General features: G+C 64.6%; 47 protein-coding genes and 1 pseudogene. 30 read left to right on the top strand and 18 right to left on the bottom strand.

Annotation, left to right across the window (positions count from 1 at the left end):
- Positions 1-445: NAD-glutamate dehydrogenase domain-containing protein (locus EOA24_RS01195; protein WP_133374450.1), on the top strand; the 445-nt coding region annotated here is incomplete at its 5' end.
- Positions 446-687: 242 nt separating this feature from the next.
- The gene (locus EOA24_RS01190) at positions 688-2,061 is read left to right on the top strand and encodes an MFS transporter (RefSeq protein WP_126080556.1); all 1,374 of its coding nucleotides are present in this window, start codon (positions 688-690) and stop codon (positions 2,059-2,061) included.
- Between the two features lie 201 nt (positions 2,062-2,262).
- Here EOA24_RS01190 and purH read toward each other — a convergent pair whose 3' ends face one another.
- The 4 genes from purH to htpX all read right to left on the bottom strand — a co-directional run bounded on the left by purH (position 2,263) and on the right by htpX (position 8,261).
- A complete protein-coding gene (gene purH / locus EOA24_RS01185; RefSeq protein ID WP_126080557.1) occupies positions 2,263-3,879 on the bottom strand; it encodes a bifunctional phosphoribosylaminoimidazolecarboxamide formyltransferase/IMP cyclohydrolase in 1,617 nt (538 codons plus the stop codon).
- A 109-nt stretch (positions 3,880-3,988) separates the two neighbouring features.
- Positions 3,989-5,713, bottom strand: coding sequence for a heparinase II/III family protein (locus EOA24_RS01180; protein ID WP_127409489.1), 1,725 nt, complete (start codon positions 5,711-5,713; stop codon positions 3,989-3,991).
- 149 nt (positions 5,714-5,862) lie between these two features.
- The gene (locus EOA24_RS01175) at positions 5,863-7,242 is read right to left on the bottom strand and encodes an RsmB/NOP family class I SAM-dependent RNA methyltransferase (RefSeq protein ID WP_189343316.1); all 1,380 of its coding nucleotides are present in this window, start codon (positions 7,240-7,242) and stop codon (positions 5,863-5,865) included.
- Complete coding sequence (gene htpX / locus EOA24_RS01170; RefSeq protein WP_126080560.1) at positions 7,233-8,261, bottom strand: zinc metalloprotease HtpX; 1,029 nt, start codon at positions 8,259-8,261, stop codon at positions 7,233-7,235. Before htpX ends, EOA24_RS01175 begins: the two co-directional genes overlap by 10 nt.
- Before the next feature lie 97 nt (positions 8,262-8,358).
- Between htpX and EOA24_RS01165 the strand changes: the two genes are divergently transcribed.
- Positions 8,359-8,580 carry a DUF1674 domain-containing protein gene (locus EOA24_RS01165; protein ID WP_126080561.1) on the top strand — a complete coding sequence of 74 codons (222 nt, stop codon included), beginning with the start codon at positions 8,359-8,361 and terminating at the stop codon, positions 8,578-8,580.
- Between the two features lie 371 nt (positions 8,581-8,951).
- Here EOA24_RS01165 and EOA24_RS01160 read toward each other — a convergent pair whose 3' ends face one another.
- The gene (locus EOA24_RS01160) at positions 8,952-9,617 is read right to left on the bottom strand and encodes an HAD-IA family hydrolase (RefSeq protein WP_126080562.1); all 666 of its coding nucleotides are present in this window, start codon (positions 9,615-9,617) and stop codon (positions 8,952-8,954) included.
- Between the two features lie 187 nt (positions 9,618-9,804).
- Here EOA24_RS01160 and EOA24_RS01155 point away from each other — a divergent pair, with 187 nt between their 5' ends.
- From EOA24_RS01155 to EOA24_RS44030, 3 genes are all read left to right on the top strand, one after another.
- Complete coding sequence (locus tag EOA24_RS01155) at positions 9,805-10,674, top strand: transglutaminase family protein (RefSeq protein WP_126080563.1); 870 nt, start codon at positions 9,805-9,807, stop codon at positions 10,672-10,674.
- A 296-nt stretch (positions 10,675-10,970) separates the two neighbouring features.
- A complete protein-coding gene (locus EOA24_RS01150; RefSeq protein WP_348526010.1) occupies positions 10,971-12,227 on the top strand; it encodes a pilus assembly protein in 1,257 nt (418 codons plus the stop codon).
- On the top strand, positions 12,224-12,388 hold the full coding sequence (locus EOA24_RS44030; RefSeq protein ID WP_348526011.1) for a hypothetical protein: 165 nt from the start codon (positions 12,224-12,226) through the stop codon (positions 12,386-12,388). Before EOA24_RS01150 ends, EOA24_RS44030 begins: the two co-directional genes overlap by 4 nt.
- Before the next feature lie 375 nt (positions 12,389-12,763).
- Here the strand turns inward: EOA24_RS44030 and EOA24_RS01145 are convergent, their stop codons facing one another.
- Positions 12,764-13,528 carry an MOSC domain-containing protein gene (locus EOA24_RS01145; RefSeq protein WP_126080564.1) on the bottom strand — a complete coding sequence of 255 codons (765 nt, stop codon included), beginning with the start codon at positions 13,526-13,528 and terminating at the stop codon, positions 12,764-12,766.
- A complete protein-coding gene (gene acs / locus EOA24_RS01140) occupies positions 13,528-15,483 on the bottom strand; it encodes an acetate--CoA ligase (RefSeq protein WP_126080565.1) in 1,956 nt (651 codons plus the stop codon). The genes EOA24_RS01145 and acs overlap by 1 nt, the downstream gene beginning before the upstream one ends.
- Before the next feature lie 304 nt (positions 15,484-15,787).
- Between acs and EOA24_RS01135 the strand changes: the two genes are divergently transcribed.
- Positions 15,788-16,060, top strand: coding sequence for an usg protein (locus EOA24_RS01135; protein ID WP_126063777.1), 273 nt, complete (start codon positions 15,788-15,790; stop codon positions 16,058-16,060).
- A 306-nt stretch (positions 16,061-16,366) separates the two neighbouring features.
- On the opposite strand, the gene EOA24_RS01125 is transcribed toward EOA24_RS01135, so the two are convergent.
- A complete protein-coding gene (locus EOA24_RS01125; protein WP_126080566.1) occupies positions 16,367-17,401 on the bottom strand; it encodes an aldo/keto reductase in 1,035 nt (344 codons plus the stop codon).
- A 37-nt stretch (positions 17,402-17,438) separates the two neighbouring features.
- Positions 17,439-18,626 (bottom strand): MFS transporter, encoded by a 1,188-nt coding sequence (locus EOA24_RS01120; protein ID WP_127409488.1) that lies wholly within the window; start codon positions 18,624-18,626, stop codon positions 17,439-17,441.
- 121 nt (positions 18,627-18,747) lie between these two features.
- Between EOA24_RS01120 and EOA24_RS01115 the strand changes: the two genes are divergently transcribed.
- Complete coding sequence (locus EOA24_RS01115; protein ID WP_126080568.1) at positions 18,748-19,653, top strand: LysR family transcriptional regulator; 906 nt, start codon at positions 18,748-18,750, stop codon at positions 19,651-19,653.
- 61 nt (positions 19,654-19,714) lie between these two features.
- On the opposite strand, the gene EOA24_RS01110 is transcribed toward EOA24_RS01115, so the two are convergent.
- From EOA24_RS01110 to EOA24_RS01095, 4 genes are all read right to left on the bottom strand, one after another.
- Positions 19,715-20,764: an aldo/keto reductase gene (locus EOA24_RS01110; RefSeq protein WP_126080569.1), complete on the bottom strand. Its 1,050-nt coding sequence runs from the start codon at positions 20,762-20,764 to the stop codon at positions 19,715-19,717.
- 129 nt (positions 20,765-20,893) lie between these two features.
- The gene (locus EOA24_RS01105; RefSeq protein ID WP_126080570.1) at positions 20,894-21,295 is read right to left on the bottom strand and encodes a type II toxin-antitoxin system VapC family toxin; all 402 of its coding nucleotides are present in this window, start codon (positions 21,293-21,295) and stop codon (positions 20,894-20,896) included.
- Entirely contained in the window at positions 21,295-21,549 is a 255-nt protein-coding gene (locus EOA24_RS01100) for a type II toxin-antitoxin system Phd/YefM family antitoxin (RefSeq protein WP_126080571.1), read from the bottom strand. The genes EOA24_RS01105 and EOA24_RS01100 overlap by 1 nt, the downstream gene beginning before the upstream one ends.
- Positions 21,550-21,633: 84 nt before the next feature.
- A complete protein-coding gene (locus EOA24_RS01095) occupies positions 21,634-22,296 on the bottom strand; it encodes a YggS family pyridoxal phosphate-dependent enzyme (RefSeq protein WP_126080572.1) in 663 nt (220 codons plus the stop codon).
- Between the two features lie 216 nt (positions 22,297-22,512).
- Here EOA24_RS01095 and leuS point away from each other — a divergent pair, with 216 nt between their 5' ends.
- Entirely contained in the window at positions 22,513-25,140 is a 2,628-nt protein-coding gene (leuS, locus tag EOA24_RS01090; RefSeq protein WP_126080573.1) for a leucine--tRNA ligase, read from the top strand.
- A complete protein-coding gene (gene lptE, locus EOA24_RS01085) occupies positions 25,127-25,708 on the top strand; it encodes an LPS assembly lipoprotein LptE (protein ID WP_126080574.1) in 582 nt (193 codons plus the stop codon). The genes leuS and lptE overlap by 14 nt, the downstream gene beginning before the upstream one ends.
- 334 nt (positions 25,709-26,042) lie before the next feature.
- On the opposite strand, the gene fsa is transcribed toward lptE, so the two are convergent.
- On the bottom strand, positions 26,043-26,699 hold the full coding sequence (fsa, locus tag EOA24_RS01080) for a fructose-6-phosphate aldolase (protein ID WP_126080575.1): 657 nt from the start codon (positions 26,697-26,699) through the stop codon (positions 26,043-26,045).
- A gap of 90 nt (positions 26,700-26,789) precedes the next feature.
- Here fsa and EOA24_RS01075 point away from each other — a divergent pair, with 90 nt between their 5' ends.
- The 9 genes and pseudogenes from EOA24_RS01075 (at position 26,790) to EOA24_RS01035 (ending at position 35,724) form a co-directional block, all read left to right on the top strand.
- Positions 26,790-28,973, top strand: coding sequence for a primosomal protein N' (locus EOA24_RS01075; RefSeq protein ID WP_126080576.1), 2,184 nt, complete (start codon positions 26,790-26,792; stop codon positions 28,971-28,973).
- Between the two features lie 32 nt (positions 28,974-29,005).
- Positions 29,006-29,701 carry an aspartate/glutamate racemase family protein gene (locus EOA24_RS01070; RefSeq protein ID WP_126080577.1) on the top strand — a complete coding sequence of 232 codons (696 nt, stop codon included), beginning with the start codon at positions 29,006-29,008 and terminating at the stop codon, positions 29,699-29,701.
- 113 nt (positions 29,702-29,814) lie between these two features.
- Complete coding sequence (locus EOA24_RS01065) at positions 29,815-30,210, top strand: DUF4345 family protein (protein WP_042645646.1); 396 nt, start codon at positions 29,815-29,817, stop codon at positions 30,208-30,210.
- Positions 30,211-30,444: 234 nt separating this feature from the next.
- A complete protein-coding gene (locus EOA24_RS01060; RefSeq protein ID WP_126080578.1) occupies positions 30,445-31,005 on the top strand; it encodes a F0F1 ATP synthase subunit delta in 561 nt (186 codons plus the stop codon).
- Entirely contained in the window at positions 31,005-32,534 is a 1,530-nt protein-coding gene (atpA, locus tag EOA24_RS01055) for a F0F1 ATP synthase subunit alpha (protein ID WP_126080579.1), read from the top strand. Before EOA24_RS01060 ends, atpA begins: the two co-directional genes overlap by 1 nt.
- A 33-nt stretch (positions 32,535-32,567) precedes the next feature.
- The gene (locus tag EOA24_RS01050) at positions 32,568-33,452 is read left to right on the top strand and encodes a F0F1 ATP synthase subunit gamma (protein ID WP_126080580.1); all 885 of its coding nucleotides are present in this window, start codon (positions 32,568-32,570) and stop codon (positions 33,450-33,452) included.
- Positions 33,453-33,521: 69 nt separating this feature from the next.
- Complete coding sequence (atpD, locus tag EOA24_RS01045) at positions 33,522-35,096, top strand: F0F1 ATP synthase subunit beta (protein WP_126080581.1); 1,575 nt, start codon at positions 33,522-33,524, stop codon at positions 35,094-35,096.
- 2 nt (positions 35,097-35,098) lie between these two features.
- Positions 35,099-35,324 (top strand): annotated as a pseudogene (locus EOA24_RS01040) (hypothetical protein).
- Positions 35,317-35,724: a F0F1 ATP synthase subunit epsilon gene (locus EOA24_RS01035; protein ID WP_126080583.1), complete on the top strand. Its 408-nt coding sequence runs from the start codon at positions 35,317-35,319 to the stop codon at positions 35,722-35,724. Before EOA24_RS01040 ends, EOA24_RS01035 begins: the two are co-directional and overlap by 8 nt.
- Positions 35,725-35,928: 204 nt before the next feature.
- On the opposite strand, the gene EOA24_RS01030 is transcribed toward EOA24_RS01035, so the two are convergent.
- Entirely contained in the window at positions 35,929-37,422 is a 1,494-nt protein-coding gene (locus tag EOA24_RS01030; protein ID WP_127409487.1) for a mannitol dehydrogenase family protein, read from the bottom strand.
- On the opposite strand from EOA24_RS01030, the gene EOA24_RS42350 reads away from it, so the two are divergent.
- The 3 genes from EOA24_RS42350 to EOA24_RS01020 all read left to right on the top strand — a co-directional run bounded on the left by EOA24_RS42350 (position 37,421) and on the right by EOA24_RS01020 (position 39,529).
- On the top strand, positions 37,421-37,561 hold the full coding sequence (locus EOA24_RS42350; RefSeq protein ID WP_210213570.1) for a hypothetical protein: 141 nt from the start codon (positions 37,421-37,423) through the stop codon (positions 37,559-37,561). The genes EOA24_RS01030 and EOA24_RS42350 overlap by 2 nt on opposite strands.
- 140 nt (positions 37,562-37,701) lie before the next feature.
- A complete protein-coding gene (uxaC, locus tag EOA24_RS01025; protein ID WP_126080585.1) occupies positions 37,702-39,138 on the top strand; it encodes a glucuronate isomerase in 1,437 nt (478 codons plus the stop codon).
- Positions 39,139-39,196: 58 nt separating this feature from the next.
- Entirely contained in the window at positions 39,197-39,529 is a 333-nt protein-coding gene (locus EOA24_RS01020; RefSeq protein ID WP_126080586.1) for a cupin domain-containing protein, read from the top strand.
- A gap of 167 nt (positions 39,530-39,696) precedes the next feature.
- On the opposite strand, the gene EOA24_RS01015 is transcribed toward EOA24_RS01020, so the two are convergent.
- Positions 39,697-40,323, bottom strand: coding sequence for a LysE family translocator (locus EOA24_RS01015; RefSeq protein WP_126080587.1), 627 nt, complete (start codon positions 40,321-40,323; stop codon positions 39,697-39,699).
- Between the two features lie 240 nt (positions 40,324-40,563).
- Between EOA24_RS01015 and recQ the strand changes: the two genes are divergently transcribed.
- Complete coding sequence (gene recQ, locus EOA24_RS01010; RefSeq protein ID WP_126080588.1) at positions 40,564-42,408, top strand: DNA helicase RecQ; 1,845 nt, start codon at positions 40,564-40,566, stop codon at positions 42,406-42,408.
- 53 nt (positions 42,409-42,461) lie between these two features.
- Here the strand turns inward: recQ and EOA24_RS01005 are convergent, their stop codons facing one another.
- On the bottom strand, positions 42,462-42,824 hold the full coding sequence (locus EOA24_RS01005) for a hypothetical protein (RefSeq protein WP_126080589.1): 363 nt from the start codon (positions 42,822-42,824) through the stop codon (positions 42,462-42,464).
- A gap of 253 nt (positions 42,825-43,077) precedes the next feature.
- On the opposite strand from EOA24_RS01005, the gene EOA24_RS42740 reads away from it, so the two are divergent.
- Positions 43,078-43,338, top strand: coding sequence for a hypothetical protein (locus EOA24_RS42740; RefSeq protein WP_245467322.1), 261 nt, complete (start codon positions 43,078-43,080; stop codon positions 43,336-43,338).
- A 2-nt stretch (positions 43,339-43,340) separates the two neighbouring features.
- Positions 43,341-44,477, top strand: a complete 1,137-nt coding sequence (locus EOA24_RS00995) for a hypothetical protein (RefSeq protein WP_126080590.1) — start codon at positions 43,341-43,343, stop codon at positions 44,475-44,477.
- A gap of 17 nt (positions 44,478-44,494) precedes the next feature.
- Here the strand turns inward: EOA24_RS00995 and EOA24_RS00990 are convergent, their stop codons facing one another.
- The gene (locus EOA24_RS00990) at positions 44,495-44,890 is read right to left on the bottom strand and encodes a hypothetical protein (protein ID WP_126080591.1); all 396 of its coding nucleotides are present in this window, start codon (positions 44,888-44,890) and stop codon (positions 44,495-44,497) included.
- Between the two features lie 277 nt (positions 44,891-45,167).
- Between EOA24_RS00990 and EOA24_RS00985 the strand changes: the two genes are divergently transcribed.
- The 5 genes from EOA24_RS00985 to EOA24_RS00965 form a co-directional block, all read left to right on the top strand.
- Positions 45,168-45,620 carry a hypothetical protein gene (locus EOA24_RS00985; RefSeq protein ID WP_126080592.1) on the top strand — a complete coding sequence of 151 codons (453 nt, stop codon included), beginning with the start codon at positions 45,168-45,170 and terminating at the stop codon, positions 45,618-45,620.
- A 78-nt stretch (positions 45,621-45,698) separates the two neighbouring features.
- Positions 45,699-47,177 carry a multicopper oxidase family protein gene (locus tag EOA24_RS00980; RefSeq protein WP_126080593.1) on the top strand — a complete coding sequence of 493 codons (1,479 nt, stop codon included), beginning with the start codon at positions 45,699-45,701 and terminating at the stop codon, positions 47,175-47,177.
- A 197-nt stretch (positions 47,178-47,374) separates the two neighbouring features.
- A complete protein-coding gene (locus EOA24_RS41345; RefSeq protein WP_189341864.1) occupies positions 47,375-47,818 on the top strand; it encodes a Spy/CpxP family protein refolding chaperone in 444 nt (147 codons plus the stop codon).
- Positions 47,819-47,887: 69 nt separating this feature from the next.
- Positions 47,888-49,207 carry a glucoamylase family protein gene (locus tag EOA24_RS00970; RefSeq protein WP_127255240.1) on the top strand — a complete coding sequence of 440 codons (1,320 nt, stop codon included), beginning with the start codon at positions 47,888-47,890 and terminating at the stop codon, positions 49,205-49,207.
- 650 nt (positions 49,208-49,857) lie between these two features.
- Positions 49,858-50,196 (top strand): heavy metal-associated domain-containing protein (locus EOA24_RS00965; protein WP_133374449.1); only part of this gene is annotated, 339 nt, incomplete at its 3' end.

Raw genomic sequence — 50,196 nt, 5'->3', positions numbered from 1 at the left:
GTTCAAGGGTGGCGCGCCGGAGAAGCTCGCCGGGCAGCTCGCTTTGGCCGGGGTGGCCGAGCTGATCCCCGACATCGCGCTCACCGCGCGCACCGCCAATGCCGACATCGTCAGCGCGGCCAAGGCCTTCTTCGCCGTCAGCGACGCCTTCCGCATCCCGCGCGTCGAGGAAGCGGCGCGCTCGATCATGCCGCCCGACTACTACGACCAGCTGGCGCTGTCACGCGCGACCGACACGATCGGCGTCGGCCGTCGCGGCATCGCGGTGGCGGCTCTGACGGCGCATGGCGCGGCGGCGGATCCGGTCGCGGCGTGGCTGGAAGCCGGCGGCGAGCGCATCGCCCGCATCCGCGAGCGGCTGCAGGCGCTGACCGAAGGCGGCGACATCACCGTGTCGCGGCTGTCGGTGGCGTCCGGGCTGATGACCGACCTGACGGGGATGTGAAGTTCCTCGCCTCCGCCGAAGGCGGGGGAGAGGTGGCCGCGTAGCGGCCGGAGAGGGGCTTCGCAGGGCGAAGGCCCTTCTCGACTGATCAACCTGCCACAGCCCGCCGCATTCCCCTCTCCGTCTCGGCTTCGCCGAGCCACCTCTCCCCACTTCGTGGGGCGAGGAACTGGCGCTTGTTGCGCCACCGCCGGAAAACATGCAGACATGGCGCCCGGCGCGAGCGGCCCGAGGGAATCAGCATGGCGGCAGTAGAGACAGTGCAGCGGGCATCGGGGCGCGGCATCTGGGGCTGGATGTTCTTCGACTGGGCGGCCCAGCCTTTCTTCACCGTCGTCACCACCTTCATCTTCGGCCCCTATTTCGTCTCGCGCATGGCGAGCGACCCGACCGCCGGGCAGGCTGCCTGGGGTTACGGCATCGCCGCGGCGGGCCTGGGCATCGCGGTGCTGTCGCCGGTGCTCGGCTCGATCGCCGACCAGACCGGGCCTCGCAAGCCCTGGATCGCCTTCTTCGCAACGATCAAGATCGTCAGCCTCAGCCTGCTGTGGTTCGCCGCACCCGGCTCGAACCTGTTCCTGGTCGTGCTGTTGTTTTCGCTGGCCTCGGTTGCGGCCGAATTCTCCACCGTGTTCAACGATTCCATGATGCCGCGACTGGTGCCGAAGGAGGAGATCGGCCGCATTTCCAACGTAGCCTGGGGACTCGGCTATCTCGGCGGCATGGTGGCGCTGATCTTCGTCGTGCTGTTCCTGGCCGGCAATCTCGAAACCGGCAAGACCCTCATCGGCCTCGATCCGCTGTTCGGGCTGGACCCGAAGCTCGGCGAGGATGCGCGCTTCACCGGGCCGATGTCGGCCGGCTGGTATTTCCTGTTCATCCTGCCGATGTTCTTCTTCACGCCCGACGCCACCAAGGGAATCCCGATCGGACCGGCGGTGCGCGAGGGCTTGTCCGAACTGAGGTCCACGCTCGCCGAGGTGCGCCAGCGCAGCGGCATCCTGCGCTTCCTGCTTGCGCGCATGATCTATCAGGACGGCGTCAATGCGCTGCTGGCGCTCGGCGGCACATTCGCGGCCGGCATGTTCCACTGGTCGATCACCGAGATCGGCATGTTCGGCATCATCCTCAACATCGTAGCCATCTTCGGCTGCTGGATCGCGGCGCGGCTCGATACCGCGCTCGGCTCGAAGCATGTCGTGATGATCTCGCTGGTGATGCTGTCGGTCGCCACGATCGGCGTCGTCTCGACCGGCCCGGGCTTCACGCTGCTCGGCCTGATCCCGCTGCCGACAACCGATTCCGGCGGACTGTTCGGCACCGCGGCCGAAAAGGCCTATATCCTGTACGGGCTGCTGATCGGGCTCGCCTTCGGGCCGGTGCAGGCCTCGTCACGATCCTACATGGCGCGCAGCGTCACCGCCGCCGAGTCCGGCCGCTATTTCGGCATCTACGCATTGGCGGGGCGGGCGACCAGCTTCCTGGCGCCCTTCATGATTGCAAGCATCACCACGATGAGCGATTCGCCGCGGCTCGGCATGGCGGCGATCATCCTGTTCCTAGGCATCGGCATGGCGATACTGGCGGGGACGCCCTATCCGGCGGACAAGCGGTAGCGCTGTTTCCTTCTCCCCTTGTGGGAGAAGGTGTCGCCGAAGGCGACGGATGAGGGGTGCTGGAAGGATCGCTGCGCGGAAGAAGTAAGCGCCTGGTATCTTTCAGTTTTCCGACGTCTCACTCCGCTGGAACACCCCTCATCCGTCTCGGCGCCGCGCGCCGATCCACCTTCTCCCACAAGGGGAGAAGGGGAAGATCGCTCAATGCCTAAAATGCCTTACACCGGTGAACACCATGGCGATGCCGTGCTCGTCGGCGGCGGCGATGACGTCGTCGTCGCGCATCGAGCCGCCGGGCTGGATCACCGCCGTGGCGCCGGCCTCGATCGCCGACAAGAGCCCGTCGGCGAAGGGGAAGAAGGCGTCCGAGGCGACGACCGAACCCTTGGTCAGCGGTTCGGCGAGGCCGGCGGCTGCCGCCGCGTCCAGCGCCTTGCGGGCGGCGATGCGCGAGGAATCGACGCGGCTCATCTGGCCGGCGCCGATGCCTACCGTCGCGCCATCCCTGGCATAGACGATGGCGTTGGACTTGACGTGCTTGGCGACGCGGAAGGCGAATTTGAGGTCGGCCAGTTCCGCCGGCGTCGGCGCGCGCTTCGTCACCACTTTCAATTCGAGGTCGTCGACCACGGCATTGTCGCGGCTTTGCACAAGCAATCCGCCGGCGACCGACTTCGCCGTCGTGCCGGCCGCGCGCGGGTCGGGCAGGCCGCCGGTGACCAGCAGGCGCAAATTCTTCTTAGCCGCGACGATCGCGGCGGCTTCATCGGTGGCATCCGGCGCGATGATGACCTCGGTGAAGGTTTTCACGATCTCTTCCGCGGCTTCCGCATCGAGGATGCGGTTCATGGCGACGATGCCGCCGAAGGCCGAGACCGGGTCGCAGGCCAGCGCCTTGGCGTAGGCCGCCTTCAGCGACGAGCCTTCGGCGACGCCACAGGGGTTGGCGTGCTTGATGATGGCGATCGCCGCCGAGCGGGCCGGATCGAACTCGCCGACCAGCTCGAAGGCGGCGTCGGTGTCGTTGATGTTGTTGTAGGAGAGCTGCTTGCCCTGCAACTGCCTGGCGGTGGCGACACCGGGCCGCCTGTCGCCCGAGAGATAGAAGCCCGCATTCTGATGCGGGTTCTCGCCATAGCGCATCACCTGGTCGAGACGGCCGCCGAACGCGCGCCACGTCGGGTGCTCGATCTGGAGCTCCTCTGCGAACCATCCGGAAATCGCCGCGTCATAAGTGGCGGTGCGGGCAAAGGCCTTGGCCGCCAGCTTCTTGCGGAAGTCGAGCGACAGCGAGCCGAGATTCATCTCCAATGCGTTGATCACCGATGCATAATCGGCCGGGTCGGTGACGATGGCGACATAGGCGTGGTTCTTGGCCGAGGCGCGGATCATCGCCGGCCCGCCGATGTCGATGTTCTCGACGATCGAGGCATAGCCGGCGCCGGAGCGGCGGACTTCCTCGAACGGATAGAGGTTCGAGACGACCAGGTCGATCGGCTCGATGTGGTGGTCGCGCATGGCCTTGGCATGATCGGCATCGTCGCGGATGCCGAGCAGCGCGCCGTGCACCGAAGGATGCAAGGTCTTCACCCGGCCGTCCATGATTTCGGGGAAGCCGGTGAGCTCGGAAACGTCGCGCACCGCGAGGCCAGCCTGGGCGATGGTCTTGGCCGTGCCGCCCGTCGAAACCAGTTCGACGCCGGCGGCGGCGAGCGCTTTGGCGAATTCGACCAGGCCGGTCTTGTCGAAGACGGAAAGCAGCGCGCGGCGCACCGGAACGAGATCCGGCGCCGGAATGTTTTTTGTGGGCACGGCCATGGCGGGCGGCCTTTCAGAACTGTTGGAAGGGACGTTGGCCGGCCCTAGCATATGAGCCCCGGAAATCAAGTGAATCCGGGATCAGGCACGCAGCGTTTGCCGAGCAGGCTCAGTTGTTTTCGGGATAGCCGGCGATAGCGGTGCGGGTCAGCTGCCAACGGACCTCGGCAATCTCCGAGGCCTTGAAGGCGAGCACGATCTGCCGGCTGCGGCGCGGGCCGCTCAGGCCGGCGAAATAGATCGATTCCTCGACCTCCGGCACCACTTCGGCGCAGGTGAAGACCCAGCTGTCGCCCTGCGCGGCGGCAAGGGTCAGCCGGCCGTGGTCGTCCTGCAGCAGGCTGATGTCGGGGTGGACATGGAAGCGCACCGTGACGAAGTCGCGGCCGTTGTTGCGGATCGCGGCATTGCCCGGGCGCAGGAACCGGTCGCGCCCGGCAAGCACGTTGCCGTTCGTGCCGAGCTTCAGCTCGCGCTCATGCAGGAAGCCGAATTGCTGGACATAGCCGTCATGGCGGGCGACGAAGCCTTGCATGCCCTTCTGGTCGAGGCGCTTGCAGGGCACATGCTGCGGGCCGCCGATCAGCGGCGAGCCCAAAAGGTCGCTGACCCGCAGCGAATGGCTGAAGCGCGCCGACGAGGTGTCGTTGATCGTGGCGGTCGAATGCGCGGCGGTGGCGCGCGCCAGCGGCCGGAATTCCGGGGCGCCGTACGTATCGATGCCGGCATTGACGATGAAATGCTGGCGCCCGGAGGAGAGCTCGAAGGCGAGACAGCCGGCATGCGCGGCGTTGGAGACGTCGATCGGCGGCGGCAGGCCGGTGTCGGCGATCACCGTCACGCCGCCCATCGAAAGGCGCTCATAGCCGGAATGCGGCGCGTGCAGCAGCGGCGCGCCTACCGTGTCGTCATGGCGCAGGATGGTGGCGATGCGGTCATGGATGGTGGCGCCCATGCCGTTGAAGCGGGCAAGGCTGCCGTCCTGATGGCGGAAGAAGCGCAGCGCCGGCAACATGCGGTCGATGGCGCCGATCAGGGCCGCCGGCGGCGCCTCGGCCTGGTTGGCATAGGTCTGGCGCAGCGGCAGGAGATCGGCGAGCAGCTCCAGCACCGCCATCGGTTTGCGCGAGATGTGGCCGCCATCGGGCAGGATCTGATGCTCCAGCTCCTCGGCCAGGTTGCGCGTCGCCGAACGCAGCGCCGAAGCCGGCGCCGGCAGCGACAGCGCGGCGAAGGCGAGCGCGATGCGGGCGCGCAGCCTGGCCTCGCCGTCCGGCATCTCGCGCGCCACCGAGCGCAGGTAGCGAATCTGCACGGCAAGCGATTTGAGGAAGGCGCGATAGAACGGGAATTCGGCGCCTTGCAGCATCACCGAGGAATGCTGCAGCCAGGCGATCACGCGCTTGGCCGTCGTTCCCGGCTCCCAGGCGATGCCCGAAATCTGGTTGCCGTGCATGGCAATCCAGTCGGTCACCAGGGCTCTCGCATTGGCGGCGGCGAGCTCGGTGCCGGCGGCGCGCATGTGGCGCAGCCAGCGGAAGCCATGCAGCGATTTCTGCCAGCCGCGATTGGGCACGTCGAGCTGAAAGGGCGAGGTGCCGCCGGTCTCGACCAGATGGCCGGACAGCGGGTAGCGGCCGTAATAAATCTCCAGGGCGATTTGCGGATCGGCGAGCCGCAAATCCGGCGGGGCGATCAGGACGCGTTCGGGCGTGCGCCCGGAATAGCGCCAGCGATAGACCGGACCGGCGCGCAAACGCCGGCGCGTCTTGCGCCAGAACTCCTTCGCGACGAGCGTCCATAGACGCGTCGTGTTGCCGGCAACAAGTGCCAATAGCCCTCCAGATGTCCCCATTACCCAAGCGCAAGCTTATGCGATTCAAGAACTTATGCGAAGGCGGATTTCGCCGAAGTGAACCGCTTCACGCCGCTTTGCCGGTACCGATCCCTAAAAAAGTCAGCAAGTTTTTGCGAGATAACGACTCAACCGTCCCGTCTCATCCGGGCCGCGAAGAAGCCGTCCAGACCGGAAATCCCCGGCGATTCAAGCATTAGGTCGGCGGGCGTCGTGCGCAGCGTGCCCGCAGATGTAAGGAACGGATCGACCTCGGCGAACTCGCTTGGGCGGATCGGGTCGTCGATCACCCCGGGGGTTTCGGCAAGGAAGGCGCGGTAAAGCTCCTCGCCTTCGATTGGGTCGAGCGAGCAGTTGGAAAAGACGATGCGGCCGCCGGGCCTGACGAGACCGTCGGCATGGGCAAGGAGGCGGCGCTGAAGAGCGGCGAGCTTCTCGACATCCGCCATGGTCTTGGTCCAGGGCACATCGGGATGGCGACGCACGGTTCCGGTCGAGGAGCAAGGCGCGTCGAGCAGCACGGCGTCGAACAGATCCGCCGGCCGGTAATCCAGGAGGTCGGTCTGGACCAGGTCGGCCGTCAGGCCGAGGCGGTCGAGATTCTGCTTCAGCCGCGCCAGCCGGTTCTTCGAGGTGTCGACAGCGGTAACGCTGGCGCCGGCCAGGATAAGCTGCGCCGTCTTGCCGCCGGGCGCGGCGCAGAGGTCGGCGACGCGTTTGCCGCTTATTTCGCCGAACAGGCGCGCCGGCAGGCTTGCGGCCGTGTCCTGCACCCACCAGGCGCCGTCGGCGAAGCCGGGCAGGTCGATGACATTGGCCGACAGCTTTTCGACACGCACGGTGCCGGTCGGCAGAACGATGCCGCCCAGGCGCTCGGCCCAAAGCGCTGGATCGGCCTTGACGGTGAAATCGACCGGCGCCTCGTGGCGATGCGCGGCAAGGATGGCGTGCGCCTTGTCGGCTCCGTAGGCGGCGGTCAGCCGCTCGGCAAACCATTGCGGCGCCTCGCTGGTGGCGGCAAGCGCCGGGGCAAGCTCGGCGTCCTTGGCGCGGGCCAGCGAACGCAGCACGCCATTGACGAGGCCGGAGAAGCGGGTGGTGCGCGGATCGGATTTGGCGTGGGTGACGGCAAGGTCGACGGCGGCGCTGTCCGGAACGTCGAGGAACAGGATCTGCGCGGCGGCGACATTGAGGATATGCGAGAGTGCCGTGGCATTGGCCGGCAAGGGCTTTTCCAACCGCCTGGACAGCAGCCCGGCAATGGTCATGCGATGGCGCAGCGCGGTCACCAGGATGGCGCGCACCAGCGCGCGGTCGCGGCCGTCCAGCGCCTTGTATTGCGGGTGGCCGTGCTCGTTGTCGGTCAATCCATCGAGCGGCGTGCGGGCATCGATGACGGCGGCCAGCAGTCGCGCCGCCGCCTTGCGCGCGGCAAGGCCGGCTATCTCCTCACCGGCCTTGTGTTGCGCATTGCCTGGCTGTCCGCGCCTCGGCGGCGTCACGACCACGGACCTTTCGACCGGCGCGGTCCGGTCGGGTTGCGGCCCCACGGATTGGGTTTCGGCGGCGGCGGGCCGGCAGGCGGCGCGGGTTCCGTCCGCTTACCCCATGGACCGGCCGACGCCTCCTCGGGCTGGATGGGCCGCGCGGAAGCCTCGCGCCGATTGGCAGGCGACGCACGACCCATCTCGCTTGCCATCTCCTGTAGCGCCGCGATGCGGTTCTCGGTGCTCGGATGGGTCGAGAACAGATTGTCCATGCGCTCGCCATGCAGGGGGTTGATGATGAAAAGATGCGCCATCGCCGGGTTGCGCTCGGCATCCTCATTGGGGATTTGTTCGGCGCCGTGCGCGATCTTGGCGAGCGCCGAGGCCAGCCACAGCGGATTGCCGCAGATCTCGGCGCCGCGCCGGTCGGCCTCGTATTCGCGAGTGCGGCTCACCGCCATCTGCACGATCATGGCGGCGAAGGGCGCCACCAGCATTGCCACCAGCACGCCGACAAAGCCGAACGGGTTGTTGTTGTCGCGGCTGCCGCCGAGGAAGAAGGCGAAGTTGCCTAGCATCGAGATCGCGCCGGCAAGTGTCGCCACGATCGTCATGGTCAGCGTGTCGCGATGCTGCACATGGGCAAGCTCATGCGCCATCACCGCCGCGACCTCCTCGTGCGAGAGGCGCTGGAGCAGGCCGGTGGACGCGGCCACCGCGGCATTCTCGGGATTTCGGCCGGTGGCGAAGGCGTTGGGCTGCGGGTTGTCGATCAGATAGGTCTTCGGCATTGGCAGGCCGGCCTGCTTGGCCAGCGCCTGGACGATCGCGTAATATTCGGGCGCATTCTTCTCGTCGACCTCGATGGCGTGGTTCATCGACAGCACCATCTTGTCGGCGTTCCAGTAGCTGAACAGGTTGGTGCCGGCGGCGATCAAAAGCGCGATGACCATGCCGCCCGAGCCGCCGATCAGATAGCCGACGCCCATGAACAGCGCCGTCATCGCGGCAAGCAGCATGGCGGTGCGAAGCGTGTTCATCGTTTCATCCGTTCGGGGAGATGGGGTCGATCCTTTTGGGGTCATGGCTATATGATGGGAAAGGCCGGGCTCCGTTTCAATCGGCAGGGAATATCGCATGACCGAACTGACCAACAAGACCGAAACCGCGGGCGATGGCGACGGGCCGCGAAAGATGCTGACGCCGGCCGCGAGCCGCGCGCTGGCGGAGGCCGAGGCCAGGCGCAGGGAATATCGCGAGGCCGAGGCAAAATTGCCGAAGGAAATCGGCGGCCGCGGCGGCAAGGAACCCGGCCGCTATGGCGATTGGGAGGTGAAGGGCCTCACCAGCGACTTCTGACAGGAACCGGTTTCCGAGCGGAATCTGCCGAATAGTGGTCACGCAGATTGCATGCGTTGAGGATTGGTGAAAGGTCATCACTTCGTCATCCTATGGCGAAGCAAGGAGCGAAGCGACGCGCGCAGACCATAGGATCCATTCCGTGACGTCGAGGCGTTTCGGCGGTCCAGAATTCTGCTCCGCTGCATTCCTCGGCCAAGGTCACGGAATGGATCCTCGGGTCTGCGCTCCGCTGCGCGTCGCTCCGCCCGTGGATGACGAAGTTCGTAAGCTTCGGCCGATCTCGAAGGTCTGGTTGATTTGGCGAAACGAACGGTGAAAATTTCACCTGCCGACAAGCCTGCAATCCGTCAAAGTCCCTGTACGAGGGACTAGGCCGCAGCCCGTGTCGGCGACAAAACGATGAAACCACTTTCGTCGACCGCAATGCCGATCTCGTCATAGGAACGGATCGTCGGGTGCGGTGTGACGAGCGGGTGGACGTGCGTGGCGCTGATCACCATCACCGAGGCGCCGGAAGCCTCGCCCGCCGCGATGCCTGCCGGCGCATCCTCGAAGACCAGGCAGTCGCGCGCCTCGACTCCAAGATGCTTTGCCGCCAGGAGAAAACAATCCGGCGCCGGCTTGCCATGGGTCACGTCTTCCGCCGTTACCATCATGGCGGGAACTGGGATGCCGGCCGCCTGCATGCGCAGCAGCGCCAGCTCGCGCGGCGCCGAGGTGGCGATGGCCCAGCGCTCCGGCGGCAGCGATTCCAGGAACGAGACGGCGCCGGGGATAGGGACGATGCCTTCGAGGTCGTCCGCCTCGGCCTTGAGCAGCGCATCGGCTTCCGCAACCACATCGACGCCCGGAAGCATCAATCCGCCGATCGTCTCGATCGCCCGCTTGCCATGGATGGTCGGCAGGAAGGTGGCGATGTCCAGCCCGTGACGCTCCGCCCACTTCGTCCACACCCGTTCCGCCGCGGCGATCGAATTGAGCACCGTGCCGTCCATGTCGAACAGGAAGGCGGCGAACTTTGAGCCTGCGAACATCGGATTTCCTGGAGAATCGTTTTCGGGGAGGGCGAAACGTGGTACCCAGTTTAGACCGGCCAGCACTGGCTGAGAAGGCGAGATACCCACCATTTCAATTTCGCACGGGAACAACCTCCGGTTCGTTGCGTTGAAGAGGCTGTCTTCCAAAATCGCCACGGAGCCAAAACCACCAAGGGGGCATGCGATGCTGATCCGGCTCGGCTATGAAATCGCCATCGAATGCGCGGCGGCGACGCCGATCATCTCGCTTCTCGACATCCATCCCGACCGGCATGCCGACATCAAGCGGCAAACGCGGGTCCTGACCTCGCCCTCGGTGCCGACCCGGACTTATCACGACCGCCACGGCAATATCTGCCGTCGCTTCACGGCGCCCGCCGGAAGCTTCCGCATCCTCTATGACGCGGTGATCGAGGACAGCGGCGAGACGGACGAGGTCAACACGCTGGCGCGAGAAACGCCGGTCGCGGAACTGCCCGACGACGTGCTGACCTATCTGCTCGGCAGCCGCTATTGCGAGACCGACCACCTCGGCAGCATCGCCTGGCAGCTTTTCGGCCAGCTCCCGCCCGGCTGGGCGCGCGTTCAGGCGATCGTCGACTATGTCAACAGCCGGCTCTCCTTCGGCTACGGCTACGCTCGCGCCACCCGCACGGCGGCCCAGGCGCATGAGGAGCGTGTCGGGGTCTGCCGCGATTTCGCGCATCTGGCGATCACGCTTTGCCGATGCATGAACATTCCGGCGCGCTACGTGAACGGCTATCTCGGCGATATCGGCGTGCCGGCCGATCCGGCCCCGATGGATTTTTCTGCCTGGATGGAAGTCTTCCTCGACGGCAAATGGTACACGTTCGACCCGCGCCACAACCGGCCGCGCATCGGCCGGGTCGTCATCGCGCGCGGCCGCGACGCCACCGACGTGCCGCTGCTGCACAGTTTCGGTCCGCACCGGCTCTCTCTTTTCAAGGTGTGGACCTACGAGCAGGAAGGCAATCGCTTCAATCCTCCGCATCACGGCGTCGATCGGACGGTGAGCGCGCAGATGTTAGCCTAGGCTCGACAGACCCTGCGCCGTGCCATGTTTCATCGGGGCCGCCGACCCGCTTCGGCACAGCCCGATCGTGCCAAACAGGGATCGGACGCGACAGTCCTCAAGATCATGGTAAGCGCTTCATGAAGCTGGCTTCGCCAGCGCATTCTCGTTAACTTCCTGTTCACCCTCAACTTTGCCGAAAGCAAGCAGAAACAATGCACTAACCGCCTGTTAAGCGTCTTTCGGCGGCTTCTGGCCGAAATCCTGCAACGCCTTTGCCGAGCGGCGCAGCGCCGCAGACAGTGGAGGCGGAAGGCATGCGGCAGTTCAGAGGTGTCGTTCGTGGGGTGGACGGCTTTAGCCGGAATCGCGAAGGCAATTTCGCGGTTCTGTTCGGAGCTGCCGTGTCTGTCCTCGCGCTGGGGGTGGGATTCGCGGTCAACATCTCGCAACTCAACAATGCGAGCTCGAGCTTGCAGGGTGTCGTCGACGCGGCCGTGACCTCGACGGCCCGCGATCTCACCCTCGGCGTCATCACGGAAGCCGACGCCAGCAAAACGGTGCAGGCATTCCTCGACGCCAACGGCACCGCCGGCATCCTGATGCAGGCCGACCAGGTGGTGCTGGACAAGCTTACGGTCGACAGGACAGCCAACACCGTGCAGGCCGATGCGCATGCCGATGTCGGCCTCTTCTTTCCGCTGTTCAGCACCGACAGCATGCGCCGCGTGACCGCTTCGACCACCGCGCTCTACTCGGACAAGACGGTGGAGGTGGCGATGATGCTCGATGTTACCGGTTCGATGGCTCCCGACTGGCGCGCCAAGACCAACAAGATCGGCGACCTGAGGACCGCCGCGTCACAGACGGTCAAGGGTCTCCTGGATCAGAATCGGGACCCCAATGATCCCCGGATTCGGGTGTCGATCATCCCCTATGCCGAAGCCGTCAACACCGGCCGCCTGGCCGACACGGTCTTCGTGGAGACCGAGATGGGGCCGAAAGTGCCGCCGCCGATCGATACCGCGGTGCCGGTTTCTGCCACGGTGTCCGACAATTGCGCAACCGAGCGCAAGGACAAGGACGGCTACGTCGATTACTCGTCGGACGGGCCCTACACGCAACGGCGCGACAATCAGGGCAGGATCTATCTGGCCAAGGTCAACCGCGACTACCGTGTGAAGGTATGCCCCACGGCCACTCTGGTTCCGCTTACTGCCGATGAGGACAAGCTGGTGACGGCGATCGAACATTTTCAGGCCGGGGGCGTGACCGCAGGCGGCATTGCCGCGCAGTGGGGCTATTACATGCTCTCGCCATCCTGGCGTACGGCTATATCGAGCGCTCGCCTAGGCGCCGGCCCCGCCAACTTCGATCGCAACAGGGTGGCCAAGATCGCCATTCTGATGACGGACGGCCAGTTCAACACCGCCTTTGCCGGCGGACGCGGCGCGTCCAGGTCGCAGGATCAAGGTCAGAAGTCGCGCGCCAATGCCGAAAACATCTGCGATAACATGAAGCGCGACGGCATCGAGATATTCACCATCGCTTCGATCTCAACGATCTGGCGATGACCGCAACCGAACGCGATCAGGCCAAGTCCGTGTTGAAGGACTGCGCGACCGACGACACCTCGTCGCTCAAGCATTATTACGAGGCCGCCAACGGCGCCGAATTGTCCCATGCCTTCGGCGAAATCAGCCGCAATATCGAGAAGCTCACAATCAGCCGCTGACCTGCAGCGCCGACCCCAAAGCGCGTCGCGATCTTTCAGATTCGCTCCATGCGCTTTTACGTTTTTGACTTTACGCATTTCTCCCAAAACCGGTTCCCACCTTCGGGAGACACGCCTCATACGGAAAAGGCCGCCGCTTCTTGACGAAGCAGGCGGCCTTCCGTGTTTCCGTCCATGACGCGGCTCCTGGCGGCAACCCCTTCGGGTTACCTGCCGCGCGTCTCGCGCCTTAACGGGAAGACTGCTTCCCGGAAGTGCAATCCGCAGAGCTCACGTTATGGAAAACGAAATCACTCGACATCGGATCACCTCCTTTCGGTTTGTTGAACACACCCCAATGATGGGGTGCGTTGCAGCAAAAGACAAGAGGGCAGGTCAGAGGAAGCGCATCGGCGCGCCGATCCCGATCCGCGCCGGCCGGTCGACGGTGCAGTAGACGCCGAGATTGTGGGCGTTGTGGCGAACCAGGTTGCGCAGGATGCCGGGGTCGGTGTCGAAGCCGTCCTGGGCGATGATGGTGAAGCCGCAGCGGCGGCAGGGTTCGGAGACGGTGAGTTCAAGATCGCCGACCGCGAGCTTTCTTCCGATCCATTCCGTCTCCGGGAAGGCGCCTTCGACAGGCGCCATGTCGACGACGATGTTGGGCCGGAAGCGGCGCGGATCGGGCGTGCCCTCCGGATGCAGGGCCTTCAGGCGGGCCAGCGAGGCAGTGGTGAGCAGATGGATCGGCGTTTTGGCATAGCGGGCTGCGGTCAGCGGCCCGGTATGGAAGGGCGCCGCGTTCTCAGCGCCGAACGGACGGATGGAGGCCGCGAAGCCGAGGAAGGCCGAAATCGCGCGGTCGCTTTCCGGGTCGGGCGCCGGCAGCCAGCCGCCGCCGGGCACGGCGACTTCCAGGCGCCATTCCTTGCTCATCGGGGCCCCGCTCAGCCGGGTGCGAATAAGCGGCACTTTGTGCCACTTTGTTTCGCGGTCTGGCCTTGCGATCTCGCCGTCGGAAGCATCGACCAGTCCAAACAGCCGGTCACCATCGACAGTCGTCGTGCCGACCGAAATGGCGTCGAGCCGCTCGCCGGCGAGCGAGCTCGCCGGATAGCGCCAGAGCTGGCTGACGGAGCCGAGGATCGTCTCGCCGGCCATCAGCCTCTCTTGTTCTGGCGGTTGACGACGAGGTCGTCGACCACGGCCGGGTCGGCGAGGGTCGAGGTGTCGCCCAGCGAACCGAAATCGTCCTCGGCGATCTTGCGCAGGATGCGGCGCATGATCTTGCCGGAACGGGTCTTGGGCAGGCCGGGCGCGAACTGGATCTTGTCCGGCGTGGCGATGGCGCCGATCTCCTTGCGGACATGGGCGACGAGTTCCTTGCGCAGATCCTCGCTGCCCGTCTCTCCGGCCATCAGGGTGACATAGCAGTAGATTCCCTGCCCCTTGATGTCGTGCGGATAGCCGACGACCGCGGCCTCGGAAACCTTGTCGTGGCTGACCAGCGCCGATTCGACCTCGGCCGTGCCCATGCGGTGCCCGGAGACGTTGATGACGTCGTCGACGCGGCCGGTGATCCAGTAATAGCCGTCGGCGTCGCGGCGGCAGCCGTCGCCGGTGAAGTACTTGCCCTTGTAGGTCGAGAAATAGGTCTGCACGAACCGCTCGTGGTCGCCATAGACGGTGCGCATCTGGCCCGGCCAGGAATCGGTTATGCAGAGATTGCCGTCGGTGGCGCCTTCCAGCACCTTGCCTTCACCGTCGACCAGCTGCGGCTGAACGCCGAAGAAGGGCCGGGTGGCGGAACCGGCTTTCAGGTCCGTGGCGCCGGGCAGCGGCGTGATCAGGATGCCGCCGGTCTCGGTCTGCCACCATGTGTCGACGATCGGCACCTTGCCGTTGCCGACGACGTTGAAATACCACTCCCAGGCTTCCGGGTTGATCGGCTCGCCGACCGACCCCAGAACGCGCAGCGACTTGCGTGAGGTCTTCTTCACATGGCCGTCGCCGGCGCCCATCAGCGCGCGCAGCGCCGTCGGCGCGGTGTAGAAGATGTTGACCTTGTGCTTGTCGATGACCTCCCAGAAGCGCGCCTGGGAGGGATAGTTCGGCACGCCCTCGAACATCAGCGTGGTGGCGCCGTTGGCCAGAGGTCCGTAGACGATATAGCTGTGGCCGGTCACCCAGCCGACATCGGCGGTGCACCAATAGACGTCGCCGTCATGGTAGTCGAAGACATATTGGTGCGTCATCGAGGCATAGACGAGATAGCCGGCGGTGGTGTGCAGGACGCCCTTCGGCTTGCCGGTCGAGCCGGAGGTGTAGAGGATGAACAGCGGATCCTCTGCCTTCATCTTCTCCGGCTTGCATTCAGCCTTCACCGAAGCGACTTCGTCGTGATACCAGACGTCGCGACCGGGAGCCCAGCCGACCTTGCCGCCGGTGCGGCGCACGACCACGACCTTGTTGACCATCACGAAGTTCCTGGCGGCGATGTCGATCGCCTTGTCAGCATTGTCCTTCAGCGGAATGGTCTTGCCGCCGCGCAGACCTTCATCGGCGGTGATGACGAAGGTCGATTCGCAGTCGACGATGCGGCCGGCGAGCGCGTCCGGCGAGAAGCCGCCGAAGACGATCGAATGGATGGCGCCGATGCGGGTGCAGGCGAGCATCGCATAGGCCGCTTCCGGGATCATCGGCATGTAGATGGTGACGCGGTCGCCCTTCTTGACGCCGTGCTTCTTCATCACATTGGCGAGCCGGCATACATGTTCGTAAAGCTCGTTGTAGGTGATCTTCCTGTCGTCGTAGGGATTGTCGCCTTCCCAGATGATGGCGGTCTGGTTGCCGCGCTTCTTCAGGTGCCGGTCGATGCAATTGTAGGAGACGTTGGTCTGGCCGTCCTCGAACCACTTGATCGAGACCTTGCCGTCGAACGAGGTGTTCTTGACCTTCGTGAAAGGCTTGAACCAGTCGATGCGCTTGCCGTGCTTGCCCCAGAACTTGTCCGGGTTCTTCACGCTGTCGGCATACCATTTGAGGTAGGTATCGTTGTCGATCAACGCGTTCTTCTTCCACGCCGGCTGGACGCGGTGGACATGCACATCGGACATTTTCTGCTTTCCTCCCAAACCACTCTCGCCGGCTTGAGCCGCCAGCGGCATCGCGGCAAAACGGCCGCGAATTCGCGGGCATTATTAACAGTTCCGTCGTGGCGGCAATATTAGACGTTGGATTCGCGCGGCGGGATGACGCAGGGGCAAGCGCCCAAGGCTACTAGCACTCCCGCTGGGCGGCTGCTAACCGCCTGTTTTAATGAGAAAAATTTTTAGGGACCTCGCAAAAAACCATAGACAGTTAAGCAACCGTGCGCACAATTCGGCGTTGGGAGGAAGGAGAATCAACCAAGGAAACGCAATGCGCGACAATTCCGAAATGGACCTGATGCTCAGGGGATATGGGCTGACCACGGCCAAGATCCTTTACCACTATCCGGACCACCCGCACCTGCTGCAAAGCTTTGTCTGGCAGGATTACGACATAGCGCCGCAATTCCCGGTGCTGATCCGCTTCATCGAATTCTGGAAGACCAAGCTCGACGGACCGCTGCATTCGGTGACGTATACCCACCAGAGGCTCGTCGCGCCGAATGAGTGGCGGAAGGTCGATGGGGAGTTTCTGGTGCACTGAGGCGTTGCCCAGAAGTTCTCTGGACGTCGAATGTTTGGCGGAAACGCCTGTGACTTCGTCATCCACGGGCGGAGCAAGGAGCGAAGCGACGCGGCGCAGACCCGAGGATCCATTCCGTGACTTCGAAGCGTTGCGGCGATCCAGAATTCTGCTCGCCGCGCCTACGATCGAGGTAACGGAATGGATCCTCGGGTCTTCGCGACGCCGCTTCGCGGCTGCTTCGCCCGTGGATGACGAAGTTCAGAGGGCTGCGGCTAATCTCGCGCGTTCACGCTCGCGCTGAGGGGGCAGCTTCAGCGCCGGCGATCACACCGCCGGCGGGTTCAGCCGGGCGAAGCCTTCTTGGCGCCGATAGGGGAAGTAGGGATAGGGCGCCGTCACCGCGCTCGCTTCGTCGAGCGCCTTGATCTGTTGGGGCGTCAGCGTCCAGCCGACGGCGCCGAGGTTCTGGCGGAGCTGTTCCTCGTTGCGCGCGCCGATGATCACCGACGACACGGTCGGCCGCTGCAGGAGCCAGTTGATGGCGACCTGCGGCACGGTCTTGCCGGTCTCGGCGGCGACCGCTTCCAGCGCATCGACCACCTTGAAAAGATGCTCGTCCTCGACCGGCGGGCCGAAATCGGCTGTGCCGTGCAGCCGGCTCTTTTCCGGCAAGGGCTGGCCGCGGCGGATCTTGCCGGTCAGCCGGCCCCAGCCGAGCGGACTCCACACCAGGGCGCCGACGCCCTGGTCGAGGCCGAGCGGCATCAGTTCCCACTCATAGTCGCGGCCCACCAGCGAATAATAGACCTGATGCGCGACGTAGCGCGGGTAGCCGTGTTTGTCGGCCAGGCCGAGCGATTTCATCACCTGCCAACTGGAGAAGTTGGAGACGCCGACATAGCGCAGCCTGCCGGAGCGCACGAGGTCGTCCAGCGCCGACAGCACTTCCTCGATCGGTGTCGAGGCGTCGAAGGCATGGAGCTGCAAAAGGTCGATATAGTCGGTGCCGAGACGCTTCAGCGCCGCGTCGACGGAGCGGATCAGGCGGGAGCGCGACGAGCCCCAGTCGGCCGGACCGTCGCCCATCGGCAACGACGTCTTGGTCGAGATCAGCACCGCGTCGCGACGGCCCCTGATCGCCTCGCCAAGCACCTCTTCCGAGACGCCGTTGGAATAGACATCGGCCGTGTCGAAAAGATTGACGCCCGCCTCCAGGCAGATGTCGACCAGCCGGCGCGCCTCTTTCGCGTCGCTGTTGCCCCAATGGCCGAAGAGGGGACCGGAGCCGCCAAAGGTTCCGGCGCCGAAGGAAAGCGCCGGCACTTTCAGGCCGGAGGCGCCGAGAGGTCGATAATCCATCTTTTTTCTCCTGATTGGATGTCGAAGGGATCGGCGTTCAGCACTGCGCCGTGACCGGCTTGCCGATCGCGCTGCCGCGTTCGAGACGCAGCGCCATGAGCACCACGCCGAGCGCGGCGATCGGCACCAGGCCGGCGACGAGGGGGACGGCGCCGAGGCCGGGGCCGTGATCGATGACGAAGCCGCCGAGCCAAGCGCCGATGGCGTTGCCGAGATTGAAGGCGGCGATGTTGAAGGAGGAGGCCAGGCCCTGGCCGGCGCCCTTGGCCTTCTCCAGCACCCACATCTGCAGCGGCGCGACGGTGGCGAAGGCGGCGGCACCCAGCAGGCCCACGGCAATGATCGCCGTGATCGGCTGATGGATCGCCGCGGTCATGAGGAACAGCACCGCCGACAGCGCAACCAGCGTGCCGACGACCGTCGGCACAAGGTGCCGGTCGGCGAGGCGTCCGCCAAGCAGGTTGCCGGCGACCAGCCCGCCGCCGAAGACGAGCAGGATCGGCGAGACGGCTCCCTCGGAAAAGCCGGTGACGCGGGTCAGGATCGGCGCCAGATAGGTGAAGGCAGCAAAGACGCCGACCCAGCTCAGCACCGTGGTCAGGAGGCCGAGCAGCACCGCCCGGCGGCCGAGCACGGCGAGCGTGCCTTCGGAGCTTTCCTCTTCGTCTGCTGCTACCGGTTCGTCGCGCGGCACGAGCAGCGCGATCACGGCAAAGGCGATGACGCCGACCAGCGTGACGGCGAGGAAGGTGGAGCGCCAGCCATAGGCCTGGCCGAGCCAGGTGCCGAAGGGCACGCCGAGGATGTTGGCGACGGTGAGGCCGGTGAACATCAGCGCGATGGCCGAGGCCTTCCTGTTGGGCGCGACCAAGCTGGTGGCGACGACGGAGCCGACGCCGAAGAAGGAGGCGTGGGCGAAGGCGGTGAGCACACGCGCCGCCATCAGCGTCCAGTAGTCGGGCGCCAGTGCGCAGGCCAAGTTGCCGACGGTGAAGACCACCATCAGCGCAAGCAGCAAGGTCTTGCGCGGCAGCCGGCCGGTCAAGGCGCCAAGCAGCGGCGCGCCGATGACGACACCCAGCGCGTAGCCGGAAATGAGCAGGCCCGCGGCCGAGATCGAGACGCCGAGATCGGCGCTGACATCGAGCAGCAGACCCATGATGACGAATTCAGTGACACCGATGCCGAAGGCGCTGGCGGTGAGGGCATAAAGAGCAAGGGGCATGGCAGGATCCGTTTGGTGCTGAAGGACGCCCAAGTCCCGCGCCCCGATGCCGAAGATCGTGATCCGTCGAGCTGTGAACCAGTCTTGCAATGGGCATATTTTCTGTGAAATAAATTCACAAATGGCGCGACCCGAAATCAACCGCTCCGGCGAGATCGAAGTGTTCGTCCGCGTCGCCGAGACGGGCAGTTTTTCCGCCGCGGCGCGGGCCTTGCGCATGACGCCCTCGGCGGTGAGCAAGCTGATCGCGCGGCTGGAGGCGCGGCTCGGCGCGCGGCTGGTCAGCCGCTCGACACGCAAGCTGCAACTGACACCGGAGGGAACCAGCTTTTACGACAGCGGCCTGCGTATCCTTGCCGATCTTGATGCGGCGGAACGCGAGGCGGCCGCAGGCGCCGCGCCGCGCGGAAAGCTCAGGGTCAACTCCTATGTGCCGTTCGGCCAGCACCGGCTGATGGAATTGCTGCCGCGTTTCCTGGAGCGCTATCCCGAGATTTCCGTCGAAGCGGTGCTGACCGACAATGTCATCAACCTGTTGGAGGAGCGGGCCGATGTCGCCATACGCGCCGGACCGCTTAGCGAGTCGCGCCTGGTGGCGCGCAAGCTCGGCCAGAGCCGGATGGTGCTGGTTGCGTCCCGCGCCTATCTCGCAGCACGCGGCACGCCGCGCGCATTGTCCGACCTTGCCCGCCACAACATGCTCGCCTTCGGCTTCGCCAGGCATATCGACGGCTGGCCTTTCATTGATGCCGCGGGCAAATCGATCATCCTGCCGATCGTCGGGAACATGTCGCTGACCGATGGCGAAGCGATGCGGCTGACGACATTGGCCGGAGCGGGCATCGCAAGATTGGCGCGCTGGCATGTCGAGCCCGACATCGCCGCAGGGCGGCTCGTGCCGCTGCTGGAGACGTTCAATCCCGGCGACGAGGAGCCGACGCACGCCGTCTATGTCGGCCACGGCAAGCATCTGCCGGCGCGGGTGCGGGCCTTTCTCGACTTTCTCGCGGAAACTGTCCGGCTCTGAAATGGAAGAGCCGCGCTTAGACAGCGCGGCTCCCGAAAAAAACCAGCCTATTGGAGATAGATCACGCCTTCGGCACGAACGGCGCCGGACGCCGGCCGGCACTCTGCCGCTCAAGCATCCAGCCGGGATATTCGGCGGGCAGCGCGCTCACCTCGTCGAGCCTGGCAAGATCGTCGGCATCGAGCTGCAAGCCGGTAGCGGCGAGGTTCTGCTCGAGCTGGTCCATGCGGCTGGCGCCGATGAGGACGCTCATCACAAAAGGTTTTGCCAGCACGTAGCCAAGCGCCACGGTGGCAACGCTGACGTCATGCTTCTTCGCCACCTCGCGCATGACGGCGACCGCCGCCCAGGCGCGGTCTTCGTTGACCGGCGGGAAGTTGAAGGAGGCGCGGCGGCCCTCGCCATTGCCGGGAGCGCCAGGGCCGTATTTGCCGGAGAGCAGTCCGCCGGCCATCGGCGACCAGACCATCAGGCCGAGCTTCTCTTCGTTGATCAGCGGCACGATCTCGCGCTCGAGATCGCGGCCGGCGATCGAGTAATAGGACTGAATGGTCTCGAAACGGGCGAAGCCCTTGCGCTCGGCAATGCCCAGCGCCTTGGCGATGCGCCAGGCCTGCCAGTTGGAGACGCCGACATAGCGCACCTTGCCGCTGGCGACGAGATCGTCGAGCGCGCGCAGCGTCTCGTCGATCGGCGTCACCGTGTCGGTGCCATGCAACTGGTAGAGATCGATATGGTCGAGCTGCAGCCGCTTCAGGCTGCCGTCGACGGAATCCATGATGTGGCCGCGCGACGAGCCGCGCTCGTTCGGGCCGTTGCCCATCGCGCCATGCACCTTGGTGGCGATGATGACGTCCGAGCGCTTGATGCCGAGATCCTTGAGCGATTGTCCGAGCAATTGCTCGGACTGGCCGAAGGAATAGACATCCGCCGTGTCGAAGAAATTGACGCCGGCGGCGATCGAGCGGGCGACGATCTCGTTGACGCCCTTCTGGTCGAGACTGGCGATCAGCCCCCATTGGGCATTCTCGCCGGCGGCGCCGAACGTCATGGTGCCGAGGCAGAGTTCGGAAACGAAAAGGCCGGTATTGCCAAGCTGGTTGTAGCGCATGGTGGGATTCCCCGAGAGAAGGAGTGAGTGACCACAAGCAAATAGGAACGGGCCGTTTCGTTTCAAGCGCTGGCACAACCACGGTAGTCAACTTGGCGTGAAGTTGCCCGCCGGCGGATCCCAGAACGGTCAGACTTCCCAGGGATTGAGGACTGTAACGCCGACGCCCTCGAAGTCGGCGACGTTTCGCGTGACCAGGATCAGGTCGTGCACGAGGGCGGTCGCCGCGATAAGCGAGTCGGCGCTCCCCCGTGTGCGTCCCGCCGTTATGCGACCCCAGGCAAGAGCGACCTCCTCCGTGATCGCGAGAATGCGGTCCGTATTGTCTCTTCGAAGTTCTCGCAGCCAGATATCGAGCCGAGCCGCCCTTTCAGGGTCGATCTTACGCTGTTTGACGATTCCTCGCTCGATCTCACCCAGCGTAATGACACTAAGGTTGATCGACGCCGGATCAATCGAAGCTATCCAGGCAGTCGGCTTAGGCAACCGTCTTTGCACGTCCGACACGACGTTCGTGTCCAGCAGATACATCAGAGATCAATGTCCCGGATAATCGTGTCCGAGCGACGGGTGATTTCCTTGTCAAACTCCTCGTCCCAACCTGGACCGCTCAATAGGTACTCGACGAGCGATTTCTTCTTCCCGGCCAAGCGATCGTAGTCGTCTGCGGAGAGGACGACCGCGGCACGTTCGCCGCGAAGTGTCACGGTCTGCGGTCCCTCGGTTCGCGCCCGCTGGACCACTTTCGAGAAATTGTTCTTCGCGTCCTGAAGATGCCAGTTCATCTTGCTGCTCCTAGCTAGCTTGGCTAGATATAACGCGGTAGCCGCAGATATCAATCGATACCGGCGCAAGATACGGGGCGCAGGCTACCGGCTGCCGAAGATCGCCGATCCCACCCGGACGCTGGTCGCGCCGAAGGCGATCGCAGTCTCATAGTCGCCGGACATGCCCATCGACAGTTTTTCAACGCCGGCCTCGCGAGCGAGCTTTTCCAGCAGCGCGAAATGCGGGCCGGGGTTCTCATCGGCCGGGGGGATGCACATCAGGCCTTCGATGGCCAAGCCATGAACGTCGCGGCAGCGCTTGACGAAGGCGACCGCCTCGCGCGGCTCGATGCCTGCCTTTTGCGGCTCGGAGCCGGTGTTGACCTGGACATAGAGTCTTGGCGTCCGGCCTTGCCTGGTCATTTCCCTTGAAAGCTCCGCGGCGATCTTCTCGCGGTCGACGGTCTCGACGACGTCGAACAGCGCGACGGCTTCCTTGGCCTTGTTGGATTGGAGCGGGCCGATCAGATGCAGCTCCAGATCGGCAAATGCCTCCCTCAGCGCCGGCCATTTGCCCTGCGCTTCCTGCACGCGGTTCTCGCCGAAGACACGCTGGCCGGCCTCGATCACAGGGCGGATGTCCTCGGCCGCGAAGGTCTTCGACACCGCCACCAGGGTGACCGCGCCGGGCTCGCGCCTTGCCTCGCGCTCGGCGCTTGCTATCTTCGCCTTGACCGCGTGAAGCTGCTCTACGGCGTTCGTCATGCCACTATCCTGCCTATAGTTTTCATGGCCGGGCCGGCTCGCCGCAGTTGACGGGTCCGGCAATCCATGGTGAACACCGCGACGACATTGTCTCGGCTGCCGGCCTGGGCGTGTCGATATTCGGGCGATGCCGGCCTGCGAATGCCGGCCTGACCTGAATATCAACACACGCCTTAATCCAGCACCGCGCACCTGCTTTTAAGTGAAAAACATCCGATGGCAACCGAACGTTACAATCCGCGCACGTCAGAGCCCAAATGGCAGAAGGCCTGGGCCGAAAAGAAGCTGTTCGAGGCTCGCAACGACGATCCGAAGCCGAAATACTACGTGCTCGAGATGTTCCCCTATCCGTCGGGCAAGATCCATATCGGCCACACCCGCAACTACACGATGGGCGATGTGGTGGCGCGCTACAAGCGGGCCAAGGGCTTCAACGTGCTGCATCCGATGGGCTGGGACGCCTTCGGCATGCCTGCTGAAAACGCGGCCATGCAGAACAAGGTCCACCCCAAGGACTGGACCTACGAAAATATCGCCGTCATGCGCGAGCAGCTCAAGATGATGGGCCTGTCGCTCGACTGGGCGCGCGAGTTCGCGACCTGCGACGTCGACTACTATCACCGCCAGCAGATGCTGTTCCTTGACTTCGTCGAGAAGGGGCTGGTGACGCGCAAATCCTCCAAGGTCAACTGGGATCCGGAGGACATGACGGTGCTCGCCAACGAGCAGGTCATCGACGGCCGTGGCTGGCGCTCGGGGGCGTTGGTCGAGCAGCGCGAGCTGACGCAGTGGTTCTTCAAGATCACCGACTTCGCGCAGGATCTGCTGGATTCGCTCAACCTGCTCGAGGAGTGGCCGGAGAAGGTCAAGCTGATGCAGCACAACTGGATCGGCCGCTCCGAAGGCCTGCTGATCCGCTGGCCGTTGGCAAAACCGGTTGGCGACGCGCATGAGCTCGAAGTCTACACGACGAGGCCCGACACCATCTTCGGCGCTTCCTTCATGGCCGTCGCCGCCGACCATCCGCTGGCGAGGAAGGCCGCAGAGGAGAATGTCGAGCTGGCGAAGTTCATCGAGGAAGTCCGCCATATGGGCACCTCGGTGGCGGCGCTGGAGACGGCCGAAAAGAAGGGCTTCGACACCGGCATCCGCGTCGTCCACCCGTTCGACGAGAATTGGACGCTGCCGGTCTATGTCGCCAATTTCGTGCTGATGGAATATGGCACGGGCGCCATTTTCGGCTGCCCGTCGGGCGACCAGCGCGACCTCGATTTCGCCAACAAATACGGCCTGCCGGTGATCCCGGTGGTGATGCCCGAAGACGGCGACGCCAAGACCTTCCAGGTCATCGAGGAGGCCTATGTCGACGACGGCGTGATGATCAATTCGCGCTTCCTCGACGGCATGAAGCCCGAAAAGGCCTTCAATGAAGTGGCGAAGCTGCTGGAGGCAAAGACGATCGGCGGCCGGCCGATGGCGGAGCGCAAGGTGAATTTCCGCCTGCGCGACTGGGGCATCTCGCGCCAGCGCTACTGGGGCTGCCCGATCCCGATGATCCATTGCGAAGCCTGCGGCGTCGTGCCGGTGCCGAAGGCCGACCTGCCGGTGAAGCTGCCCGACGACATCGAGTTCGACCGTCCGGGCAATCCGCTCGACCGGCATCCGACCTGGCGGCATGTGAAGTGCCCGCAATGCGGCCGCGACGCGCGACGCGAGACCGACACGATGGACACGTTCGTCGATTCGTCCTGGTATTTCGCCCGCTTCACCGCGCCCTGGGCCAATGAGCCGACCGAGCCGAAAGCGGCCGATGAATGGCTGGCGGTCGACCAGTATATCGGCGGCATCGAGCACGCGATCCTGCACCTGCTCTATTCGCGCTTCTTCACCCGCGCCATGCGCGAGACCGGTCACCTCAATCTCGCCGAGCCGTTCAAGGGCCTGTTCACGCAAGGCATGGTGGTGCACGAGACCTACCGTGTCGGCGGCCCGTCCAACAACGGGCGCTGGCTGTCGCCGAGCGAGGTCAGGCTCGAGGATGTCGGCGGCAAGCGCCTCGCCTTTGAGATCGCCACCGGCGAGGAGGCGACGATCGGCGCGCTGGAGAAGATGTCGAAATCGAAGAAGAATACGGTGAGCCCGGAAGAGATCACCGACGGCTACGGCGCCGACACGGCGCGCTGGTTCATGCTGTCGGACTCGCCGCCGGAGCGCGACGTCGAGTGGACAGACGATGGCGCGGCCGGCGCGCACCGTTTCGTGCAGCGCATCTGGCGACTGGTGCAGATCGCCGCCGAATCTCTGCCCGGCGTAAAGCCGGCAGCGGCGAAGGATGGCGATGCGGGCGCCGTGTCCAAGGCCGCGCACAAGATCCTGAGGGCGGTCGGCGAGGACATCGAGAAGCTCGGCTTCAACCGCGCGATCGCCCGCATCTATGAGCTTGCCAATGCGCTGGCGACGCCGCTCAACGACGTCGCCGAAGGCAAGGCCAATGCTGCGCTGAAGGGCGCCTGCCGCGAGGCGGTGGAGATCCTGGTGCACATCATCGCGCCGGTCATGCCGCATCTGGCGGAGGAATGCTGGGAGGCGCTGGGCGGGACCGAGATGGTCGCCGAGCGGCCGTGGCCGGTCTACGATCCGGCGCTGGTCGTCGACAACGAGATCGTGCTGCCGGTGCAGGTCAACGGCAAGAAGCGCGGGGATTTGACAATTGCCCGCGACGCGGATCAAGGTGCCGTCGAAAAAGCGGTGCTGGCTCTCGACTTCGTGCAAAAAGCACTGGAGGGTAAGGCTCCGCGCAAGGTGATCATCGTCCCGCAGAGGATCGTCAATGTCGTTGCCTGATCCGGTGAAGCCACAAGCGATCCGCCTGCGCGGCCGCCTGGCGGTCTGCGGCATGGTCGCCGCGCTTGCGCTGGTCTCGGCCTGCACCGTGCGGCCGCTCTATTCCAACCAGCCGCTGTCGCCCGGATCGCAGCTCAGCGCGTCCGCCGAGCTCGCCTCGATCTCGATCAAGCCGGTCAACACCCGCTATGCGCAGCAGGTGCGCAACAATCTGATCTTCGCTTTCGGGCAGGGCTCGGGCGAGCCGGCCTCGCCGGCCTACACGCTCGATCTCGGCGTCACCGAACTGGTCGAATCGGCGGCCATCGTGCAGGTGCAGACCCAGGAAGACGAGCCGACGGCGGGCACGGTCACGCTGACCGCCACCTATGTGCTCAGGGACACCGCGACCAACACGGTGATTGCCGTCGGCAAGCGCTCGATCCCGTCGTCCTTCGACCGGCCGCGCCAGGAATTCGCGGCCTATCGCGCCCAGATCGATGCCGAGAACCGCGCGGCGCGCGAGTTGGCCGATCTGCTGCGGCTGTCGATCGCGCAGGATCTGGCCAAGCACGGCAAGAAAGCCTAATTCCTCGCCGGGGATTGGCCGAAGCTTCCCCGACTTCGTCATCCCTGGGCGGAGCAGCCAAGAAGCGGCGTCGCGGAGACCCTGGGATCCATTCCGTTACCTCAACGCGAAGGTGCAGCGGAGCAGAATTCTGCGCCGTTGCGACGCTCGTATGTCACGGCATGGATCCTCGGGTCTGCGCCGCGTCGCTTCGCTCCTTGCTTCGCCCGTGGATGACGATCGCGATGGGCGCTCCGGCCAATCGCCAAGGCATGCGACCCACCAAGGTATAGACACTTTGCCAAGAAAAAAGGCCGGTCACCCGGCCTTTTTCTGGTCTGGCGAGATGTCGGTCTCAGCCGATCTTCTGGCCGGTCTTGGCCCAGTCGGCGAGGAAGGCGGCGAGGCCCCTGTCGGTCAGCGGATGATTGACAAGCGCCTTCAGCGTCGCCGGCGGCGCGGTGACGACATCGGCGCCGATCAGCGCCGCCTGCTTGACGTGATTCACCGTGCGCACCGAGGCGGTCAGGATCTCGGTCTTGAAATCGTAATTGTCGTAGATGGTGCGGATCTCGGAAATCAGCTCCATGCCGTCCGAGCCGGTGTCGTCAATGCGGCCGACGAAGGGCGAGATGAACGAAGCGCCGGCCTTGGCGGCGAGCAGCGCCTGGTTGGCCGAGAAGCACAGCGTCACGTTCACCATGCGCTTCATCTCGGTGCGGATGGTCTTGCAGGCCTTCAGCCCGTCCAGCGTCAGCGGCACCTTGATGCAGACATTCGGCGCGATCTTGGCCAGCACCTCGGCCTCGGCCATCATCTGATTGAATTCGGTCGCCACGACCTCGGCCGAGACCGGGCCTTCGACGATGTCGCAGATCTGCTTGGTGACTTCGGCGATCTTGCCGCCCGATTTCAGGATCAGCGACGGGTTGGTGGTGACGCCGTCGAGAAGCCCCAGATCGTGCAGCTCTTTAATTTCCTTGATGTCAGCGGTGTCGACGAAAAACTTCATGGCTGTCTCCTTGGGGATTGCCCGGCGGGCGCCAGGCAGATGAGAGGGTCCCCTTTGATCTAGACCAAAGTCAGGGCAAGGTCACGCCTGATGATCGAAGATTCGCCCTTTGTCGCGGCCGCGCCGGTGCTGGTGCCGATGCCTGCCGAACGGCCCTACACCTATGCCGTGCCGCCCGGCATGCGCGTGGTGCCGGGCTCGATCGTGCGCGTGCCGCTCGGGCCGCGCCAGGTCGCGGGCATTGTCTGGGACGGCGCGGTCGAGACGGTCAACGCGAAGAAGTTGCGGCCGATCGAGGAGGTCTTCGACTGCCCGCCGATCGACCGGGCCATGCGCCGCTTCGTCGACTGGATCGCGCATTACACGCTGTCGGCGCCAGGCATGGTCGCGCGGATGCTACTCCGCGCTCCCGAAGCGTTCGACCCGGAGCCCTGGATCGAGGGATTGCAGCGCACGCTGGCCGAGCCGGACCGGTTGACGGACGCGCGGCGACGCGTGCTGGAGACGGCCGAAGGCGGGCTGGCCTGGACGCGCTCGGGCCTGGCGCATGCGGCGGGCGTGTCCTCGACCGTGATCGACGGATTGCGGGCGCAGGGCGTGTTCGAGACGGTGATGATCCCGCCGCGGCCGGTCGTGGCCGCGCCCGACCCTTCTCACGCAATGCCGAAATTGATGCCGGACCAGGAAGCTGCGGCGGACAGGCTGCGCTCGGCAATCGCTGCCGATGCCTTCAACGTCACTCTGCTCGATGGCGTCACCGGCTCGGGCAAGACGGAAGTCTATTTCGAAGCGGTGGCGGCGGCCCTCGACAAGGTCAGGCAGGTGCTGATCCTGCTACCGGAAATCGCGTTGACCCATGCCTTCCTCGAACGTTTCCAGGACCGGTTCGGCGCCAAGCCGGCGGAGTGGCATTCGGACCTGCCGCCGCGGATGCGCGAACGCGTCTGGCGGCAAGTGGCCGAGGGCGGCGTGCGCGTCGTCGCCGGGGCGCGCTCGGCGCTGTTCCTGCCGTTCAAGGAACTCGGCCTGATCGTCGTCGACGAGGAGCACGATCCCGCCTACAAGCAGGAAGACCGCGTCTTCTACAATGCGCGCGACATGGCGGTGGTGCGCGGCCATATCGGCGGCTTTCCCGTCGTGCTCGCCTCGGCGACGCCGTCGGTGGAAAGCCGGGTCAATGCCAGCCAGGGCCGCTACGACCGGGCCGTGCTGTCGTCGCGTTTCGCGGAAGCCGCGCTCCCCGATCTGAAGTCGATCGACATGCGGCGCTCGCCGCCGGCGCGCGGCGGCTTCCTGTCGCCGGTCCTGCTGGAACAGATGCAGCGCACGCTGGAGAGGAAGGAGCAGTCGCTGCTCTTCCTCAACCGGCGCGGCTATGCGCCGCTGACGCTCTGCCGCGTCTGCGGCCATCGCTTCGGCTGCCCGGTCTGTTCGGCCTGGCTGGTCGAGCATCGCTTTCGCGGCCAGCTCGTCTGCCATCATTGCGGCCATAATGAGCGGCGGCCGGAGGCTTGTCCGGAATGCGGCACGCTCGACCATCTGGTGGCCTGCGGCCCCGGCGTCGAGCGAATCGCCGAGGAAGTGGTCGCCCATTTCCCGGACGCGCGCACCATCGTGCTGTCGTCTGACCTTCTGGGCGGCGTGCGCCGGTTGCGGCTCGAGCTCGAAGCCGTCGCCAATGGCGAAGCCGACATCGTCATCGGCACGCAACTCGTCGCCAAGGGTCACAATTTTCCCGGCATGACGCTTGTCGGCGTGGTCGACGCCGATCTCGGGCTTGCCAATGGCGATCCGCGCGCCGCCGAGCGCACCTTCCAGCTGCTCAGCCAGGTGACGGGACGCGCCGGCCGCACCGGCAAGAAGAGCCTTGGCCTGCTGCAGACCTACCAGCCGGATCACCCGGTGATGCGGGCGATCGTTTCGGGCGATTCGGAAGCTTTTTACGAGCGCGAGATCGCCGAGCGCGAGCGTGCAGGGCTGCCGCCGTTCGGCCGGCTCGCCGGCATCATTGTGAGCGCGGCGACGCGGGGCGAGGCCGAGGGCCATGCGCGAGGCTTGCGGCGCGCGGCGCCCCAGGCTTCGGACTTGTTCGTGCTCGGCCCAGCCGAGGCGCCATTGTCGCTGATCGGCGGCCGTCACCGCTTCCGCTTGCTTGTCCAGGGTGAACGGCGCGCCGATATGCAGGGTTTCATCCGCGCCATGCTGGCGGAGGGGCCGAAGCTGCGCGGCTCGGTGCGCGTGCAGGTCGACATCGACCCGCAGAGCTTCCTATAAACGAGAAAGACAGCTCAGCGGAGTGCTCGCCTATGAAAACCCTCGGCCTGATCGGCGGCATGAGCTGGGAATCGACGGCGATCTATTACCGCCTGCTCAACGAGATCGTGCGCGAGCGGCTGGGCGGGCTGCATTCGGCAAAGCTGTTGTTGTGGTCGTTCGATTTCGCCGAGATCGCCGAACGGCAGCATGCGGGCGACTGGGAAGGCGCCGCCGCGCTTTTGGTGGAGGCGGCCCGAAGGTTGGAGGCGGGCGGCGCGGAAGGCCTGGTGATCTGCACCAACACCATGCACAAGCTGGCCGACGCGGTGCAGGCGGCCATCTCGAACCCTCTCATCCATATCGCCGACGCCACCGGACGCGCTGTCGTTGAAGCTGGGGTTAGGCGTCCGGCGCTGCTCGCGACGCGCCTCACCATGGAGCAGGATTTCTACAAAAGCCGTCTCGTAGACAAATACGGCCTCGAGCCCGTGGTGCCGGACCAGGCCGGCCGCGAGATGGTGCACAAGGTGATCTATGACGAGCTCTGCCAGGGCATCGTCAGGCGAGAATCAAAATCCGCCTATCTCGACGAGGTCGGCCGGATGCGCCGCACCGATCAGGTCGACAGCGTCATCATGGGCTGCACCGAGATCACCATGCTGATCGGCCAGGGCGATTTCGACGTTCCGGTGTTCGACACCACACGCATCCATGCCGAGGCCGCGGTCGACTTCGCGCTGTCGTGACCAGCCGCTCGTCTGGTGCGTCTTTTCTAATGTGCCGGCCGCCATCTGGCGTGCCGGTTTTCCTCCGCTAGAATGCCGGCAATTTCAGAACAAGACTTTACGAGGGGGATAAGATGGATTTCGCGTTTCCGTGGCCCGCGAGCCAGGGCGAATGGCTGGCCTGGTCGAGCGCTGTCGTGACCCTGGCGCTCGGCCTATTCCTGTTCCTGGCGCCGGGACTCGCCTTTCGCGTGCTGCGGCTGCAGCCCAGGCCGGAGAAGGCGGCGGCGATCGCCGAGGGGCGCGGCCGCATGTCGGGCTTCTATCTCGGCGTCAGCCTGTGCTGCATCCTTTTGGCGCAGCCGCTGCTCTACATGGCGCTGGGCTTCTCGTGGCTCTTCACCGCTTTCGGCCGCCTGCTGTCGATGATGTCGGACGGCGCCAACACGCCGTTCAACTGGGTTTCGATCGTTGTCGAGCTGGCGCTTGCGGCCCTGCCACTCGCCTTCGCCTTCGGCTTTGTGCCATGAATCCAGCACTTCCGCTGGACTCTGCCGCCTGATGCGACAAAAGTGCCTGAAAACCATGCCGGACGATGCATTGCGGTCTTAAAAAGCCTGTGCTAGACGGCAATCGACTTTCGACCGGGGATAGCGGAAGCCGCACCTCCGTGCTTGGAAAAATGCAGTAAGGTCAAAGATTTAGCCAGAGTTCCCGCTCGCGCCAACAATCTGCGGCCTGTCAGACAAGAGAAAAGACGGTCCGTGGCCCAATCGTCATCGCCAATCTCAGCTGTCGCAGAACGCTACGCAGGCTCGCTGTTCGAGCTTGCTCTGCAGGACAATTCAGTCGCCAAGGTCGAGGCCGACCTCACGAGCTTCGAGGTGATGCTCAACGGCAGCGACGATCTCAAGCGGCTGATCGACAGCCCGGTGTTCTCCAGCGAGGACCAGGCCAAGGCCATCGCGGCCATTGCCGACAAGGCAGGCATAACCGGTCTCGTTGGCAATTTCCTGCGCGTCGTCGCCAGGAACCGTCGCCTGTTCGCGGTGCCCGGCATGATCAAGGCGTTCCGCCAGATCGCCGCCGACCATCGCGGCGAGGCGTCCGCCGAGGTCACCTCGGCGCATGCGCTGACGGCCGCGCAGCAGACTGAACTGAAGGCGACGCTGAAGAGCATCGCCGGCAAGGATGTGGCCATCGCCATGACCGTCGATCCGTCGCTGCTCGGCGGACTGATCGTCAAGATGGGCTCGCGCCAGATCGATACGTCGCTCAAAACCAAACTCAATTCGCTCAAGCTTGCACTGAAAGAGGTCGGCTGATGGACATCCGCGCCGCGGAAATTTCCGCAATTCTGAAAGACCAGATCAAGAATTTCGGCAAGGAGGCCGAGGTCTCCGAAGTCGGTCAGGTTCTGTCCGTCGGTGACGGCATCGCCCGCGTCTACGGCCTCGACAATGTCCAGGCCGGCGAGATGGTCGAGTTCCCGGGCGGCATCCGCGGCATGGCGCTGAACCTCGAAGCCGACAATGTCGGCGTCGTCATCTTCGGCAACGACCGCGACATCAAGGAAGGCGACACCGTCAAGCGCACCGGCGCCATCGTCGACGTTCCGGTCGGTCCGGGCCTGCTTGGCCGCGTCGTCGACGCGCTCGGCAACCCGATCGACGGCAAGGGTCCGATCCAGGCCACCGAGCGCAAGCGCGTCGACGTCAAGGCGCCCGGCATCATCCCGCGCAAGTCGGTGCATGAGCCGATGTCGACCGGCCTCAAGGCCATCGACGCGCTGATCCCGGTCGGCCGCGGCCAGCGTGAGCTGGTCATCGGCGACCGCCAGACCGGCAAGACCGCCATCATCCTCGACACGATGCTGAACCAGAAGTCGGTGCACGACAACGGCCCGGAGAAGGAAAAGCTCTACTGCGTCTACGTCGCCGTCGGCCAGAAGCGCTCGACCGTTGCGCAGTTCGTCAAGGTGCTGGAGGAGCGCGGCGCGCTCGACTACTCCATCATCATCGCCGCCACCGCGTCCGACCCGGCGCCGATGCAGTTCCTGGCGCCGTTCGCCGGCTGCACCATGGGCGAATATTTCCGCGACAACGGCATGCATGCACTCATCAGCTATGACGATCTGTCGAAGCAGGCCGTCGCCTATCGCCAGATGTCGCTCTTGCTGCGCCGTCCGCCGGGCCGCGAAGCCTATCCGGGCGACGTCTTCTACCTGCATTCGCGCCTGCTCGAACGCGCCGCCAAGCTCAACGACGACAACGGCGCCGGCTCGCTGACCGCGCTGCCGGTCATCGAGACGCAGGCCAACGACGTGTCGGCCTACATCCCGACCAACGTGATCTCGATCACCGACGGCCAGATCTTCCTCGAGACCAACCTGTTCTTCCAGGGCATCCGTCCGGCGGTGAATGTCGGCCTGTCGGTGTCGCGCGTCGGCTCCTCGGCGCAGATCAAGGCGATGAAGCAGGTTGCAGGCTCGATCAAGGGCGAACTCGCGCAGTACCGCGAAATGGCGGCCTTCGCGCAGTTCGGCTCGGACCTCGACGCCGCCACGCAGCGCCTCTTGAACCGCGGTTCGCGCCTGACGGAACTCTTGAAGCAGCCGCAGTTCTCGCCGCTGAAGACGGAAGAGCAGGTCGCGGTGATCTTCGCCGGCGTCAACGGCTATCTCGACAAGCTGCCGCTCAACCAGGTCGGCAAGTTCGAGCATGGACTGCTCAGCCACATGCGCTCGGCCGGCAAGGATGTCCTCGACGGCATCCGCAAGGAGAAGGCGCTGTCGGACGATCTGCGCGCCAAGCTGAAGGCGGAAATCGACGCCTTCGCCAAGACCTTCGCTTGAACGAAGCCGGACGCACGGGATCAGGTTTGAAGCATGGCTTCGTTAAAAGACCTTCGTAATCGCATCGCCTCGGTCAAGGCGACGCAGAAGATCACCAAGGCGATGCAGATGGTCGCCGCGGCGAAGCTGCGTCGCGCGCAGGAGGCGGCGGAAGCAGCCAGACCCTATTCCGAGCGCATGGGCGCGGTTCTGGCCAACATCACCCAGGCGATCGGCGGCGGCGGCGATGCCCCGGCGCTGATGACCGGAACCGGCCGGGATGATGTGCATCTGCTCATCGTCTGCACCGCCGAGCGCGGCCTGTGCGGCGGCTTCAACTCGCAGATCGCACGGCTTGCTCGCGATCATATCCGCAGGCTTCTGGCCGACGGCAAGCAGGTCAAGATCATCTGCGTCGGCAAGAAGGGTTACGACATCCTGCGCCGCGACTATGCCTCGCTGATACTCGAGCGCGTTGACCTGCGCGAGGTCAAGGCGCTCGGCTTCGTCAATGCCGACGCTATCGCGCGCAAGGTCATCCACCTCTTCAACGAGGGCGGCTTCGACATCTGCACGCTGTTCTATTCGCAGTTCAAGTCGGTGATCAGCCAGATCCCGACGGCGCAGCAGATCATCCCGGCGGCACAGGCCTCGGCCGCCGCCGCGACAGGCAACGGCGCCACCGCGGTCTATGAATACGAGCCGGAGCCGGGCGAGATCCTCTCCGACCTGATCCCCCGCAACATCGCGGTGCAGATCTTCCGGGCGCTGCTGGAGAACGCGGCCGGCGAGATGGGCGCCAAGATGAGCGCGATGGACAATGCGACGCGCAATGCCGGCGACATGATCAACAGGCTGTCGATCACCTACAACCGCCAGCGGCAGGCGCAGATCACCAAGGAACTGATCGAAATCATTTCGGGCGCCGAGGCGCTCTAGGCGCGCGCGGGCGGGGTCCCAAGACCTCGCAGCGGCGTGAACAACGGATAGACGAAAAGGGCAAAGACGATGGCGAAAGCAGCTACCCCGAAGACCGCAGCCAAGGAGGCATCGGCCCCGAAGGCGGCAAAGGCCCCGGCAGCCGCGAAGGCCGCCGCTCCGGCGAAGAAGGCGGCCGCTCCGGCCAAGGCCGCGGCTTCCGCGGCGAGCGTCGCGGCCAAGCGCGTCGGCGCCGCTGGCAAGGTCCGCCAAGTCATCGGCGCCGTGGTCGACGTCCAGTTCGAAGATCACCTGCCGGCCATTCTGAACGCGCTGGAAACCGACAATGTCGGCAACCGCCTGGTGCTCGAGGTTGCCCAGCATCTCGGCGAGAACACCGTGCGCTGCATTGCCATGGACTCGACCGAAGGTCTGGTCCGCGGGCAGGACGTCTTTGACACCGGCGCGCCGATATCGGTTCCGGTCGGTCCGGGCATGCTCGGCCGCATCATCAACGTCATCGGCGAGCCGGTCGACGAGGAAGGCCCGGTCGACGGCATCGAAATGCGCGCCATCCACCAGCCGGCTCCGGCCTATGTCGACCAGTCGACGGAAGCGCAGATCCTGGTCACCGGCATCAAGGTTCTCGACCTGCTCGCGCCTTACGCCCGCGGCGGCAAGATCGGCCTGTTCGGCGGCGCCGGCGTCGGCAAGACCGTGCTGATCCAGGAACTGATCAACAACGTCGCCAAGGCCCACGGCGGCTTCTCGGTGTTCGCCGGCGTCGGCGAGCGTACCCGCGAAGGCAATGACCTCTATCACGAGTTCATCGAATCGGGCGTCAACAAGAAGGGCGGCGGCCAGGGCTCCAAGGCCGCCCTCGTCTACGGCCAGATGAACGAACCGCCGGGCGCGCGTGCCCGCGTCGGTCTTACCGGTCTGACGGTCGCCGAATATTTCCGCGACCAGGGCCAGGATGTGCTGTTCTTCGTCGACAACATCTTCCGCTTCACCCAGGCGGGCTCGGAAGTGTCGGCGCTGCTCGGCCGCATTCCTTCCGCCGTGGGCTACCAGCCGACGCTGGCCACCGACATGGGCGCGCTGCAAGAGCGCATCACGACGACGACCAAGGGCTCGATCACCTCGGTGCAGGCGATCTACGTGCCGGCCGACGACCTGACCGACCCTGCGCCGGCGACCTCCTTCGCCCACCTCGACGCCACGACCGTGCTCAACCGCGCGATCTCGGAAAAGGGCATCTACCCGGCCGTCGATCCGCTGGATTCCACCTCGCGCATGCTCGACCCGATGGTCGTCGGCGAGGAGCACTACCAGGTCGCCCGCCAGGTGCAGTCGATCCTTCAGCGCTACAAGTCGCTGCAGGACATCATCGCCATCCTGGGCATGGACGAGTTGTCCGAAGAGGACAAGCAGACCGTCGCCCGCGCCCGCAAGATCGAGCGCTTCCTGTCGCAGCCGTTCTTCGTCGCCGAAGTGTTCACCGGTTCGCCGGGCAAGCTGGTCGACCTCGCCGACACCATCAAGGGCTTCAAGGGCCTTTGCGCCGGCGACTACGACCACCTGCCGGAAGCCGCGTTCTATATGGTCGGCGGCATCGACGAAGCGGTCGAGAAGGCGCAGCGCCTGGCGGCTGAAGCGGCATAACTATGGACAGGAAGTTCTGTTGCTCCACCCTGCAAGAGGTGAATGACAGAGCTTCCCTCGCCGTCGTTCTTCGAGACCGACGATGGGATATTGATGATGACCGTCGGGACTGTCGAAACGGAAGACGGTCTTGGGTATTTCGATCAAGCGGTCATGTTCTGTCCCTTCTGTGGGACAGGATTGCAGACTGACAAAAGTATCGCCGGCAAGGTGAAGCAAAATGGCTGAAGCTTTCAAGTTCGAACTGGTCTCGCCGGAGCGGCTGCTCGTTTCCGAGCAGGTCGAGTCCGTCGTCATCCCGGGCGCCGAAGGCGAGATGACGGTGATGGCGCAGCACGCGCCGGTCATGACCACCATCAAGCCCGGCGTCGTCACGGTGAAAGCCGCGGGCGGCAAGGAAGACCGCTATGTCGTGTTCGGCGGTTTCGCCGACATCCTGCCGTCCGGCTGCACGCTGCTGGCCGAATCGGCCGTGCATGTGAACGACATCGACCGCGCGGACCTGGCGCGTCGCATCCAGGACGCCAGGGAAGACGCCGCCGACGCCAAGGACGACGTGGCGCGCAGCCGCGCCGAGCAGTTCCTCGCCCAGCTCACCACGCTGGAAGGCGCGCTGATCCCGGCCTAATTTCGGCTGCAGAGAAGCGATTTAAAGAGCGGGCTTGCCCCGCTTTTTGTTTGCCCCGTTTTTCCCGCCTCCGGCGTAAACGCCGGCGATGAGCTGAAGGCTCCTGAACCTCGACCGCGATAGGCGTCTCGGCCAATCGCCAAGGCATGGGATCTGCCAACGCACACTAACCAACCGGTCAAAACTTCTGTGTTAAGAAACTGGCTAATCGGCCAGCCTGGGCGGCTCGTTGCCAATGCCGAGCGCGGCAAAGGCCAGCTTCGGGCCGCCTTGCTTGAAATGGACGAGGTGGGTGGCAACAAACTCGATCAGCCTCTGTCGTTCCGCGTGACCATTGGCAAAGCCGGCGAGGTCGAACACGGCCTCGGCCATTGTTGCCGTCGGCAGATTCCGGCCGAACAGCTCGCCGAGAGCGGCATCGAGTGGATCGGTGAAATGGGCCTCAGGCAAAGCACCGCCGCGCGCGGCGCATGCCGCGATCCAGGCGGCGACAACCAGCGACAGATGTTCCGGCAGCAGGCCCGCCTCCATCCGGGCAAGCGCGGAAGCGACGATGCGCTGCGGCAATTTCTGGCTGCCGTCATTGGCGATCTGCGCGGTGCGGTGGGCGAGCGCGGTGTTGGAAAAGCGTTGGGCGAGCTCGGCCGTGTAGGGGATCGGGTCGAGCCCGGCATCCTGCGGCAGCGTCGGGATGGCCTCGGCCCAGAGCCGGTCGACGAATTGCCGGATCGACGGGTCGGCAAAGGCGCAGTCGACGGTGGCATGGCCGCTGAGCAGGCCGAGATAGGCGATGCCTGAATGCGCGCCGTTGAGCAGCCTCAGCTTCATATCCTCGAACGGGCCGACATCCTCGACCATGGTGACGCCGAATTTCTCCCACGCCGGCCGTCCGGCCGGGAAACGGTCCTCGACCACCCATTTGCGGAAGGGCTCGGTCATCACCGGCCAGGCATCCTCGACACCGAGCTGTTGGCCGATGCGCGTCCGGTCGGCATCCGTCGTCGCCGGCACGATGCGGTCGACCATGGAAGACGGAAAGGCGACTTCGTCGGCGACATGGCGGCCGAGATCGGCATCGCGCAGTTTCGCGAATTCGATCAGCAGTCGGTGCAGCGTCGCGCCGTTGGCCGGAAGGTTGTCGCAGCAGAGCACCGTGAAAGGCGGCGTGCCGGCAATGCTGCGGCGCGCCAGTGATTCGGTGAGAAAGCCATGCGCCGTCTTCGGCGATCCGGGGTTGGCGAGATCGTGGACGATGTCGGGGTGCGCGCTGTCGAGCGTGCCGTCGGCCGCCCTGAGATAAGCCTTCTCGGTGATGGTCAGCGTCACGATGCGGATGCGCGGGTCGGTCAGTGCGGCGAGCACCGCGCCGGGATACTCCGGAGCGACGAGCAAGGACTGGATCGAACCGATCACCTGCAGCTGTTCGCCGGCGCTGTCCCTGATCGCCAGCGTGTAGAGCCCATCCTGCGGCTGAAGCGCGTCGCGCGTGTCGGGGCTGCGCAGCGAGACGCCGACGATGCCCCAATCGCTCTCGCCGTCCGCCAGGCAGGCGTCGACATAGGCCGCCTGGTGGGCGCGGTGGAAGGCGCCGACGCCAAGATGGACGATGCCGGGCGTGACAGAATTGCAGGCGTAGCGAGGAATAAGGACTTCGGCGGGCAGCTCAGCGATTGTGGCGTTGGACAGGCGACCGTTCATGGGAAGCGAAGTCTCCGATCGGGTTGCCCGCCTGACGCCGGGCGAAAAAGATGGCAGCGACGTAACATCCACTGTCGGCGCGCACAATGGCTGCGTTGCTTTCGAGGGCCGCCATGCAATCGATCGTTTTGCATGTTGACATTGCCTCCGACGGATTCACCGTTAGATCAGGATGGCGTTTAGTTTAATCGCCATTGCGATCTAACTCTTTGTCGGATCATGATCTTTTGCAAAAGCGGGTTCCCGCTTTTTGCGTTCACCGACCCTCGGTTCGAGATCATGCTCCAATGCAATCCGGAGGAGCCAAGTGGCCACATCGACCGATCCCGACTGCTGTTTGCGCCCGAGGCGAATTCGCGCGCACTGGCCCGCGCCCTTTACGCCGGCGTGAAGGACCTGCCCATCGTCAGTCCGCACGGTCATACCGACCCGCGCTGGTATGCGCTCAACGAGCCGTTCCCCGATCCGGCGCAATTGCTGATCGTGCCCGATCATTACATCCTTCGCATGCTGTTCAGCCAGGGCTTGCGGCTGGAAGAGCTCGGCGTGCCGACGCTCGATGGCGCGCCGGGCGAGACCGATGGCCGGATGATCTGGCGGCGCTTCGCCGAGCATTATTATCTCTTCCGCGGCACGCCGACCCGGCTCTGGCTCGACCATGTGTTCGCGCATCTGTTCGGCATCGAGGAGCCGCTCACAGCCGCTTCCGCCGATCGCACCTACGATACGATCGCCACGCTGCTGCAGCGCGACGACTATCGTCCGCGTGCGCTGTTCGAGCGCTTTAACATCGAGGTGATCGCCACGACCGAGGGCGCGCTCGACGATCTCAAATGGCACCGGACGATCCGCGACAGCGGCTGGAACGGCCGCGTCGTCACGGCCTACCGGCCGGACGCGGTAGTCGATCCCGATTTCGAAGGATTCTTGGGCAATCTCGACCGCCTCGGCGACATCACGGGATGCGATACTGGTACATGGACAGGCTATCTCGATGCGCATCGGCAGCGTCGCGCCTATTTCAAGGCGTTCGGAGCAACCTCGTCCGATCATGGCCATCCGACCGCCGAGACCGCCAATCTCTCCGATGCGGCGGCTGAGGAGCTGTTCAACCGTATCCGCCGCGGCTCCGACGACCAGCGCGAGCGGCGGCTGTTCAGGGCGCAGATGTTGACCGAAATGGCCAAGATGAGCCGCGACGACGGCCTTGTGATGCAGATCCATCCCGGATCATGGCGCAATCATTCGCCTGCCGTTTTCCAGAAATTCGGCCGCGACAAGGGTTTCGATATCCCGACGCGGGCCGACTATGTGACGGCGCTGAAGCCGCTGCTCGACTGCGTCGGGCTGGAACGCGACATCACGATCATCCTGTTCACGCTCGACGAGTCGAGCTACGCACGCGAGCTGGCGCCGCTCGCCGGCGTCTATCCGGCGCTGAAGCTGGGGCCGGCCTGGTGGTTTCACGACAGTCCGGAAGGGATGCGCCGCTTTCGCGAGATGACTACCGAGACGGCAGGCTTCTACAACACGGTCGGCTTCAACGACGACACGCGCGCCTTTCCGTCGATCCCGGCGCGCCACGACGTCGCGCGCCGCGTCGACTGCGCCTTCCTGGCGCGGCTGGTCGCCGAGCATCGGCTGCGCGAGGACGAGGCGCATGAGCTGGCGCGCGACCTTGCCTATACGCTTGCCAAGAAGGCGTACCGGCTCTGAGCCTGGCGCCCATGGGTTTGGCATGGAGGAACGTCATGCTTCGAATGGAAATTGGACGATGAGCGATATTTTCTCACACGCAGGCGCAAAAGCCTGGGAACCGACGCCGGACGGCAATCGCCGGCGCGTGCTGGTGCACACAGACGAACTGATGATGGTCGAATTTGCTTTTGAAAAGGGCGGGGTCGGCGCTCTGCATTCGCATCCGCATGTCCAGGCAAGCTATGTCGCCGAGGGCCGCTTCGAGGTCACCATCGACGGCCGATCGGAAATCCTCGAGACCGGAAGCAGCTTCATCGTGCCTTCCAATCTCGTGCATGGCGTCAAGGCGCTGGAGGCCGGGCGCCTGGTCGACAGCTTCGCGCCTTACCGCGCCGATTTCCTCGGCTGAGTATCCGCTTCTCAAAGGAAAAGCCCGCGCCGTATAAAGCGCGGGCTTGTTGCCTGGGCGCTGGTTGCGCCGCCGCGGTACTCAAACATTGCCGCAGAAGTGCAAAGGTGCCGCAGCATGGTGAAGATAAGCTTAACGGCGACCGACTGCCGGCAGGTTGGGAAAACTCAGCGCTGCTGCAGCGCGAGCCGTATGCCGAGGGCGCAATAGATGCCGCCGACCACCTTGCCTTGCCATTTCAGCACTGCCGGATTGCGGCGCAGGAAGGAACCCAGTCCGCCCGCGCTGACCGCGAAGACGACAGTGCTGAAGAGACCGAGCAGGATGAAGATGATGCCCAGCACCATCAGTTGCAGCACCACGAAACCGCCTTGCGGGTGGACGAATTGCGGCAGGAAGGCGAGGAAGAACAGAGCCGTCTTCGGGTTGAGCACTTCGGTCAGGATCGCCTGCCGGAAGGCTTTTCGCGCCGAGATCGGTAGCGTCCTGCCCGCCAGATTGGCCGGCGCCTTTTCGAGAATGGCGCGGATGCCGAGATAAACGAGATAGGCAGCGCCGATATATTTGACGATGCTGAACAGCATCGCCGAGGCGGCGATGATGGCCGAGATGCCGACAATGGCCATGATGGTGTGGATGACATCACCCGCCGCGACACCGGCGCCGGTAGCGATGCCGACCTTCGTGCCCGAGCTCGTCGCGCGCGCCACGGTGAGCAGCGTCGCCGGTCCCGGAATGAAGACGAAGCCGAACACGACCGCGATGTAGGTGATGAGCGTGGCGGGGTCGATCATGCGAAGGTTCCTTTTGCGGTTGCTGCCGGCATGGATGCATCGAACCATAGCAGCCGGGGCTCTCCAGCCAGTGTGCCAGCCATGGCTTTTCGATGCGACATTGGCGCGAGGCGACAGGGCTACCCGCAAAGCGCGGTTGTGGCCGGGTCGCGGCTGCGCTACTCCAAGGCATCACGCGGTGAATCACTTGTCTGCTCTTCGCATCTTCCCGAAAACGACTTCCTGTCCGGTGTCTGCCTGATGCCGGCACAGGCAGCGAGCATCCGGGCCGAGGATCCCAAGCGTCGCGTGCTGAAGGATGTGTTCGGCTACGACGATTTCCGTCCCGGGCAGGCGACCGTGATCGAGGCGCTGTTCTCCGGACGCCATGTGCTGGCGGTCATGCCGACGGGCGCCGGCAAGTCGCTCTGCTATCAGGTTCCGGCGCTGGTCAAGGGCGGGCTCACCATCGTGGTGTCGCCGCTGGTGGCGCTGATGCAGGATCAGGTCGCCGCCTTGCGCCTTGCCGGCGTGGCTGCCGACACGATCAACTCCTCGCTCGATCGCGAGGCCAATGTCGCGGCCTGGCGCCGCGTGGCATCCGGGCAGACGCGGCTGCTCTATCTGGCGCCGGAGCGGCTGATGACGGAGCGTATGCTGGATGCGCTGTCGCGGCTCGATGTCAGCCTGATCGCCATCGACGAGGCGCATTGCATCTCGCAATGGGGCCCGGCCTTCCGCCGCGAATATGAGGACCTGTCGCAGCTGCGCGGCGTGTTTCCGCACGTGCCGATCATTGCGCTGACGGCGACGGCGGACGAGGCGACGCGCGGCGACATCGAGGCACGGCTGTTTGCCGGACGCGCCGAAACGCTGGTGCTGGGTTTCGACCGGCCCAACATCAAGCTGGCGATCGAGACCAAGCAGGACAGCAAGCGCCAGCTGCTGCGCTTCGTCGAGCGGCACCCCGGCAAAAGCGGCATCATCTACTGCCTGTCGCGGCGCAAGACCGAGGAAATGGCGGCCTTCCTGGAGAAGAACGGCGTGCGCGCGCTCGCCTATCATGCCGGCATGAGCAAGGAGGCGCGGGAAGCGAACCAGAATGCCTTCATGAGCCTGTCGGGCGTCGTCATGGTGGCGACCATCGCCTTCGGCATGGGCATCGACAAGCCCGACCTCGCCTATGTCTTCCACACCGACCTGCCGGGCAGCCTGGAGGCCTATTACCAGGAGATCGGCCGCGCCGGGCGCGACGGACGGCCGGCCGAAGCGCATATGCTCTACGGCGCCGGCGACATCCGCACGCGCCGGATGTTCATCGACGAGGAGGATACCTCGCCCGAGCACAAGAGACGGGCGCATCGCCGGCTCGACACGCTGATCGGCTATTGCGAGACGGCGCAGTGCCGACGCCAGGTGCTGCTCGGCTATTTCGGCGAGGAGGCGAAGGCCTGCGGCAATTGCGACAACTGTCTTAACCAGGCGCCGCGCGCCGACGGCAGCGCCGAGGCGCGCATCATCCTTGCGGCCGTGGCGCAGAGTGGCGAGCGCTTCGGAGCCGCCCACGTCATCGACATCCTGCTCGGCCACGAGACCGAGAAGGTGCTGGCGAGAGGCCATCAGAAGATCGCCAGCTTCAGGACCGGCATCATGCACAGGAAGCCGGTCTGGCTGTCGCTGGTCCGGCAGCTGGTCGCCGGCGGCTTCCTGGTGCCGGATCCGGACGGCCATGGCGGCCTCGCCATCTCGGAAAGCGGCCGCGCGCTCGGGCGTGGCGAGGTTGCCTTCGAGTATCGCGTCGAGGGCCGGGACCGTCTTGCGCGCGGCCGGAAGCGTGCCGCGCAAGGCTTGGCCGTGGATGGCGAGGGCGTCGATGCATCGCTTCTGGCGACGCTCAAGACGCTGCGGCTGCGGCTCGCCAAGGAACGCCAGGTGCCGGCCTATGTGGTGTTCTCCGACCGCACGCTGATCGACATGGCCGAGCGCCGCCCGCAAGACCTCGACGAGTTCGCCGAGGTGAACGGCGTGGGCGCCGCCAAGCTGAAGGAGTTCGGGGAAGTGTTTTTGACTGCGATCGCGGCGCATCAGGCCGATGGATCGGACTGAAGCTTCATCGCGGGATCGTGCGGCGCTCCGCCTCCGATCAATCTCGACCGGGCTCAGTAGGCTTTGAGCTTACCCGCCCAGCGATCCCTCCCTGCCCAATAGGGGCATTTCGGACAGACGCCGCCTTCAGGATAGTCGGTTCCTTCCTCATGCGGACAACCTAGAATTCCGTCGACCATCACCACGGAATGGACGTCTTGCTCCCACAAGAACGCCGCGATTTCGGCGAAGATCATGTCATCCTTGCGCAGATCGCCCGTTTCGCCGAACCAGCGACGCAGCTCGGTCACCTCAGAGTCCTGGTACGGAAGTATCGCGACCGCCACCTTGGTGGCGCGGCTGTCATCGGGACCATAGAAGGCAACGGTGCCAACAGGGTAGCTTCGCACACTTTCTTGGCTTTCTTCTCGATCCACTTTCTTGCCCGTTGCTCCGGTTTCATGTTTGCTCGCTCAGTTGTGAATCGACAGGATGTCGGCGGTCGTAAGAGACAGGGTCAGCAAACAAAGGATGGATCAACACCATGGTCCAAGGCAAGCGGTGGGTCCACAGGGCCCCAAGGCCCGCGGCAGTCAGCCAGCGAGAGAAACAGGTGATTGTCACGGCATGCGAGAAGTTCATTCAGGACGTCCTCAAACCCAGGTACCTGTCCGAGATACGACCGACGAAATGGAATTACACAGTCGACATCCGGGGCGCATGGGCGGGCGGGCGGTAACGCTTCATCCAGCGGTTTCGGTCGGGCTGGAGCAAAATCGCGGCGAGGAGGAGTTCGACGCGCCTTTCGCCAGGCTGGACTGCATCGGACCAGACAGATTCGACATCTATTGGATGCGGCATACGGGCAAATGGTGGCTGTTGCATGCGAATGTGACGCTCGCCGAGGCGCTCCATATCCTCGAAGCCGATGAACTCCTGCACCCGGTTTAGCAATGAGCGAATACCAATATTACGAATTCCAGGCGGTCGATCGTCCTCTTGGCAACGCGGATCGACAGGTGCTTCGCGGCCTGTCTTCGCGGGCGCGGATCACCGCCACCAGCTTCACCAATTCCTACGAGTGGGGAGACTTCAGGGGCGATCCGGACGAGCTTATGGCGCGCTGGTTCGATCTTCATCTCTATTTCGCCAACTGGGGTTCCCGCCGCCTGATGATCAAGCTGCCGGCTCGGTTGGTCGATCGGGACCGCATAGGCAGCTTCCTCGCGGCGACCGACGACGTCATGCTCAAAGACGCCGGCGAGAACGTCATCATAAGCATCTCACGCGACGAGGAGGAGCACGAATATCTGGACGATGAGGACTCGAGTTGGCTCGCCGCCTTGGCGCCATTGCGAGCCGACTTGCTCGCAGGCGATCTTCGGCTTTTCTATCTCACCTGGTTGATGGCTGTCGAAGCGGACGCCGTTGAACCCGATGCGCCGGAGCCGATGCCGGGAATCGGGCCGCTGTCCGAGGCGCTCGAAGCCTTTGCCGAATTCTTCGGCATCGATCATGGTCTGGTCCAGGCGGCGGCCGAGCGAAGCGCGGAAACGGCGCCCGCCGGCCCGGAGCCGGAAATGGCCCGACGGGTGGTCGCGGCGATGAACGACGCTGAGAAGACCAGTCTGCTCATGCGGGTTTTCAACGGCGAGCCCAATCTATCCGCCGAGTTGCGGGCCACGATACGGGCGCGTTTGGAACCCGAAACGACAATCTCGCCTGGCGCTTTGCGCACATCAGCGGATCTGCGGGCACGGGCCGAAGAAATTCGCCTTGCCCGCAAGCGCGCCGAGGCGGAGGCGGCGGAAGCGCAGCGGCGATTGCTGGCGGAAGCGGCCGAGAAGGCCCGCGATGTCCGGATCGATGCGCTTCGTCAGCGGGGCGAGAACGTCTGGGCAGAGGTCGAGACCGAGATCATGCGACGCAATCCAGCCGGTTACGACAAGGCGGCGGCGCTTCTTTCCGATCTGTCGGTGCTTGCCGAAAGAGGGGGCAGTACCGAGGAATTTCGCCACCGGCTTCAAGCGATCCGGGAACGTCACGCCGGCAAGGGGCGCTTCATCGAACGTGTGACGTTGCTGGGATAGGCGTGCCCGGGGGCCGGTCAACGCCAAAGGCAGACCTTGACGTCCCTCCCGATATAGCAGGCGCCTTCGCAGCGAAGCTCTCCCCAATCGCCCACCTCGCCGTGCGTCTCGCGAATATCCCCGTTGGCATAGCCTGCCCAAGAATCTCCGTCCTTGTAGACAACGGCCCAGTAATCCTTGGACATCTCGCCAGCCCCGCTATGCGTGTCGGGATAGTCGATGCCGGCGAAAACCTGCTTGGGGCCCTGGATGTTGAAATCGCCGCCCTGCTCGATCTGATAGGAGCATTTTCCGGATATGCGGGTCTCGCCGTGAACGACGAGCAGGCAGCGGCCCCATTTGTAACCGCTCGGCAGACGATGCTGTGCTGCATACGAAGGCGAGAGGGAAAACGCAATTGCCAGGGCGGCCACGATGGTTCGCACAGTCATCCTATCACCCATCGTGAAACAGCCGACTGGATTCGGCCCAGGGCGTGTGTCGAAAATGGTCCTCCGCGGGATGGTTCCACTAGAGACCCTCTTATTTGTCCTGGAATTGTCCCCCAGAGCCGGTTCGATCGGATTGACGCATGTCAAAGCGCATTTTGATTGAAGAGGTAATCTTAATGTGAAGAACATGGAAGCCGCATTGTGCTTGAACGAGTTTGGCAAATTCCGGCCCACGTTTGCGGGATAGATTAGTTCCAAGATGGCGTTCGCCGAGGCTCGGAAAGGGTTGATTGTGGATCGGAAAGGCATCCGACCAAGGCTTGGCCGTTCCATGAAGCGCCCGTCAGGATTTGGCGGTTCGCGTTGGCTGGCCGTCTGCCTCGCGTTGCTGATGGCGTTCTCCACGGTCCTTTCCAGCCATGCCAATTCGGCCGCGGCTTCGTTTGGCGCCCAATGGGCAGCAGAGCATAATCATGGCTCCGCGGCGATCCGACATGATGGTTCCGCCCCGTGCAAGGATTTCGGCCATGCGCGCCATCAAGGCACATGCGGCATCTCGGCTTCAGGCTGCTCATTCTGCGTCCCGGTTGACGTCCATCTCTTCGTCGCGATTTCGGGAAGCCACCCCGTCGCGACGGCGCCGCCTTTCGTATCCTCTCCAAGTGACGTGCCTGTCGGGCTGCGCCCTCCAAAGCTCGTCGTGACCGCCTGAGCGCACGCGCGCCCTGGCGTTCGTGCGCTTCGCCGCCGGTCAATCCGGCCCTCGAGTCACGAACATGAGAGCTTTGCAATGCAATCCATATCCCGTCGCCAGTTCCTGGCATCCACGGTGGCTGCCGGCGCCGCGGGCGTCGTCCTGCCGCTGATCAATCCCCGCGCTGTACAGGCGGCCTCCCCGAGCATCATCCGGGCAGATACCCGCATCATCGAGGTGGCCGGCCGTGCCGCCAAAGTCTTCGGTCTCGTCCAGCCCGACGGCACCCCTGGGCTTGTCACCTCGGCCGCCAATGACTTCCAGGTCCGGCTCGAAAATAGGCTGCACGCGCCGACCTTGATCCATTGGCACGGCCTGACGCCGCCGTTCGGACAGGACGGCGTGCCCGACCTGCCGCAACCGTTGCTGCAGCCGGGCCAGTCCTATGATTACAGCTTCCCCGTCACGACGCCGGGCACGCATTGGATGCATGCCCACACGCTGCAGGAACAGCAGCTGCTTGCCGCGCCCCTGATCGTCACAGACCCTGCGGAGGCAGGCGCGGACGAGCAGCCCTTGGTGGTGCTGTTTCACGACTTCAGCTTCAAAACGCCTGAGGAATTGCTGGCCGGGCTGACCGGATCAGCGCCTGCATCGGGAAACGGCGGCATGGCCGGGCACTCGATGTCGGGCATGTCAGGCATGGACATGCAGGGCATGTCGGACGGGCAAGGCATGTCGGACGGGCAAGGCATGGCCATGCCGATGGACGTCAACGACATCCAATACGACGCCTACCTGGCGAACGACCGGACGCTGGACGATCCACAGCTGTTTGCTGTCGAACGCAACGGCACGGTCCGGCTGCGGCTCATCAACGGCGCGACCGCAACGGCATTCTGGGTCGACACCGGGTCGATCGAGGGCGAGGCAATCGCTGTCGACGGGAATGCCGTCACGCCAGTGCGCGGTCGCCGCTTTCCGCTCGCCATGGGCCAGCGCCTCGACATCCGGCTGCGTATTCCGGACGAGGCGGGAGCCTGGCCGATCCTGGCGCTGCGTGAGGGCAGTGTCGAGCGCACTGGTTTCGTGCTGGCGACCAGGGGCGGCGCGGTAAAGCGCATCGCGCCGGTTGGCGACCAGGCGACAGCCGCGTTCGACCTCGCATTCGAGTCCAGCCTCGTCGCCGCCAAGCCTCTGGCCTTGAGATCGGCGAACCGGAACCAGGCCGTCGAGATTGGCGGCACCATGCAGGGCTACTCCTGGACGCTCAACGGCAGGACATGGGGCAACCATCAGCCGATCGCCGTGCGAAAGGGTGAGCGCATCGAACTCGTCCTGCGCAACGCAAGTATAATGGGCCATCCCATGCACCTCCACGGCCATCATTTCCAGGTTGTCGCCATCGACGGCCGCCGCTTCGCGGGGGCTGTCCGCGACACCGTCTGGCTGCCGCCGATGCGCGAGGTGACGGTGGCGTTCGATGCTGCCAACCCAGGGACATGGGCGTTCCACTGCCATCACCTCTACCACATGGCGACCGGCATGATGACCGTCGTCGACTACGCCGCCTAACCGATTTCAAGGATAGGACCATGAGACGGAACGATATGAATACCCTCTTCAGGACCCTGGCGATCGGAGCAGTCCTCGCATTCTCGGCGCCCGTTCTCGCGAACGATGCGCATCATCCGGCTGGCAGCCGAGACTCCTCGCCGCCCCCTGCCGCGACGGAGAATGCGGAGGACGGAGGCACTGGCTCGGGGATGCCCATGATGATGGGCAACTTGTCCAACACCATGATGCCGAACGGCATGATGAAGATGATGATGGCGATGATGGCGGGCGGCGACACTCCTATGGGTCAGATGATGTCGCCCGACCATGTCGAGGGGCGGATCGCCTTCCTCTCGACCGAACTGAAACTCACCAAGGCCCAGCGGCCCCTGTGGGACGCCGTCGCCGAGGCGCTGCGGGCAAACGCTCACTCGGCCAAGGACATGATGGCGAAAATGCCGGCCGGTATGATGGGCGGGGATACCGGCCCCGAAACGCCAGTGGAGCGGATCGAGGTTCAGGAGCGAATGCTGTCGACGCGGCTCGAGGGACTGAGGCGGCTCAAGGTCGCTTTGGAGCCCTTCTACGCGTCGCTGGACGATGCCCAGAAGGCGGTGGCCGACAAGCTGCTCGCGCCGGCCCCGATGGGCATGATGTGAGACATGAAGGGGCCGTTGCACCAGACCGCGAGGGCCCCCGCGATCGACGCGAGATCTCCAGGTGAGACCATGAAGACGAAGCGGAGCGTCCGCGCGGAAGAGCTGCTGCTTTTGCAGCGCGAAACCTTCGACTACTTCCTGGGCGAGGTGAATCCCGCCAACGGCCTCATCCGCGACAAGACCGCCGCCGATTGGCCGGCCAGCATAGCGGCGACGGGTCTCGCTCTCACCTGCTATCCGGTCGCCGTCGAGCGCGGATACATGACCCGGCAAGAAGCCGTCGCGCGGACCCTGGCTACGCTCCGCTTCTTCCACACGAGTCCCCAGGGGCCGGAGCCCGACGCGACCGGCTATCGTGGGCTCTACTATCATTTCCTCGACATGCAGACAGGACGGCGCGCCTCGCAGTGCGAGCTGTCCACGATCGACAGCGCCCTCCTGTTGGCAGGCGCCCTGTCGGCGGCCGCGTATTTCGGTGAAGAGACCGCCGACGAGCAGGAAATCCGCACGCTTGCCGATGCGCTATATCGCCGTGCCGACTGGCAGTGGGCACAGAACCAGGGCGCAACGGTGACGCATGGCTGGACCCCGGAAAACGGGTTCATCAAATACCGCTGGGAGGGCTATGACGAGGCCCTCCTGCTTTACATTCTGGCGCTCGGCTCACCGACCTTTCCGCTTCCCGAGAGCAGCTACGCCGCCTGGACGTCGACCTATCGCTGGGAAAGCTGCTACGGCTACGAATATCTCTATGCGGGGCCGTTGTTCACGCATCAGCTGTCGCATGTCTGGATCGACTTTCGCGGGATACAGGACGCGTTCATGCGCGGGAAGGGCATCGACTATTTCGAGAACAGCCGGCGGGCGACCTATCTCCAGCAATGCTATGCCATCATGAATCCGCGTAAGTTCGAAGGTTACCGCGAATGCTGCTGGGGGATCACCGCAAGCGAGGGACCTGGTCCGGCCACTCTCAAACTCAATGGTGTCCAGCGGGAGTTCTACGATTATGTCGGCCGCGGCGTTCCCTATGGACCGGATGACGGCACGCTCGCTCCATGGGCGGTCGCCGCCTCATTGCCGTTCGCTCCGGAGATCGTGTTGGAGGCGCTCGACTTCTGCATCCATCAGGCGAAGCTGAAGGAGTTCAACAGATACGGCTTCAAGGCGGCCTTCAATCCCACCCACCCGGGCGAGCCTGGCAATCCGTACGGGTGGTGGGTGTCGCCCTGGCACTTCGGCATCAACCAGGGCCCCATCGTGCTGATGATCGAGAACCACCTGAGCGACACGGTTTGGCGCTTGATGCGCGGTTGCCCTTACATCCTCACCGGATTGCGCCGCGCCGGGTTCAACGGCGGCTGGCTGAACGATGCGAATCCTGGCTGAACTGATTGCTTTGGTCCCCGCGAGTGGGTCGATCGATTTGACGCACATCAAAGCGCATCTGAATCGAAGGGGCGATCATGCCCATGGTGAATAGCTCGGAAGCCTTGCTGTGCTTGAACAATCTTGTCACATCTGGCAGCGACGCCATCGGACTGCAAGCGGCCCCTTCGGTGCGATCATGCTTGCGTTCGGGCTTGCCCTTTTCCTGTTGCTGACGCCTTCGGGCTCGGCGCAAGCGCACGAGTTCGGCGCATCACCAGACTTCTCGTCAGCCAAGGTCGTCCAGTCGGTTGCCGATGGCAAGGCCGATCGGCAGGCCTCGGCGGCCTCTCTGTCGGCATCAACCCTGGACGAGTCGGGTTGCCATGACGGCCATTGCGGCCTGTGCATGGGTGGACATTGTTTCGGTTGTTCGGCAGTTGCTCTGGCAGCTGGTCCTGATCTCGCCTCCGCAGCTGAGCCTGGCGCCCCAGCTTTCCCCGACCAATCGGGTTTCGCGCTGACCAGGCCTGACGAAGCCTTTCGGCCCCCTCGTTCCGTTCTCTGACGCCCTGCTCGGCGGGCAAATTCCACGCCTGCCGAACAGGATCGCTCTTTTGTGCCGGGCCTACGCTGGCTTCGGTCGCGAATGTATTTCGAGGAGAAAACTCATGAACATGCGGACAGAAGCCGCGATCCCTGACCACCCGTCTGGTGGCCTGGCCGAGGCGCGCGAGTCACTCACCCTCCGCATTGGAGGAATGAACTGCGCCCACTGCCCGCCAACGATCGAAACAGCCATTCGGGCCGTCAAAGGGGTGCAGACCGCCTCAGTCAATCTCGCCACCCAGACGGCGATGGTCAGCTACGATCCTGCCCAGGCAAAGGTCGCCGAAATCCTGCGCGCCATCCGCTCCGTCGGCTACGCCGCCGGTACGGCGACGATGCGCATTCCGATCAAGAACATGCATTGCACCTCATGCGCCACACGTGTCGAGCTGGCGCTGAAG

Source organism: Mesorhizobium sp. M2A.F.Ca.ET.039.01.1.1 (assembly GCF_003998035.1).
Taxonomy (GTDB): Bacteria; Pseudomonadota; Alphaproteobacteria; order Rhizobiales; family Rhizobiaceae; genus Mesorhizobium.
This window is presented reverse-complemented; position numbering and strand designations above follow the sequence as displayed.

What these genes read in the sequence shown, in the direction of transcription:
- EOA24_RS01190 (WP_126080556.1), top strand. Translation starts at nt 688, where the DNA reads ATGGCGGCAGTAGAGACAGTGCAGCGGGCATCGGGGCGCGGCATCTGG.
- purH (WP_126080557.1), bottom strand. Translation starts at nt 3,879, where the DNA reads ATGGCCGTGCCCACAAAAAACATTCCGGCGCCGGATCTCGTTCCGGTG.
- htpX (WP_126080560.1), bottom strand. Translation starts at nt 8,261, where the DNA reads ATGAACACGCTTCGCACCGCCATGCTGCTTGCCGCGATGACGGCGCTG.
- EOA24_RS01165 (WP_126080561.1), top strand. Translation starts at nt 8,359, where the DNA reads ATGACCGAACTGACCAACAAGACCGAAACCGCGGGCGATGGCGACGGG.
- EOA24_RS01160 (WP_126080562.1), bottom strand. Translation starts at nt 9,617, where the DNA reads ATGTTCGCAGGCTCAAAGTTCGCCGCCTTCCTGTTCGACATGGACGGC.
- EOA24_RS01155 (WP_126080563.1), top strand. Translation starts at nt 9,805, where the DNA reads ATGCTGATCCGGCTCGGCTATGAAATCGCCATCGAATGCGCGGCGGCG.
- EOA24_RS01150 (WP_348526010.1), top strand. Translation starts at nt 10,971, where the DNA reads ATGCGGCAGTTCAGAGGTGTCGTTCGTGGGGTGGACGGCTTTAGCCGG.
- EOA24_RS44030 (WP_348526011.1), top strand. Translation starts at nt 12,224, where the DNA reads ATGACCGCAACCGAACGCGATCAGGCCAAGTCCGTGTTGAAGGACTGC.
- EOA24_RS01145 (WP_126080564.1), bottom strand. Translation starts at nt 13,528, where the DNA reads ATGGCCGGCGAGACGATCCTCGGCTCCGTCAGCCAGCTCTGGCGCTAT.
- acs (WP_126080565.1), bottom strand. Translation starts at nt 15,483, where the DNA reads ATGTCCGATGTGCATGTCCACCGCGTCCAGCCGGCGTGGAAGAAGAAC.
- EOA24_RS01135 (WP_126063777.1), top strand. Translation starts at nt 15,788, where the DNA reads ATGCGCGACAATTCCGAAATGGACCTGATGCTCAGGGGATATGGGCTG.
- EOA24_RS01125 (WP_126080566.1), bottom strand. Translation starts at nt 17,401, where the DNA reads ATGGATTATCGACCTCTCGGCGCCTCCGGCCTGAAAGTGCCGGCGCTT.
- EOA24_RS01120 (WP_127409488.1), bottom strand. Translation starts at nt 18,626, where the DNA reads ATGCCCCTTGCTCTTTATGCCCTCACCGCCAGCGCCTTCGGCATCGGT.
- EOA24_RS01115 (WP_126080568.1), top strand. Translation starts at nt 18,748, where the DNA reads ATGGCGCGACCCGAAATCAACCGCTCCGGCGAGATCGAAGTGTTCGTC.
- EOA24_RS01110 (WP_126080569.1), bottom strand. Translation starts at nt 20,764, where the DNA reads ATGCGCTACAACCAGCTTGGCAATACCGGCCTTTTCGTTTCCGAACTC.
- EOA24_RS01105 (WP_126080570.1), bottom strand. Translation starts at nt 21,295, where the DNA reads ATGTATCTGCTGGACACGAACGTCGTGTCGGACGTGCAAAGACGGTTG.
- EOA24_RS01100 (WP_126080571.1), bottom strand. Translation starts at nt 21,549, where the DNA reads ATGAACTGGCATCTTCAGGACGCGAAGAACAATTTCTCGAAAGTGGTC.
- EOA24_RS01095 (WP_126080572.1), bottom strand. Translation starts at nt 22,296, where the DNA reads ATGACGAACGCCGTAGAGCAGCTTCACGCGGTCAAGGCGAAGATAGCA.
- leuS (WP_126080573.1), top strand. Translation starts at nt 22,513, where the DNA reads ATGGCAACCGAACGTTACAATCCGCGCACGTCAGAGCCCAAATGGCAG.
- lptE (WP_126080574.1), top strand. Translation starts at nt 25,127, where the DNA reads ATGTCGTTGCCTGATCCGGTGAAGCCACAAGCGATCCGCCTGCGCGGC.
- fsa (WP_126080575.1), bottom strand. Translation starts at nt 26,699, where the DNA reads ATGAAGTTTTTCGTCGACACCGCTGACATCAAGGAAATTAAAGAGCTG.
- EOA24_RS01075 (WP_126080576.1), top strand. Translation starts at nt 26,790, where the DNA reads ATGATCGAAGATTCGCCCTTTGTCGCGGCCGCGCCGGTGCTGGTGCCG.
- EOA24_RS01070 (WP_126080577.1), top strand. Translation starts at nt 29,006, where the DNA reads ATGAAAACCCTCGGCCTGATCGGCGGCATGAGCTGGGAATCGACGGCG.
- EOA24_RS01065 (WP_042645646.1), top strand. Translation starts at nt 29,815, where the DNA reads ATGGATTTCGCGTTTCCGTGGCCCGCGAGCCAGGGCGAATGGCTGGCC.
- atpA (WP_126080579.1), top strand. Translation starts at nt 31,005, where the DNA reads ATGGACATCCGCGCCGCGGAAATTTCCGCAATTCTGAAAGACCAGATC.
- EOA24_RS01050 (WP_126080580.1), top strand. Translation starts at nt 32,568, where the DNA reads ATGGCTTCGTTAAAAGACCTTCGTAATCGCATCGCCTCGGTCAAGGCG.
- atpD (WP_126080581.1), top strand. Translation starts at nt 33,522, where the DNA reads ATGGCGAAAGCAGCTACCCCGAAGACCGCAGCCAAGGAGGCATCGGCC.
- EOA24_RS01035 (WP_126080583.1), top strand. Translation starts at nt 35,317, where the DNA reads ATGGCTGAAGCTTTCAAGTTCGAACTGGTCTCGCCGGAGCGGCTGCTC.
- EOA24_RS42350 (WP_210213570.1), top strand. Translation starts at nt 37,421, where the DNA reads ATGGGAAGCGAAGTCTCCGATCGGGTTGCCCGCCTGACGCCGGGCGAA.
- EOA24_RS01030 (WP_127409487.1), bottom strand. Translation starts at nt 37,422, where the DNA reads ATGAACGGTCGCCTGTCCAACGCCACAATCGCTGAGCTGCCCGCCGAA.
- uxaC (WP_126080585.1), top strand. Translation starts at nt 37,702, where the DNA reads ATGCTCCAATGCAATCCGGAGGAGCCAAGTGGCCACATCGACCGATCC.
- EOA24_RS01020 (WP_126080586.1), top strand. Translation starts at nt 39,197, where the DNA reads ATGAGCGATATTTTCTCACACGCAGGCGCAAAAGCCTGGGAACCGACG.
- EOA24_RS01015 (WP_126080587.1), bottom strand. Translation starts at nt 40,323, where the DNA reads ATGATCGACCCCGCCACGCTCATCACCTACATCGCGGTCGTGTTCGGC.
- recQ (WP_126080588.1), top strand. Translation starts at nt 40,564, where the DNA reads ATGCCGGCACAGGCAGCGAGCATCCGGGCCGAGGATCCCAAGCGTCGC.
- EOA24_RS42740 (WP_245467322.1), top strand. Translation starts at nt 43,078, where the DNA reads ATGGAATTACACAGTCGACATCCGGGGCGCATGGGCGGGCGGGCGGTA.
- EOA24_RS00995 (WP_126080590.1), top strand. Translation starts at nt 43,341, where the DNA reads ATGAGCGAATACCAATATTACGAATTCCAGGCGGTCGATCGTCCTCTT.
- EOA24_RS00985 (WP_126080592.1), top strand. Translation starts at nt 45,168, where the DNA reads ATGGCGTTCGCCGAGGCTCGGAAAGGGTTGATTGTGGATCGGAAAGGC.
- EOA24_RS00980 (WP_126080593.1), top strand. Translation starts at nt 45,699, where the DNA reads ATGCAATCCATATCCCGTCGCCAGTTCCTGGCATCCACGGTGGCTGCC.
- EOA24_RS41345 (WP_189341864.1), top strand. Translation starts at nt 47,375, where the DNA reads ATGATGATGGGCAACTTGTCCAACACCATGATGCCGAACGGCATGATG.
- EOA24_RS00970 (WP_127255240.1), top strand. Translation starts at nt 47,888, where the DNA reads ATGAAGACGAAGCGGAGCGTCCGCGCGGAAGAGCTGCTGCTTTTGCAG.